At 61.2% G+C, this 57155-nt stretch carries 52 protein-coding genes and 1 pseudogene (2 of these 53 cut by a window edge); 27 read left to right on the top strand and 26 right to left on the bottom strand.

Translation table 11 applies throughout. The features are described 5' to 3' along the window. Nucleotides 1-1422 carry the 5' portion of an excinuclease ABC subunit UvrA gene (uvrA, locus tag V3W27_RS18080; RefSeq protein WP_027614251.1) on the bottom strand. 1413 nt of this gene lie to the left of the window's left edge, so 1422 of the gene's 2835 nt are visible here — the first part of the coding sequence; the start codon lies at nt 1420-1422; its stop codon lies off the left edge, out of view. A 191-nt stretch (nt 1423-1613) separates the two neighbouring features. Here uvrA and V3W27_RS18075 point away from each other — a divergent pair, with 191 nt between their 5' ends. Next, the gene (locus V3W27_RS18075) at nt 1614-3011 is read left to right on the top strand and encodes an MFS transporter (protein WP_103367213.1); all 1398 of its coding nucleotides are present in this window, start codon (nt 1614-1616) and stop codon (nt 3009-3011) included. A 9-nt stretch (nt 3012-3020) separates the two neighbouring features. Next, complete coding sequence (locus V3W27_RS18070; protein ID WP_007966163.1) at nt 3021-3539, top strand: single-stranded DNA-binding protein; 519 nt, start codon at nt 3021-3023, stop codon at nt 3537-3539. Nucleotides 3540-3739: 200 nt separating this feature from the next. Here V3W27_RS18070 and V3W27_RS18060 read toward each other — a convergent pair whose 3' ends face one another. The 6 genes from V3W27_RS18060 to V3W27_RS18035 all read right to left on the bottom strand — a co-directional run bounded on the left by V3W27_RS18060 (nt 3740) and on the right by V3W27_RS18035 (nt 8254). After that, a complete protein-coding gene (locus V3W27_RS18060) occupies nt 3740-4897 on the bottom strand; it encodes a glutathionylspermidine synthase family protein (protein ID WP_330207190.1) in 1158 nt (385 codons plus the stop codon). Between the two features lie 2 nt (nt 4898-4899). After that, nucleotides 4900-5565, bottom strand: coding sequence for a DUF1190 domain-containing protein (locus tag V3W27_RS18055; RefSeq protein ID WP_330207189.1), 666 nt, complete (start codon nt 5563-5565; stop codon nt 4900-4902). A 17-nt stretch (nt 5566-5582) separates the two neighbouring features. Further along, nucleotides 5583-6008, bottom strand: coding sequence for a DUF350 domain-containing protein (locus tag V3W27_RS18050; RefSeq protein ID WP_027614247.1), 426 nt, complete (start codon nt 6006-6008; stop codon nt 5583-5585). Nucleotides 6009-6023: 15 nt separating this feature from the next. After that, the gene (locus tag V3W27_RS18045; RefSeq protein WP_103367214.1) at nt 6024-6674 is read right to left on the bottom strand and encodes a DUF2491 family protein; all 651 of its coding nucleotides are present in this window, start codon (nt 6672-6674) and stop codon (nt 6024-6026) included. A gap of 195 nt (nt 6675-6869) precedes the next feature. Then, complete coding sequence (locus V3W27_RS18040) at nt 6870-7568, bottom strand: PspA/IM30 family protein (RefSeq protein ID WP_007966153.1); 699 nt, start codon at nt 7566-7568, stop codon at nt 6870-6872. Nucleotides 7569-7585: 17 nt separating this feature from the next. Next, entirely contained in the window at nt 7586-8254 is a 669-nt protein-coding gene (locus V3W27_RS18035) for a YjfI family protein (RefSeq protein ID WP_442962660.1), read from the bottom strand. A gap of 569 nt (nt 8255-8823) precedes the next feature. Here V3W27_RS18035 and V3W27_RS18030 point away from each other — a divergent pair. The 5 genes from V3W27_RS18030 (at nt 8824) to V3W27_RS18010 (ending at nt 14012) form a co-directional block, all read left to right on the top strand. Beyond that, nucleotides 8824-9954 (top strand): HesA/MoeB/ThiF family protein, encoded by a 1131-nt coding sequence (locus tag V3W27_RS18030; protein ID WP_330207187.1) that lies wholly within the window; start codon nt 8824-8826, stop codon nt 9952-9954. Then, the gene (locus V3W27_RS18025) at nt 9955-11148 is read left to right on the top strand and encodes an MFS transporter (protein WP_330207186.1); all 1194 of its coding nucleotides are present in this window, start codon (nt 9955-9957) and stop codon (nt 11146-11148) included. It begins immediately after the preceding gene. Nucleotides 11149-11238: 90 nt separating this feature from the next. After that, nucleotides 11239-11973 carry a TenA family transcriptional regulator gene (locus tag V3W27_RS18020; RefSeq protein ID WP_330207185.1) on the top strand — a complete coding sequence of 245 codons (735 nt, stop codon included), beginning with the start codon at nt 11239-11241 and terminating at the stop codon, nt 11971-11973. A 181-nt stretch (nt 11974-12154) separates the two neighbouring features. Beyond that, a complete protein-coding gene (locus V3W27_RS18015) occupies nt 12155-13264 on the top strand; it encodes a DUF3182 family protein (RefSeq protein ID WP_330207184.1) in 1110 nt (369 codons plus the stop codon). Next, a complete protein-coding gene (locus V3W27_RS18010; RefSeq protein ID WP_027614239.1) occupies nt 13254-14012 on the top strand; it encodes an alpha/beta hydrolase family protein in 759 nt (252 codons plus the stop codon). Before V3W27_RS18015 ends, V3W27_RS18010 begins: the two co-directional genes overlap by 11 nt. A 114-nt stretch (nt 14013-14126) precedes the next feature. Here the strand turns inward: V3W27_RS18010 and V3W27_RS18005 are convergent, their stop codons facing one another. From V3W27_RS18005 to V3W27_RS17985, 5 genes are all read right to left on the bottom strand, one after another. Then, the gene (locus V3W27_RS18005; protein ID WP_027612952.1) at nt 14127-15101 is read right to left on the bottom strand and encodes a lysylphosphatidylglycerol synthase domain-containing protein; all 975 of its coding nucleotides are present in this window, start codon (nt 15099-15101) and stop codon (nt 14127-14129) included. After that, nucleotides 15098-16372 (bottom strand): cardiolipin synthase ClsB, encoded by a 1275-nt coding sequence (gene clsB / locus V3W27_RS18000; RefSeq protein WP_330207183.1) that lies wholly within the window; start codon nt 16370-16372, stop codon nt 15098-15100. Before clsB ends, V3W27_RS18005 begins: the two co-directional genes overlap by 4 nt. After that, a complete protein-coding gene (locus V3W27_RS17995) occupies nt 16369-17166 on the bottom strand; it encodes an endonuclease/exonuclease/phosphatase family protein (protein ID WP_027612950.1) in 798 nt (265 codons plus the stop codon). The genes clsB and V3W27_RS17995 overlap by 4 nt, the downstream gene beginning before the upstream one ends. After that, a complete protein-coding gene (locus V3W27_RS17990) occupies nt 17163-18089 on the bottom strand; it encodes a DUF72 domain-containing protein (protein WP_330207182.1) in 927 nt (308 codons plus the stop codon). Before V3W27_RS17990 ends, V3W27_RS17995 begins: the two co-directional genes overlap by 4 nt. A gap of 213 nt (nt 18090-18302) precedes the next feature. Beyond that, nucleotides 18303-19508, bottom strand: coding sequence for an MFS transporter (locus V3W27_RS17985; RefSeq protein WP_330207181.1), 1206 nt, complete (start codon nt 19506-19508; stop codon nt 18303-18305). 328 nt (nt 19509-19836) lie between these two features. Here V3W27_RS17985 and V3W27_RS17980 point away from each other — a divergent pair, with 328 nt between their 5' ends. After that, on the top strand, nt 19837-21930 hold the full coding sequence (locus V3W27_RS17980; RefSeq protein ID WP_330207180.1) for a mechanosensitive ion channel family protein: 2094 nt from the start codon (nt 19837-19839) through the stop codon (nt 21928-21930). 218 nt (nt 21931-22148) lie between these two features. Here V3W27_RS17980 and V3W27_RS17975 read toward each other — a convergent pair whose 3' ends face one another. Further along, on the bottom strand, nt 22149-26582 hold the full coding sequence (locus V3W27_RS17975) for a DEAD/DEAH box helicase (protein ID WP_330207179.1): 4434 nt from the start codon (nt 26580-26582) through the stop codon (nt 22149-22151). 295 nt (nt 26583-26877) lie between these two features. On the opposite strand from V3W27_RS17975, the gene V3W27_RS17970 reads away from it, so the two are divergent. After that, nucleotides 26878-27762, top strand: a complete 885-nt coding sequence (locus tag V3W27_RS17970; protein ID WP_027612945.1) for a sugar nucleotide-binding protein — start codon at nt 26878-26880, stop codon at nt 27760-27762. After that, nucleotides 27755-28684, top strand: coding sequence for an NAD-dependent epimerase/dehydratase family protein (locus V3W27_RS17965; protein ID WP_247268922.1), 930 nt, complete (start codon nt 27755-27757; stop codon nt 28682-28684). Before V3W27_RS17970 ends, V3W27_RS17965 begins: the two co-directional genes overlap by 8 nt. A gap of 251 nt (nt 28685-28935) precedes the next feature. Here the strand turns inward: V3W27_RS17965 and V3W27_RS17960 are convergent, their stop codons facing one another. The 5 genes from V3W27_RS17960 to V3W27_RS17940 form a co-directional block, all read right to left on the bottom strand. Continuing rightward, nucleotides 28936-29634 carry an OmpW/AlkL family protein gene (locus tag V3W27_RS17960; protein WP_027612943.1) on the bottom strand — a complete coding sequence of 233 codons (699 nt, stop codon included), beginning with the start codon at nt 29632-29634 and terminating at the stop codon, nt 28936-28938. Nucleotides 29635-29858: 224 nt separating this feature from the next. Next, entirely contained in the window at nt 29859-30377 is a 519-nt protein-coding gene (locus tag V3W27_RS17955; protein ID WP_003228673.1) for a DUF3299 domain-containing protein, read from the bottom strand. A gap of 11 nt (nt 30378-30388) precedes the next feature. Continuing rightward, nucleotides 30389-31654 carry an ABC transporter permease gene (locus tag V3W27_RS17950; RefSeq protein WP_247268921.1) on the bottom strand — a complete coding sequence of 422 codons (1266 nt, stop codon included), beginning with the start codon at nt 31652-31654 and terminating at the stop codon, nt 30389-30391. 1 nt (nt 31655) lies between these two features. Then, on the bottom strand, nt 31656-32366 hold the full coding sequence (locus V3W27_RS17945) for an ABC transporter ATP-binding protein (protein ID WP_003228669.1): 711 nt from the start codon (nt 32364-32366) through the stop codon (nt 31656-31658). Nucleotides 32367-32504: 138 nt separating this feature from the next. After that, nucleotides 32505-33107 (bottom strand): DUF2796 domain-containing protein, encoded by a 603-nt coding sequence (locus V3W27_RS17940; RefSeq protein WP_330207178.1) that lies wholly within the window; start codon nt 33105-33107, stop codon nt 32505-32507. A 135-nt stretch (nt 33108-33242) separates the two neighbouring features. On the opposite strand from V3W27_RS17940, the gene V3W27_RS17935 reads away from it, so the two are divergent. Beyond that, a complete protein-coding gene (locus V3W27_RS17935) occupies nt 33243-33602 on the top strand; it encodes a hypothetical protein (RefSeq protein ID WP_115988796.1) in 360 nt (119 codons plus the stop codon). A 4-nt stretch (nt 33603-33606) separates the two neighbouring features. On the opposite strand, the gene trxA is transcribed toward V3W27_RS17935, so the two are convergent. The 3 genes from trxA to V3W27_RS17920 all read right to left on the bottom strand — a co-directional run bounded on the left by trxA (nt 33607) and on the right by V3W27_RS17920 (nt 35767). Next, entirely contained in the window at nt 33607-34479 is an 873-nt protein-coding gene (gene trxA, locus V3W27_RS17930) for a thioredoxin (protein ID WP_330207177.1), read from the bottom strand. 170 nt (nt 34480-34649) lie between these two features. After that, on the bottom strand, nt 34650-35306 hold the full coding sequence (locus V3W27_RS17925) for a class I SAM-dependent methyltransferase (RefSeq protein WP_247268918.1): 657 nt from the start codon (nt 35304-35306) through the stop codon (nt 34650-34652). Beyond that, entirely contained in the window at nt 35303-35767 is a 465-nt protein-coding gene (locus V3W27_RS17920; protein ID WP_027612936.1) for a YbaY family lipoprotein, read from the bottom strand. Before V3W27_RS17920 ends, V3W27_RS17925 begins: the two co-directional genes overlap by 4 nt. Nucleotides 35768-35894: 127 nt before the next feature. Between V3W27_RS17920 and nrdR the strand changes: the two genes are divergently transcribed. The 12 genes from nrdR (at nt 35895) to V3W27_RS17860 (ending at nt 44796) form a co-directional block, all read left to right on the top strand. Continuing rightward, entirely contained in the window at nt 35895-36359 is a 465-nt protein-coding gene (nrdR, locus tag V3W27_RS17915; protein ID WP_003228656.1) for a transcriptional regulator NrdR, read from the top strand. Continuing rightward, entirely contained in the window at nt 36356-37489 is a 1134-nt protein-coding gene (ribD, locus tag V3W27_RS17910; protein ID WP_330207176.1) for a bifunctional diaminohydroxyphosphoribosylaminopyrimidine deaminase/5-amino-6-(5-phosphoribosylamino)uracil reductase RibD, read from the top strand. The genes nrdR and ribD overlap by 4 nt, the downstream gene beginning before the upstream one ends. A gap of 47 nt (nt 37490-37536) precedes the next feature. Next, a complete protein-coding gene (locus tag V3W27_RS17905; protein ID WP_095139117.1) occupies nt 37537-38199 on the top strand; it encodes a riboflavin synthase in 663 nt (220 codons plus the stop codon). A gap of 16 nt (nt 38200-38215) precedes the next feature. Then, nucleotides 38216-39307, top strand: a complete 1092-nt coding sequence (ribBA, locus tag V3W27_RS17900; RefSeq protein ID WP_007966103.1) for a bifunctional 3,4-dihydroxy-2-butanone-4-phosphate synthase/GTP cyclohydrolase II — start codon at nt 38216-38218, stop codon at nt 39305-39307. Nucleotides 39308-39495: 188 nt separating this feature from the next. Further along, entirely contained in the window at nt 39496-39972 is a 477-nt protein-coding gene (gene ribH / locus V3W27_RS17895) for a 6,7-dimethyl-8-ribityllumazine synthase (RefSeq protein WP_003228649.1), read from the top strand. Then, the gene (nusB, locus tag V3W27_RS17890) at nt 39969-40469 is read left to right on the top strand and encodes a transcription antitermination factor NusB (RefSeq protein WP_123588845.1); all 501 of its coding nucleotides are present in this window, start codon (nt 39969-39971) and stop codon (nt 40467-40469) included. The genes ribH and nusB overlap by 4 nt, the downstream gene beginning before the upstream one ends. A 17-nt stretch (nt 40470-40486) precedes the next feature. Beyond that, the gene (gene thiL, locus V3W27_RS17885; protein ID WP_096796330.1) at nt 40487-41452 is read left to right on the top strand and encodes a thiamine-phosphate kinase; all 966 of its coding nucleotides are present in this window, start codon (nt 40487-40489) and stop codon (nt 41450-41452) included. Continuing rightward, nucleotides 41449-41952: a phosphatidylglycerophosphatase A family protein gene (locus V3W27_RS17880; protein WP_007910933.1), complete on the top strand. Its 504-nt coding sequence runs from the start codon at nt 41449-41451 to the stop codon at nt 41950-41952. The genes thiL and V3W27_RS17880 overlap by 4 nt, the downstream gene beginning before the upstream one ends. Before the next feature lie 34 nt (nt 41953-41986). Beyond that, nucleotides 41987-42724 (top strand): substrate-binding periplasmic protein, encoded by a 738-nt coding sequence (locus V3W27_RS17875; RefSeq protein ID WP_330207175.1) that lies wholly within the window; start codon nt 41987-41989, stop codon nt 42722-42724. 238 nt (nt 42725-42962) lie between these two features. Next, entirely contained in the window at nt 42963-43580 is a 618-nt protein-coding gene (gene ribA / locus V3W27_RS17870) for a GTP cyclohydrolase II (protein WP_027612931.1), read from the top strand. Further along, nucleotides 43577-43996 carry an MFS transporter gene (locus tag V3W27_RS17865; RefSeq protein WP_330207174.1) on the top strand — a complete coding sequence of 140 codons (420 nt, stop codon included), beginning with the start codon at nt 43577-43579 and terminating at the stop codon, nt 43994-43996. The genes ribA and V3W27_RS17865 overlap by 4 nt, the downstream gene beginning before the upstream one ends. Next, on the top strand, nt 43996-44796 hold the full coding sequence (locus V3W27_RS17860; protein WP_330207173.1) for a cobalamin-binding protein: 801 nt from the start codon (nt 43996-43998) through the stop codon (nt 44794-44796). The genes V3W27_RS17865 and V3W27_RS17860 overlap by 1 nt, the downstream gene beginning before the upstream one ends. Nucleotides 44797-44907: 111 nt before the next feature. Here the strand turns inward: V3W27_RS17860 and V3W27_RS17855 are convergent, their stop codons facing one another. From V3W27_RS17855 to V3W27_RS17835, 5 genes and pseudogenes are all read right to left on the bottom strand, one after another. Continuing rightward, nucleotides 44908-46791, bottom strand: coding sequence for a TonB-dependent receptor domain-containing protein (locus V3W27_RS17855; RefSeq protein ID WP_330207172.1), 1884 nt, complete (start codon nt 46789-46791; stop codon nt 44908-44910). Between the two features lie 141 nt (nt 46792-46932). Then, nucleotides 46933-48831: a 1-deoxy-D-xylulose-5-phosphate synthase gene (gene dxs, locus V3W27_RS17850; protein WP_027612927.1), complete on the bottom strand. Its 1899-nt coding sequence runs from the start codon at nt 48829-48831 to the stop codon at nt 46933-46935. 91 nt (nt 48832-48922) lie between these two features. Then, a complete protein-coding gene (gene ispA, locus V3W27_RS17845; RefSeq protein ID WP_247268912.1) occupies nt 48923-49810 on the bottom strand; it encodes a (2E,6E)-farnesyl diphosphate synthase in 888 nt (295 codons plus the stop codon). Beyond that, the gene (locus V3W27_RS17840; protein WP_003228627.1) at nt 49807-50049 is read right to left on the bottom strand and encodes an exodeoxyribonuclease VII small subunit; all 243 of its coding nucleotides are present in this window, start codon (nt 50047-50049) and stop codon (nt 49807-49809) included. The genes ispA and V3W27_RS17840 overlap by 4 nt, the downstream gene beginning before the upstream one ends. 105 nt (nt 50050-50154) lie before the next feature. Continuing rightward, a pseudogene (locus tag V3W27_RS17835) lies at nt 50155-51301 on the bottom strand (Fic family protein). A 280-nt stretch (nt 51302-51581) separates the two neighbouring features. Between V3W27_RS17835 and V3W27_RS17830 the strand changes: the two are divergent. The 4 genes in view from V3W27_RS17830 to V3W27_RS17815 are tightly spaced (at most 38 nt apart) and all read left to right on the top strand, a layout consistent with a single transcriptional unit that may run on beyond the window. Next, entirely contained in the window at nt 51582-52373 is a 792-nt protein-coding gene (locus V3W27_RS17830) for a YfaP family protein (protein ID WP_330207171.1), read from the top strand. A 38-nt stretch (nt 52374-52411) separates the two neighbouring features. Next, the gene (locus V3W27_RS17825; protein WP_330207170.1) at nt 52412-54124 is read left to right on the top strand and encodes a DUF2138 domain-containing protein; all 1713 of its coding nucleotides are present in this window, start codon (nt 52412-52414) and stop codon (nt 54122-54124) included. Further along, nucleotides 54094-54759: a DUF1175 domain-containing protein gene (locus V3W27_RS17820; RefSeq protein ID WP_045121987.1), complete on the top strand. Its 666-nt coding sequence runs from the start codon at nt 54094-54096 to the stop codon at nt 54757-54759. The genes V3W27_RS17825 and V3W27_RS17820 overlap by 31 nt, the downstream gene beginning before the upstream one ends. After that, nucleotides 54756-57155 carry the 5' portion of an alpha-2-macroglobulin family protein gene (locus V3W27_RS17815; RefSeq protein ID WP_330207169.1) on the top strand. 2175 nt of this gene lie beyond the right edge of the window, so the window shows 2400 of its 4575 coding nt (coding positions 1-2400); it begins with the start codon at nt 54756-54758; its stop codon lies off the right edge, out of view. Before V3W27_RS17820 ends, V3W27_RS17815 begins: the two co-directional genes overlap by 4 nt.

The following is a 57155-nucleotide window of genomic DNA, read 5'->3' as shown; positions in this document are numbered from 1 at the left end:
GAGGCCGACATTGACCAGAAATTGCAGGCGCTCGCGGATCTCCTTGAGGATCTTGTCGGCGATCTCGCCACGCCGCCCGGTCATCTTCAACTCGCCGAAGTATTCGCAGGCATCGCCAATCGGCAGGTTGGTCACTGCCGGCAGGGTTTTCTCGCCAACCCACACGTGCCGCGCTTCACGGCGCAGACGAGTGCCGCGGCAATCCGGGCAAGCCTGGGTGCTGAGAAACTTGGCCAGCTCTTCGCGCACGCTGGCCGATTCGGTTTCGCGGTAGCGACGCTCAAGGTTCGGCACGATACCTTCGAACGGGTGCGAACGTTTGACGATGTCGCCGCGGTCATTGAGGTACTTGAAGTCGACATTCTGCGAGCCGCTGCCGTGCAGGATCTGTTTCTGCTGTTCGGCGGTCAGCTCGTTGAACGGCTTCTCAAGACTGAACTTGTAGTGCGAGGCCAGTGAGCCGAGCATCTGGAAATAATAGACGTTACGCCTGTCCCATCCGCGAATCGCGCCCTCGGCAAGAGTCAGTTCACCATTGACCAGGCGCTTGATGTCGAAGAACTGCTTCACGCCCAGGCCATCGCAGGTCGGGCAGGCGCCGGCCGGGTTGTTGAAGGAGAACAGCTTCGGCTCAAGCTCGCTGATGGCATGGCCGCAGATCGGGCAGGCAAAGCGCGCGGAGAAGATCATCTCTTCACCTGGCTCATCGTCCATCGGCGCGACCAAGGCAATGCCGTCCGCCAGCTTCAGTGCGGTTTCGAACGATTCGGCCAGACGCTGCTGCAGGTCGGCGCGGACCTTGAAACGGTCGACGATCACATCGATCGAGTGCTTCTTCTGTTTATCCAGTTTCGGCAGTTCATCGAGTTCGCAGATGCGACCGTTGACCCGCGCACGGACGAAGCCTTGGGCGCGCAGCTCTTCGAACACTGACAAGTGCTCGCCTTTGCGCTCGCGGATCACCGGCGCCAGCAGCATCAGTTTGCTGCCCTCCGGTTGCGCCAGCACCAGGTCGACCATCTGGCTGACGGTCTGAGCTTCCAGCGGAATATCGTGATCCGGGCAGCGCGGCGTACCGACGCGTGCATACAGCAGACGCAGGTAGTCGTAGATTTCGGTGATGGTGCCGACCGTGGAACGCGGGTTGTGCGAGGTCGACTTCTGTTCGATGGAGATCGCCGGCGACAAACCTTCAATGGTGTCGACGTCGGGTTTTTCCATCATCGACAGGAACTGTCGGGCGTAGGCCGACAGGGATTCGACATAGCGGCGCTGACCTTCGGCGTACAGCGTGTCGAAGGCCAGGGACGACTTGCCGGATCCGGACAGGCCGGTGATGACGATCAGTTTGTCCCGTGGCAGGGTCAGGTCGATGTTCTTCAGGTTGTGGGTACGGGCCCCACGTATCAGGATCTTGTCCAAAGTGGCCTCGCTCGGCGGGCGTCGAAAACGTAGGAGTATACGGGCAAATACTGGATGGATGCACACTATCAAACGAAGGGTTTTTTACCTTGCATGAAGAGAGTTTCATCTATACGCGTCATAGCGTCGCGATATACCCCGTCTTTCGATGGGACTGGTAGAATCGCCGCCGGTTCACACGAGGTTTTTCCATGCACGATCCCCACAGCGAACGCATGAGTAGCGGCGAGACCCGCGCAGCGAGCGGTCTGGCCCTGGTGTTCGCCTTCCGTATGCTTGGCATGTTCATGGTGTTGCCGGTACTGGCGACCTACGGCATGGACCTGGCGGGAGCGACCCCGGCCCTGATCGGGCTGGCGATTGGCGCTTACGGCCTGACCCAGGCGATTTTCCAGATTCCGTTCGGGATCATTTCCGACCGTATCGGCCGGCGGCCGGTGATTTTCCTCGGGCTGGTGGTCTTCGCCCTTGGCAGTGTGCTGGCGGCTCAGGCCGATTCGATCTGGGGCGTGATTGCCGGACGCATCCTGCAGGGCGCCGGGGCGATTTCCGCTGCGGTCATGGCACTGCTTTCCGACCTGACCCGTGAACAACACCGTACCAAAGCCATGGCCATGATCGGTATGACCATCGGTCTGTCGTTCGCCGTGGCCATGGTGGTCGGGCCGTTGCTGACCCGCGCGTTCGGCCTGTCCGGACTGTTCCTCGCCACTGGCGGCATGGCCCTGTTCGGCATCGTCATCGTGATGTTCATGGTGCCGAAATCCACCGGGCCGCTGAGCCATCGTGAATCCGGAGTGGCGCGTCAGGCCTTGATGCCGACGCTCAAACATCCCGATCTGCTGCGCCTGGACTTGGGCATTTTTGTGTTGCACGCGATGCTGATGTCGAGCTTCGTCGCGCTGCCGCTGGCGCTGGTGGAAAAGGCCGGTTTGCCCAAGGAGCAGCACTGGTGGGTTTACCTGACCGCGCTGTTGATTTCTTTCTTCGCCATGATCCCGTTCATCATCTACGGCGAGAAGAAACGCAAAATGAAACGAATTTTGCTCGGCGCCGTCCTGACGCTGATGCTCACTGAGCTATTCTTCTGGCAGTTCGGTGACAGCTTGCGGGCTCTGGTGATCGGCACGGTGGTGTTCTTCACCGCGTTCAATCTGCTGGAAGCTTCGCTGCCGTCGCTGATCAGCAAGGTTTCACCGGCAGGCGGGAAGGGCACGGCGATGGGCGTGTATTCCACCAGTCAGTTCCTCGGTTCGGCACTCGGCGGGATACTCGGCGGCTGGCTGTTTCAGCATGGCGGTCTGTCGGTTGTGTTCCTTGGATGTGCGGGTCTGGCTGCCATCTGGCTGGCCTTTGCTGTTACCATGCGCGAACCACCCTACGTGACGAGCCTGCGCTTGCCGTTGTCGCCCGAGGCGATCCGCGAAGCCGGTCTGGTCGAGCGCCTCAAGGCCCTCGTAGGGGTAACAGATGCAGTGATAGTCGCTGATGAGGCGGCTGTTTACATCAAACTGGACAAAGAATTAGTGGATCGCGACACCCTCGAACGCCTGGTGAACAACCCGGCCGGGGCTGCTTGCGAAGCCTAGGAGAACGTTATGGCCCGTGGGGTTAACAAAGTCATATTGGTCGGCACTTGCGGCCAGGATCCCGAAGTTCGCTACCTGCCTAACGGTAACGCCGTGACCAACCTGAGTCTGGCAACCAGCGAACAGTGGACCGACAAGCAAACCGGTCAAAAGGTCGAGAAGACCGAATGGCACCGTGTTTCGATGTTCGGCAAGGTTGCGGAAATCGCCGGCGAGTACCTGCGTAAAGGTTCGCAGGTGTACATCGAAGGCAAGCTGCAGACCCGCGAGTGGGAAAAAGACGGTATCAAGCGTTACACCACTGAAATCGTGGTCGACATGCAAGGCACCATGCAACTGCTCGGCGGCCGTCCACAACAGGGCGACCAACAAGGCGGTGGCAACAACTACCAGCAGCAGGCGCCACGTCAACAGGCTCCGCGTCCGCAGCAGTCGGCTCCGCAACAGCGTCCAGCCCCGGCTCCACAGCAGGCTGCACCGCAACCAGCTCCGGATTTCGACAGCTTCGATGACGATATCCCGTTCTGATTCGCTGCTGCATCCACGCTGAATAAAAAAGGCCCGTCGTTCAACACGACGGGCCTTTTTTGTGGCGCAAGGTCCGCGATTACCACTGATCTCCTGTGGGAGCGGGCTTGCTCGCGAAGGCGTCGGGTCAGTCAAAGCATTTGTTGAATGGCAGTCCGCTTTCGCGAGCAAGCCCGCTCCCACAAATGCGGGTGTGTGTTTCAGTCGAGGATCAGGTGCGGCAGAAACCGGCTTGAATCCTTGGTGATCAGACTGTTGTCTTCGCGCACGCCGATCCCCGCCGCCTGATCACCAATCACCCACGAGCCGATCAGCGTGTAGCTGTCGTCGAACTTCGGCAATGGCGCAAATTCCTGCAGGATGAATGGCGCATCGGTGTAGGGCCCGTCTTCTTTGACGATCAGACCTTCTGCCGTTTGCAGCTCGATATTCGCGCCTTCGCGGGAGAAGTACGGTTTGCGCACCCAACCCTTGGGCACTGCACTGGCCGGATTCGGATCAAGGTGCGCCGCGAGCAGATTCGGATGCCCCTTGTGCAACTCCCACAGCAAAGGCAGCGCGCCTTTGTTCGACAGGATCGACTTCCACGCCGGTTCGAAGAACTGCGTATCGCTTTCGGCGATTGCTGCACCGAATGGCTCGTGGAAAATAAATTCCCAGGCATGCAGCTTGAACAGGTGCGGGATCCAGCGATCCTCAAGGTCGACGAAGCGACCCTCGGCGGTCAGGCCGATGTCTTCGATGTCGATGTGCCGGGATTCGATGCCGACCTTTTCCGCGATCAGGCGCAAGTAGTCGGTGGTGCCCTTGTCTTCGACCGAGTCTTTCATCGACGCAAAGTAGAAGGGCCGCTTGAGCTGCAACTCGGCAAACGCCTGATGCAGCTTGGTGTCGATGCTGTTGAACTGGTCGGCGTGGCGCGGCAGCATTCCGCGCTCGATGCACTGCTCCAGCCAGCCCCACTGAAACGCCGCCGCCTCATAGAGGCTGGTCGGCGTGTCGTAGTTGAGTTCCAGCAACTTGGCGGGGCCGTTGCCGTTGTAGGAAAAGTCCATACGTCCGTACAGATGCGGATGACCTTCCAGCCAGGACGTGCGGATCATGTCGTAGTACGGCGCCGGGATGCTCAGGCGATCCAGCAGCTCCTCGCTGTGCACCACGCGATCGACCAGGTCCATGCACATCTCGTGCAGTTCGGTGGTCGGATCCTCCAGATCGTTTTCAATCTGCGCGAGCGTGAACTGGTAGTAGGCGCTTTCGTCCCAGTACGGCTCGTCGTCGATGGTGTGGAACAGAAAGCCGAGGCTTTCGGCCGTCTGTTTCCAGTCGGGGCGCTCGGCGCAGTGGATCTTCTTCATGGTCAGCTGCTCGAACTGCCCCAGCCGCCCCAACCGCTGCGGGCGGAAGACTGGCTGCCGAAGCCGCCGCGGGACGTCGACGAAGCGACGTTGACCGGTTTGCTCCGGGTGCTGTCGTAGCGGGTGTCGGTGCGGGTAGCCGGTGCCGATTCGATTTTGCGGTACTGCGCCGAGGTGTTGTAGGTCTGGCGCGTATCGCGATCGCGATAGACCGTGCGATTGGCGTTGTTGCTCATCGCATTGCCGATCAGCCAGCCCGTCAGCCAACCGTTGCCGCCTCCGGACGTTTGTGCATTCTGCGCAGCGGCGGTTTCACCGGCAGGCATCTGCGCATTGGCAATCGCATTCAGGTCCTGGGGCGCCTCACCGCTCTGTGGCACCTTGAAACCACCGAGCTTCGGCACGAAGCGACCGTCGGAATTCTTCTGGCACCAGTCGGCGGCAAAGTCTGCGTCGCACTTGACCTTGTCATCGTAGGCCGGCGCAATACGTCGATGTTCGGTCAATGCCGCGACGTAGGCGTTGGAGCAGACATCGGCGGCCACTTCGGCGCCGACACACTCCTCGACAGATTGGAAGCGTTGCTGCTCCTGCGCGGTAACCTCGCCGGAAATCGCCAGCGCCACCGAAGCGGCGAGGGACAGTTGAACGTACTTGCTGCGTTTCATCGAAGGCTTCCTGCCGATCAGTTGGACGGGGTCATGCACGCGGCGTTGAGCATGCCGACGCTGATGGCCACTGCGGCCACATAGATACCCGAAGCGATTTCACCGTTGGCGATACGCTGCGATGTGCCCTTGAGCACCAGCCCCGTGGCGAGAAAGGCCAGCAGCTGCACCACCGCAGCAATTACCGCCCACAGCACGAAATCGAGAACGTTGACCGAAAACGCGATCACGTTGCTGGCCGGAATCGCGAAGCCGATGATCGCGCCCGCCAGAGCGATGGCGGCAGCGATGTTACCGGAGCGAATCAGCTCGAACTCCTTGTGTGGCGTGATGCGGGTGTAGACGAACTGAAACAGCATGAACAGCAGCACGGCGCCGATCAGGTAGACGACGAAACCGACCAGTGCGGTCTTGTTCAGGGAAACGGCCAGCACTTCCAGCATGGAAAACTTCCTTATTTAAATGGTGCTCAAATCAGTCGTGTACAGCGAAATGCCCAGTGAGGTACTCAGGCTGACGGTGCCTTCCTCGTCCTGTTCGACGGAGAACAGCAGCAGTTCGCGGCGATCGGTCAGGCCGGTCTCGCGCGCGTAAAGCATGGAGTGGTGTTCGATGGTGTAGCTCTCGTCCGGGTTGACCACATGTTCGGTCATCGGTACGAGTTCGGTCTGGCCTTGTTCGGTGCCCCATTCGCGGCTGTACTGGACGCCGTCGTGGGTATAGATCGGCAGGCCGATCGGGCTTTCGGGGCCGGCCAGGCGCTGCAGCTCGGCGTCACTGTTGACGGTCACGTAGCTGAGGTAGTTGAACAGGGTGACCGACTCGATCTGGTCGTCACCGGTGACGTGGATCTGCAGCCAGAAGTCTTCGTTATTGAGGTAGTAGCGATGCAGCTTGTTGGATTGGCCGAGGTCGATCCAGCCGGCGCTCCAGATTGCCTCTGCCGCTGGAACCTGCACCGAGGTGCTGCCATCGAGCAGCAAGGCCAGAGTCGAATCGAATCGCACGCCTTTGCCTTGTGCCATCCCGAGTGGGCCACTGGCAACGTTTGGCGTTGGCGCAGCGGTCTGCCAGTTGCTGGTGCCCAGCAAGTCTTTGAACCATCCCATGGGTACATTCCTTGAGGCGGGTGGAGGTGTTCGTCGTAAAAAACGCCGCCAGTGTACCGGGCCGGGCGACGAACGACACGCCGTAAACCATGTGGGAGCGGTTTGCTCGCGAAGGCGGTGTGTCAGGCAGCTAAGGTACCGACTGACACACCGCCTTCGCGAGCAAGCCCGCTCCCACAGGTTTTGTGCAAACGCTTACTGAGCTGACTTCTGCTTCAGACGCTCGAGAATCGCATTGGCGCTGCCTTCGTTTGGCGTGATGCCGGCGTCGCGCAGTTTGCGTTCCAGGTCATTGCCGGTCGAAGCGTCAGCCAGTTCATCGGCGGCACTCAGCTCGGCAGCGCGTTGCTGCTGCTTGGCCTGCAGACGGTTCAGCGTGCCGACGGCGGTTTCCAGCTTGCCGTTGGCACCGCCGCTGGCGATGGACGCGCTGACCTGCGCCTTTTGCACGCTTTCACGGGCCTTGGCCATGTCCACCTGCTGGCGCAGGCTCTTGATCCGCGACTCGGCCTTGCTGATGTCCTTGCGCATGTTTTCGGCGTAGGTGCCGAATTCGTCGCTCTGGGCTTTCTCGGCGGTCAGGTCGTTGGTCAGGGTCGAAATCGCTTCAGCCACTTCCATCGCCAGGTCTTCGCGGCCGGCGTTCAGCGCTGAAACCGCCTTGGCTTCCAGATCCTTGATCTTGGCGTCGTACTCGCTCACGCGATCAGCGGCCAGCTTGTGCTTGGCCATGATGGTGACCAGCTCACGGCGGGCATTCGACAGCGCGGTGTCGGCGTCGCGGATTTCCTGGTCGAGGATGCGCAGGGCCTGTTGGTCGACGATCGCTTCGCCGACTTCATTGGCGCCGCCGCGCAGCGCGGTGAACAACTTGCTCCAGATGGACTGAGTCATTGGATATTCCCTGTTGATTACTTGAAGAAGTGTTCGAAGGCTTCGCTCGCGCGCTGCACGTTATCGACCAGGGTTTTCACCTCGGTGACGACGTTGGTCAGGCTCGAGTCGGCGCTGAGGGCGCCAAACATGTTGTAAACGGTCTGACCGTTGGGCATCGACTCGATGCCGATCGACGACAGCGGGAACATTTCCCGGCTGCGCAGCACGGCGTCGTTGAAGGCGTGCACGTCAGTGATCGAATCGATATCCACCAGCACGGTGTCGACGATGATCTGCTGACCGGCCACGGCGATGTGAATCGGCAGACCGCCGAATTCGTTCATTTCCAGCTTGATGCTGGGTTCGGAGCTCTGGATCAGAGACAGCGTGATCTCGTGCGAAGCCACCTCGTCCAGTGCCTTGATGGCGTTGAAGAGGCTATCGATGTTCCAGTTGTTGCCTGCGCTCATGTAATTCTCCGACATGAATGAGCCAGCCAGAATCGGTTGGCGTAGCTGTTGCTCCATCTGCTTGAGCAAGCTTCGGTTTTCCGGAAGTACCCAAGTTTCGTGTTTCACATAACCGGCGGCAGCCAGGCCCGCACGCATCTGCTTCATGTAGAAGCTCGACGGCTTTTTCGCGGACGGTTTCGAGCGCTCTCCCTGTGGGCTCTCTGATGCAACGGTGGGGGAGCGACTTTTCATGGCAATGACTCCGTTATGAACATCTCACGCGTGAGCCACACTACAACCAATTCAAAATGCCATCAATGGCTCACGCGTGAGATTTTTTCGGCATGTCGACATCGCTGATGAGGTGGTGGTCGCAAGCGTTGTCCCGGGTGGGCAGTGTTTTTCTGATTAATCACTGATGTTTATTGTCTGGAAGGCGAGTTTGTTTCTCAATTCTCTCGCTGTGATTTTTTATTGTTTAAGTATTGAAGATAATTCCTACATTGTTTTTGCATGTTTCCGTAAGAAGTAATAGCGGCCCTTCGTAAGAGCGTAGGAAGTTGTTCTTTGTGAGTAATATTAAGAAACAAGGTCGGTTCGCAACCACTGAAAACTTATTCTAGTTTTGGGGTGTGCACACCTTCACCCCGGTGGAAACAGCTTCACCACCGGCCCTTCAACTTTTGAGGAAATCATTATGACTTTCGAAAAAGCATCTTCGGCTGGCGATTCTCAGATCGGCTGATCTGGTCAGTAAGAAACAGGGCCTTAATGGCCCTGGTTCTTTATCAAGTTGTTTTAATAGCGATTGAGGCTCGAATATGAAACTTAGTCTTAAACCGACGATTATTCCGTTCAAACTTGATGGTCAGGTAGTCCTGCGTTTTAACGGTCAATACGCAAAAATCCCCGACCTACACGGTGCTGTCTGGGAGTTCGTCAAGGCACTTGATGGCCGTGAACCCTATGAGGAGTTGATTACCCAGGTGGCAGTCCGTTACCCCGCGGTGGATCAGGACGAAATCCGAAGCGTCGCGCAAGATCTGATCAAATACCGGCTGGTCGAGAGTCCGGATGCCTTTGAGACTACTTCTCTCTCGGATCATGATCGCATCAGATTTTCCCGCAACATCGACTTTTTCGGGTCGATGGCGGCTGTGGGCGAGAACAAGTTCACCCACCAGGAAAAACTGCGCACGGCCAGGGTCTGTGTCCTGGGCTGCGGCGGTCTGGGCACCCATATCCTGTTCGACCTGGTAGCGCTGGGTGTCCACCATCTGACGATCCTCGATTTTGACACGATCGAGTTGAGCAATTTGAACCGGCAGATCCTTTACAAGGAAACCGACGTTGGCATGCCGAAGGTTGCAACGGCCAGGCGCAGGTTGCTTGAATTCAACAGTCACCTCGACATTACTGCTCACGAAACCCGCCTCCAGTCGGCGCAAGACGTCGCCGGCATCGTACGCGGCCACGATATTGTGATTTGTGTCGCCGATAAACCCGCGAACTACATGGCCGACTGGCTGAATGAGGCCTGTGTTGAACAGGGCGTACCCTTCATTTCAGGCGGGCTTGATGTACGGCGCTCGGTGTTTTATTCGGTGGTGCCTGGCTCCTCGGGCTGCGGTGCTTGCTGGCTGACGTCGGCGCGTAACAAGAGCAGCCTGGTGAACAGCGTTTCGACCATGGCCAAACAGCACGACATCACTTATGAGCATCCCGGCCCGGCTCTTGTGACTTTGGTGGCTGTCACCGCCGGGATGATGGTCAGCGAAACGGTCAAGATCATCACCGGCTGCCAACCGCCACAATTGACCAACAAGCTCAAGGAATTCACATTCGACGACCTGGACGTCAGCGTCGCCGAAGTCTGGCAACAGAATCCGGACTGCACGGTGTGTGGACATCTCGCGAACGCGCAACGGACGCGGCAGGCGGAGACTGTCTAGATGTTCAAACTCCTGGCTTCCTATGCCATCACGTCCATCTGTTCATGGGCCATCGCGTTTCTGATCCCGCTTTATGTTTATGAGCAGACCGGCTCCCCAGTCTGGACGTCGCTGGCTTTTTTCGCCGCGATGGCGCCCTACATACTGGTTACGCCCTTCGCCGGTGTATGGAGTGATCGCTACAGCAAACGGCGTTTTCTGATCGGTGGTGATCTGATCAACATCGTCACCGGCTGCCTCATATATGCTGCCGTGAGTACGCTGTCCGGGAGCAACTTGAGTATTACTCTGTTACTGCTGAGCTTTCTGTTGGCAAGCGTCGGTGCCACCCACCACCCGGTCTTCCAGAGTATTGCGCCTGCGCTGATCGAGGGGCCCAAACTTCATCGATTCAATGCGATCGTCAACGCCAGTGACAACATCATTCGCATCGTTGCACCAATCGGCGTCGCAGCCTTGCTGGCCTTCAGTACCAAGGAGCAGTTGCTGATTGGCAGTATTGTCGGATTTGCGCTATCCCTGCCGCTTTGCTTCTTGCTGAAAGAGCAGGGTAAGCCTGCGCCGGCCACCACGCGGGTATTCACGGAAATCAAAGCCGGACTGTTGTATGTCATCCAGCAGCGAGAACTGTGTTCGTTTGTCATGCTGTTCTTTTTCTGCAATTTCGGTTTTGCCTTGATCGGTGCCAGCCTTGTCTATGTCTACACCACGCTACTGGCCGTGCCATTGAGTGATGTGGGCTATTACTACGGGCTCATCGGTGCAGGTGCCGTCGCCGGATCAGCTATGGGGGCGTTTCTGGCGAAGAGATATCCGGCCGGCATTCTTATCCGTCGAAGCTGTTTGCTGGCCGGGGTGTTCACGCTGATGGGGGCGATGGCCAACGATCCGTGGTCACTTTCGGCACTTTGGGCGCTTTCTACCGGTTGCCAATCCGTGGTGGTCATCGCTTTTTTCACCTATCGCCAGCAAGTGGTTCCGCAAACCATTCTGGGGCGAACGGTGGGAGTTACAAGGCTCATTGCCTACCTCGCGATTCCTCCCGCGAGCCTGCTGAGTGGATGGCTGTTACTGCATTTCTCGAGCAGTGCTGTGATTCTTGCGTCAGGCGGTCTGTGCATCATTTTCGCCTCTCTATGTGCTTACTTTCTGGCCAGGTTTGAGCGCCCGGTCATTTACAGCGACGCAAAATGAATACGGTTTTGTAAGTTTTTCGGGGTTTCGGAATAACTGGAAAGTTGCGATCGGCTGGATGGCTGATAAAGAATTTAAAGGAATTTAAAGTTGGAAGTAGATAAAGAGTTGAATTGCGGCGATGGGGCGAAGGTCATTAATTTCATGACCGGAGGCACATTATGGGACCAATGGCTGGACGCTGATGCGTTAGATAGATTGGTTAATCATGAACTGTTGCTAGCAATGCAAAACGGTCATGTTTCCCTGAAGGGGATGCGTTACTTTCTGATCCAGCATCATTACTACTCGCGAAACTTTACCCGCTTTCTATGCGCAATCCTCAATCGCCTCGAGTCCCTTGGCGACATCAAATTACTGTTGGAAAACATGCAAGAGGAAATGGGCATAGATGGTGATAACAAGCTCACGCATGCCGAGTTGTTTCAAAGGTCGCTGCGGATCCTGGGCACCCATCCCTTGGCAGAATCGCCTTTACCTCAGACCGTGGATTTCACCCAATGCATCATGCAGCTTTGCCGCAGTGAAAATCCTGTCGAGGGCCTCGCAGCGCTCTGCCTGGGAGCCGAAGCCATTGTGCCGCTGATTTACCGACCGATTCTGCTGGCGCTGGAGGGACTGAACATCAGTGAGGAAGGCCTGGAGTTCTTTCGCCTGCATATCGAAGAGGATGAGGACCACGCGATTACCATGTTGGGAATTCTGCAACGCCTGACTCACCAGACGCCTGAAGCCAAGCGGCTTGCGATTCAAATCGGGCGTCAGGTTATGCTCAAACGTTGTGTCATGTTCGATGCCATCTGGAAGGAAGTCAGTCAGCAGTAGTCGGCGTCTCGTTTCGTGCAAATTGCCGCGGATTCGCTGGCAGTCGTGCAGATTGAAACAGGCCCGATGCCACCATGCTTGTTCCAAGCGATTGAATCATTGGGCATTCCCGGCGCCAGGCGATTGGCCTGATCTCTGCACTTCTCTCATTACATTCATCAAGTGGCTTGAAGGGGGACGCATGACCCCGATGTCGAGCAGGAAAGTGGTCGTCGCCCATTCGGTTCGGGCCGGGGCGCCGCAACATGAAGTGCAGACCAACAAGGCACTTGCCCGCTGGCTGGCGCAGATTCTGGGACTCAGCTTCGGCGGAAGTTTTGACCCGCAGAAGCATCGCGGTCGCGATTTGTATTGGCTTCCGACCCAGACCATTGTCGGCGCGGCCAGCGCGCGCAATCTGGGGATCAAGGGCCCCGGCGATTTGTGGGGCGGGTACGTCGAACACGATTTCATTTGCACCAAAGCCATCAGTCACGGCTTGCGCAGTCATCTGGCTCACGCGCCAAAAGGCTGGGCGCCGCAATTCTCCGAGCGCGTGCGCGATGTGGTGCTCGACGGCTTGACGGTGTTTGCCGTGAAAGATGCGCGACCCGCTGCCGAGCATCTGCTGTACAGCGGACCGATCCGCCTGAAGCCGATTCACGCCTGTGCCGGTCGTGGCCAGGAAGTTATCAACAGCCTCGACGCGTTCGATGAAGTACTGGCCCGTGCAGAAGCGGAAGCGTTGTTTCGCGATGGCGTGGTGCTCGAACAGGACTTGAGCAAGGTCTTCACCCACAGCGTTGGCCAGTCATTCATCGGCGACAAAGTGCTTAGCTACTGCGGTGATCAATACTTGACCAAGGATGCCCATGGCGAAGACGTCTATGGTGGTTCGAATCTGTTGGTAGTGCAGGGCGGCTACGAAGATCTGCTGGCGCTGGACTTGCCGGATGACGTGCGACAGGCCATCAAGCAGGCGCAGATATTCGACCGGGCAGCGGATGAGGCTTATCCAGATTTCTACGCCTCACGCCGCAACTACGACATCGCCCAAGGCCTGGACAGCAATGGCAAACCCCGCAGCGGGGTGCTCGAACAATCCTGGCGCATGGGCGGTGCCAGCAGCGCTGAATTGGCCGCGTTGCAAAGCTTCGTCAATGATCCGCAGATGCCCGCGATCCGCGTGTCGACCGTAGAAACCTATAGCGATCAAAGCCTGCCGGCGGACGCCATCGAAATCTATCGCGGGCCAGCGGAGAACAGCGACTTCCTTCTCAAATACGTAACGGTCAAATCTTATGACGGCTAGAAGCGAAAGCATTCAGATCGACATTGATGATGAACAGATGAGCGGGACGTTTCTCAGTCCAAAATCGAAAGTCCCCGGCGTGTTGTTTGTGCACGGTTGGGGCGGTAGCCAGGAGCGTGATCTTGAACGCGCCAAGGGCATCGCCGGTCTCGGTTGTGTATGCCTGACCTTCGACCTGCGCGGCCACACCGGTGGCACCGGCATTCCGCTGACGCGGGTGACGCGCGAAGACAATCTGCGTGACCTGCTCGCAGCCTACGACCGCCTGCTGGCGCATCCGGCGCTCGACACCTCGGCGATTGCGGTGGTTGGCACCAGTTATGGCGGTTACCTGGCTTCGATCCTCACCTCGTTGCGTCCGGTGCGCTGGCTGGCGCTGCGGGTACCGGCGCTGTATCGCGACGAGCAATGGCACACGCCCAAGCGTGAACTGGACAAGGCCGATCTGCGCGACTACCGGGCGACGTTGGTCCGTGCAGACAGCAACCGTGCATTGCACGCCTGTTCACAGTTCACCGGGGATGTGTTGCTGGTGGAATCGGAAACCGACGACTACGTGCCCCACGCGACGATCATGAGCTACCGTGCCGCCTGTCAGCAGACGCATTCGCTGACGCACCGGATAATCGATGGCGCCGACCATGCCTTGAGCGAGCCGGTTTCGCAGCAGGCCTATACTTCGATTCTGGTGGACTGGATTACCGAGATGGTGGTGGGTGAGCGGTTGAGCATCATCCAGTCCACATGATTTGTTGTGGCTCTTCGGACGCCTTCGCGAGCAAGCCCGCTCCCACATTTGGAATGCTTTCTACCTGTGGGAGCGGGCTTGCTCGCGAAGGGGCCATCAGCCATAACAAAAAAATCATGAAGGTTTCTTTTCGATCCGCAACGCCTTCGCCTTGGCCTCGACCAGCAAATACATCACCACCGTAATCAACAACGGCAACAGAAAATAAATCGCCCGATACGCCAGCAACCCCGCCACCAGACTGCCCCGCGAAGCTTCGTGCTGCAGCAGCGCGACAAACACCGCTTCCAACACTCCAAGCCCCGCCGGAATGTGCGTGATGACTCCGGCAATCGCGCTGATCAACAGCACGCCGAGCACCAACGGATAATCCAGTTTGCTCGGCAGCAGAGTGAAAATCACCGCCGCCATCAGCGACCAGTTCAATGCACCGAGCAGCAATTGCAGGACGGCCATGCGCAGTGATGGCAGGTTGATTTCCACCCCGCGAATCGACCACTCGCGGCGCTTGGAGAACTGGCACGCGGCGAGGTAACCGGCACTCAATAACAACAGCAGCACGCCGATGCCCTGCAACGCGGCGCTGCTGATTTTCCATCCCGGCGGCATGCTCACCAGGCCGCTGCTGAACACTACGCCGGCAATCGTCATATAACCGAACCAGTTGGTGGCCAGGCTCAGACCGAGAATCTTGGCGATGTTGCTTTTGCTCACCCCCAGGCGCGAATACAGCCGATAGCGCATGGCGATTCCGCCGACCCAGGCACTGAGATTGAGGTTGAACGCATAGCTGATGATCCCCACCGGGAGGATCTGTTTCCAGGTCAGGTCCTGACGAATGTAGGTGCGGCCGATCAGGTCGAAACTGGCGTAGGTGAGAAAGCTCAGCAGGGTCAGGCTGGCGGCAATGATCAGCGTGCGCACCTTGAAGTCGGCCAGGGTTTGCAGGACTTCCGCCCATTCGATACGGGTGGCGAACATCGTCAGCAACACGATCAGCGCGAGGAAGAACAGCAACGTCAGTGGGCGTTTCCAGCGACTCCAGCGAGAGTGAGTGGCGGGCGCAGACTGTGCGTGGGAATGGCTCATGACGTGCGCCCCCGAAACGGCTTGAGCCGCGGTTTGTGCGCCGGCAACCATCCGGCCATTGACGGGAAATGCCGGAGGAAGTGAAACACCAGAAACCCTACGGTCATGTGCCAGATCCGTCCTCGCGGGGACATGCTGGCGTCCATCGCCTTGCAGTGGTTCTGGCTCAGGTCTTCGAGGCGCTGAAACAAATGCTGATTGAACGCGCGATCGCGGATCAGCACGTTGGCTTCCAGGTTCAGCGACAGGCTCAGCGGGTCGAGATTGCTCGAGCCGACGGTGCTCCATTCCTCATCCACCAACGCGACTTTGCCGTGCAGCGGGCGCTGGCAATATTCGTGGATCTGCACGCCGGCCTTGAGCAGGTAGTCGTAGGTCATGCGCGCCGCCAGTTTGGCCACCAGCATGTCCGGTTGACCTTGCAGGATCAGCCGCACCTCGACACCACGGCGCGCGGCGTTGCGGATCTCGCGCAGCAGGCGGTAGCCGGGGAAGAAATAGGCGTTGGCGATCACCACCCGGCGTTTGGCCCGGCGCAATGCGTGCAAGTAAACATCTTCGATGTCGGTGTGATGCTGATCGTTGTCGCGAAACACCAGGCGTACCTGACCGTCGTGATCGTTGAAAGCCATGTCCGCCCGGCGCTGACGCCGGCGCTGCCACCAGAAACGTGCGCGTCCCGGACGACCACTTTGCAGCAGGGCGAAGTGATGGATGTCAGCGACCGCCGGCCCCTGAATCTGCACCGCATAATCCTGTTTCGCCTCGGGGCCGAAATCGGCCAGGTGATCGCCGGAAAAGTTGATCCCGCCAATGAACGCGATCAGTCCGTCGACCACCACAATCTTGCGGTGCAGGCGGCGGAACCAGTTGGTGCGAATGCCCAGGTGCTTGGGCGCCGGGTCAAACATTTGCAGATGCACGCCCGCTTCGCTCAGTGCCGCGAGATAACCGGTGGTCAACTCGCCGCAACCAAAACCGTCGAGGCTGACAGTGGTGCGCACGCCACGCCGGGCGGCGTCGATCAGGATCTGCTGCAACTCTGCGCCGACCTTGTCTTCGAAAACGATGAAGGTCTCCAGCAGAATTTCACTCTTCGCCGCACGCATGGCGTCGAACACCCGGGGGAAATATTCCTCGCCGTTTTCCAGCAACTCGACGCGGTTATTGCCCTGCCAGCCGTACTCGACATCGACTTGCCCGGGCTCGCGTACCGGCGGGTTGATGCTGATCGGTTCCACGGCGGATTTCTCCAGCGGTGCGCTGCTCATAGTTCGATCTCCACCGATAACGGGACGTGGTCGGAAAGGTGTGACCAGGGCCGGTTGGCCAGGACTTTCGGTTGGCTGGCCTTGAGGTTGCGTACATAAATACGATCGAGCCGCAGCGTCGGCAGCCGCGCCGGAAAGCTGCGCGCCGGTTTGCCGTGATGCTCGGCGAACACCTCGCGCAGGCCGCAGGGTTCAAGCAGCGCGTCGGCGCGCTGGCGCCAGTCGTTGAAGTCACCGGCGACGATTACCGGTGCGTTATCCGGCAGCTCCGCCAGACGCTCGCCGAGCAGTTTCAATTGCGCATTGCGATGGCTTTCGCGCAGACCCAGATGCACGCAGATCGCATGCACTTCGACGCCATCGCCGGGCAGGCGCAGCACGCAATGCAGCAGCCCGCGGTTCTCGTGGCCGCTGATCGACACGTCGAGGTTGTCGTGGCGGATGATCTGGAATTTCGACAGCAACGCATTGCCGTGATCGCCCTCCGGATACACCGCGTTGCGCCCGTAGGCGAACTGTGGCCACAGGCTGTCGGCGAGGAACTCGTATTGCGGCATCGTCGGCCAGTTGCTGTAGCGCTTGGGATGATGCTCGTGGGTGCCGTGGACTTCCTGCAAAAACACCACGTCGGCGGCCACGCTGCGCACCGCTTCGCGCAACTCCGGGAGGATGAAACGTCGATTGAGGGCGGTGAAACCCTTGTGTGTGTTGACCGTCAGCACGGTGAAACGACGCACCGACACTTCAACGCTGGTCTGCTCGTCGGTGAACCCGACCGGCTCTGGAATACTCATGCCAGCACCCCTTCGGCAACCGGTTCGCCGGGGGTGGTGGCGAGCGTTTTATCCAGCGCGAATCGGTGGAGCAAGCTGCGCGCGTCGTAGGGCGCGCGGACTTTGATGTCGTTGTCGAAATAACAGAACACTTCGCGGGATTTGCGCGCCCGCGGCTTGAGGCGCGGCGCGATCAGATGCGCATCGCCGGGTTGCCGGCCGTGATGCCAGGCGTCGATGCGTTCAGCCCATTTGTTCAGCGCGGCGTCGGTGTAACCGCTGGCGTAAAGCTCTTCGGCACCGTGCAGGCGCAGGTAGACGAAATCGCTGGTGAGGTCTTCGCGGTACGGCCATTTGCCGGCGGTGTCGGCGATCACCAGGGCGGTGTTGTAGCGTTTCAACAAGCGCACGAAGTCGGGGTCGATGAACGTGTCATTGCGCACTTCCACGGCATGGCGCAGCGGTTTTTTGCGCCAGGCTTTGAGGCTGGCGTGGCCGTGAAGATGTGAATCGTGTTGGCGGGCGAGGGCGGCGGCCGCTGCAGTATCGTGGGGCAACAATGAGAGGAAGTGTTCGAAGCGCTCGGGGTCGAATTTGAAGTTCGGCGGAAACTGCCAGAGGATCGGCCCGAGCTTTTCCTTAAGCTCCAGCACCCCGGAGGCGAAGAAATTCGCCAGCGGCTTTTCGATCTCGCGCAGGCGCCGGACGTGGGTGATGAAGCGCGGCGCCTTGACGCTGAACACGAAGTCGTCGGGCGTTTCGTTGTACCACTGGGCGTAACGTTCGGGCCGTTGCAGGGCGTAGAACGATCCGTTGATTTCGATGCTGTTGACCGCCCGCGACGCGAACTGCAATTCGCGCTTCTGCGTCAGTCCTTTCGGGTAGAAATCCCCTCGCCACGGAACGTAGCGCCAGCCGGAAATACCGATGTGAATCGTTGCCATGCCGCCCTCCCGTTGTCAGTCCTCGTACAGCCTGTGTCTGTTGATGACTGCGGGCGGTTCGGGAAAGTTTCGGTGGCGTTACGGACGGTACATCCCTGAGAGCAACACAAAGCTAATGTGGGAGGGGGCTTGCTCCCGAAGGCGGTCGTTCAGTCAACATCAATGGCGACTGATACACCGACTTCGGGAGCAAGCCCCCTCCCACAGGGTTACTCAGTGGCCCGTGAATACTCGGCCTTGAGCCGGTTCGGCATAGGCCGGACCGAGGCGATCCAGTCGCCCGCTCCACGCGGTCAGCGCCAGCGCCACCAGCACCACCAGACCACCGATCCACGCCGTGTGAATCAGGCCCAGATGTTCGACGATCAGCCCGCCGCCCCACGCCCCGCCGGCAATCCCGAGGTTGAACGCAGCAATGTTCAGCCCGGATGCCACGTCCACTGCCCGCGGTGTGTGATGTTCAGCCTGACGCACCACATACACCTGCAACCCCGGCACGTTGCCAAAAGCCACCGCGCCCCACACCAGCACTGTCGCCAACGCCAGCCATGGATTGGCGGCGGTGAAGGTCAGTACGAACAGCACCGCCGCCAGCAGGGCGAAGATGATTTTCAGGGCGCTGATCGGCCCGCGTTTGTCTGCCAGTTTGCCGCCCCAGATATTGCCGACCGCCACCGACACGCCGTACACCAGCAACACCAGGCTGACGGTGCTGGCGCTGAAGCCGGAGAGGTCCTGCAGGATCGGCGCGAGGAAGGTGAAGGCGATGAACGAGCCGCCGTAACCGATCGCGGTCATGGCGTACACCAGCAGCAGACGCGGTTGTTTCAGCACTTGCAGTTGCTGCAGCAAGGACGCCGGTTTGCTGTGGGCGATGTTGTTCGGCACATACAGCAGGCTGCCAATGAAGGCGATCACACCCAACGCCGAGACGGCGAGGAAAGTTTCGCGCCAGCCGAAATGCTGACCGATGAACGTGCCCAGCGGCACGCCGGTGACCAACGCCACAGTGAGGCCGGTGAACATTATGGCAATCGCGCTGGCAGCTTTTTCCTTGGGCACCAGGCTGGTGGCGATGGTCGAGCCGATAGAGAAGAACACCCCGTGCGCCAGACCGGTGACGATCCGCGCCAGCACCAGCGATTCATAACCCGGCGCCATCCACGCCAGCAGGTTGCCGAGGGTGAACAGCACCATCAGCGACAGCAGTAACAGTTTGCGCGGGACTTTGCCGGTGAGGGCGGTCAGCACCGGCGCGCCAATGGCAACGCCCAGTGCATACAGACTGACCAGCAGCCCGGCGGACGGCAGGCTGACGCCGAGATCGGCGCCGATGGTGGGCAACAGGCCAACGATGACGAACTCGGTCGTCCCGATGGCGAATGCGCTGAGAGTCAGCGCGAGCAAGGCAATGGGCATGACAGCACTCCGGTAGAGGTTTGAATGGAGCGCAGTGTCGGAGTTTGGGTTGTGCGGAAAAATACAGGGTTGGGCATTTGATATTTGCTGCTGGCGCAAATATCCACGGAGTGCTGTGAATTCTGTGGTGAGGGGATTTATCCCCGATGGGTTGCGAAGCAACCCCAAACGGTTCCAAACGGTGTGAAAGCAGATGTCTACGACTGCTGCGCAGCCGATCGGGGATGAATCCCCTCACCACAGGGGGAAGGTCATTGACCCAAAAACCGAACTTGTCCGCCATTCACCGATCAGTTCCTTACAGGTTCAGCCAAGAGGGATCGGAGTTTTGATCAAGTTCAGGATCGCCATTTTGCTGGGAGCGCTGCTGTTTCTCGGCGCCAGCGAACTCGAAGCCGCCACGTTGCCGGGTGTTCCGGCCGCTGCTGAAGAACCGGCCAAACCCGAGCCGATTGTGCAGGGCGGTCTGCTCGGCGCAATCAGTTCGAGCATCGACGACGTGCAGGACAAACTCGATCTCAACGAGCATCTGGTCGACGCCTGGCGTCTGCGTGCCGACCGTGCGGCGGACGAAGTCGACAAACTGGTCAACCAGCCGTCGAACCGATCCGGCTGGAGCGTCGCCGGAGATTTCCTGATGCTGTCCGGCGTGTGGCTTGGCGCCTTCGCGTTGCTTACGGTGCTCGGCAGCCTGCTGGCCAAGCGGCTGAGTCAGGGCCGTTGGCTGCGTACCCGCCAACGCAGTCAGGATCTGGCGGGTTACCTGCTGCCGTACACCGTGCCGGCGCTGATCTGCCTGCCGTTGACGCTGTACGTCAGCCACTTTCTGCAAGCCTCGGTGGGTCGGGCGCTGGCGTTGTGTCTGGCGTATGCCACCAGCAGCGGGATTTTCTCCACCTCGATGCTGTTGTGCGTGGTGGTGATGTTCAACGTCGGCCACAAACGACCGGCCGCGCGGATTATCCGCGACTACTGCCCGAAGCCGCTGTTCCTGATTGGCTTTCTCGCCGCCCTCAGTGACGCGTTGACCAGCCCACAGATCGCCCGTCAGTTAGGCGGCAACATCACCAGCAGCGTCGCGGTATTCACTGGGTTGATAGCCTCGATCATCTTCGGTCTGCTGGTGATTCGCCTGCGCCGGCCGGTGGCGCACCTGATCCGTAATCGGCCACTGGCGCAACGTCTGAAACAGCCCTCACTGCAGGAGTCGTTGCGGATTTTTTCCGGGCTCTGGTACTGGCCCATCGTGCTGATGGTGCTGGTTTCGGCGGTCAATCTGATCGGCATCGGTGAGGACAATCAAAAGGCCCTGCGCTGTGCGCTGTTCACCACGGTGCTGCTGATCGGCACGGTGTTCCTCAGCACCATCCTCCAGCACCTGTTCAAGTCGCGTAAAGCCGAAGCGATCCAGCGCAGCAGCGCTTACAAGGAACGCTTTCTCAGCCTGTTGCACGCGTTGCTGCGGATCGTCATTGCGATTGCCTTCATCGATATTCTCGGGCGGATCTGGGGCGGTTCACTGCTTGATTTCGCTCAGAGCAGCACGATCGGCCGGGCGATCAGTAATGCGTTGAGCAGCATCGGCCTGATCTTCCTCGTCACCTGGCTGCTGTGGGTGGTGCTCGACACGGCGATTCAGGAAGCACTGAAACCACCGGTCAGCAAACGCTCGTCGCGCCAGCCCAGCACCCGGGTGAAAACCATCCTGCCGCTGCTGCGCAACGCGATCAAAATCATCCTGGTGGTGATCTGCGCGATCACCACCATGGCCAACCTCGGGATCAACGTTGCGCCACTGTTGGCCGGGGCCGGGGTAGTCGGTCTGGCGATCGGTTTCGGTTCGCAGCAACTGGTGCAGGACGTGATCACCGGTTTGTTCATCATCATTGAGGACACCCTGTCGATCGGCGATTGGGTGGTGCTTGATTCCGGGCATGCCGGTACGGTCGAAGGCCTGACCATTCGCACCCTGCGCCTGCGTGACGGCAAGGGCTTCGTGCACTCGGTGCCGTTCGGCCAGATCAAGGCAGTGACCAATCAATCACGCCAGTTTGCCTACGCATTTTTCTCGGTGCAATTCACCTACGACACCGACGTCGACAAGGCCATCGAGCTGATCCGCGAGACTGGCGATTCGATCCGCGAAGACCCGTTCCTCAAGTACAACCTGCAAGGGCCGCTGGATGTGTTTGGCGTGGACCGGATGGACCTGAACGGCGTGGTGCTGACCGCACAATTCCGTACCGTGTCGGGCGGGCAGTATGCAGTGAGCCGGGCGTTCAACCAGCGTTTGAAAAAGCTTGTGGATAACAGTCCCGAGGTGCATTTCGCGCAGACTTATCCACAGCAGGTTTTGTTGCCCAAGCGGCAGGGTGAGGGGGCGTTGGTGGCGAGCGAGGTGCCGCAGAAGTCGAGTACCTGACCGCCGGATTTTGTGCTGGGATTGCCGGCCTCTTCGCGGGCAAGCCCGCTCCCACATTGGATTTGTGAACGCCGCAGATTTTCTATGGAGAAGGTTCCTACACTGTATTTGTGAACGACGCAGATTTTCTGGGGAGAGGGCTCCCACATTGGATTTGTGAACGCCGCAGATCCCCGGTGGGAGCGGGCTTGCTCGCGAAAGGGCCGGAACTGTCGACATCAATGCCGGATCAGCTTGCTGCGCACCTGTTCCATAGTGATCTGATCCAGCTCAGCCCAGAAAACCTGCTTGCCGGCAATCTCGGCAGCAACCGGCACCCCATCGCGATATAGCAGCCGATTACTCGCCAACGCCGGCACTTTTGCCCCCGGCAACAATGTCCCCGCCAGGTTCAATGGATCCACCCCGCACACCGCAATCAGACTGCCGTCATGTGCCCGGCGGCGCACTTCGCGCAGCAACGGAATCGCCTCGGGCAAGGCAAACTGTTCCCCCGCCAGACCACTGACAAAGCGCCCGCCGCGAATCTCGCCACGGGCCTCCAGCCGATGAAACGTGCGCAGCAATTCGCGCCAGCTCGGCAGCCAGTCCGCTTCGCGCTCCAGCAGACGCCAGAACACCACGCCGTAGCGGCGCAGCAACGTCATGGCGACATGTTCGAGGGTTTCCGGCGAAGCGCTCTGGCTGTTCTCCATGAGCGGCCCGCGCCGCAACAACGCCCAGCGCCCGGCATCGTCCATGCCACCGACAAACGCCCCGCGCCCGCGACGACTGCTGCGTTGCTGGCGCTTGCTCGCCGGGGTAATCAGGGCGCGCAAACCGGCGAAGCTGTCGGCGTTCACCAGACCGGCACCGACCAGTTCCTGCAAGGCGATTTCCAGCTCGGTGCGCAGCAGATGCGCTTCATGGATCAGCTCATCGAAAAACAGTGCGCCGTGCTGACTCAGCGCCTCATAAACCTTTTGCGTTTTTGCTGACAGTTCGCTGACCGGCGTTTGCTCGGCCAATGCACTCCACAACCCGACCTGACTGCGCGGCAGCAGCACAATCGGCGTACTGCGCAACGCCGTGCCGCTGACTTTCTGCCGGGCGCTGAGCCGCGTCCACACCAGTTTGCCGTTGCGGCACAGGTCATCCAGCCAGCTCGGCGAATAGTCTTTCAGGCGCGCCGGGAGAATGTCGCTGTCCCACGCGGAGGCCGCTGCCGGGTAACCTTCGAACTGGCCGACAATCGCCGGCAACACCGCGCTGCCCTGAGCGCGCGTAGCGGAGGACAGATGCTGCCAGTCGAACAGAAAACGCATGAAATCCTGCAGAGCCACCGGCTCGATTTCCCGGCGCAAACGCTTGACCGTGTAGCGATGAATGCGCGCCAGCAGATGCCGTTCGCACCATTCCTCAACCGTCGCGCCCGGGGTGAATTTACCGCGCAGCACGTAGCCTTCGCGCTCCAGTTGCGCGAGGGCCTGATTGACCTGCGGTATCGGCAACGCGAGTGGTTCGGCAATGGTGGCTAACGGCAGCGGGCCAAATGCGCCCAGTCGCGCGCGGAGCACTTCGACCAGCGCTTCCTCTAACGTCCAAGGTTCGTTGAAACCGGGCAAGGCCTCTTGCTGCGGTTGCAGCGTGGCCTGTGGATAAAGCGCCAACAGGCAGGTCAGGCGTTCTCGCGCCAGCCACAACGAGCCAGGCTGTGGATGTGTAGTGACTGTGAGGCCGTCTTCGCGAGCAGGCTCGCTCCCACAGTTGACAGTGTTCCAACTGGCGGAACGCGGTTGAATGTGGGAGCGAGCCTGCTCGCGAAGCTTTTCTTTTGCCGTTACTGGCGGAACGGCCAAGCGGCAGGCGCGACCGCTCGCAGTCAGCGCGTCAAGCCATTCGCGCCAGTGTTCGCCAGCCTGAACTTCAAGGTCGCTGATGCAGGCAAGGCTCATCAGCGCCTCATGCATTTCATCGACGTTGGCCGGCGTCGGCCACGCTTCTTCACGTACCGCGTTAATGGCGTCTGCGTCCAGCGCACCGAGATCATCAGTGGACTGCGGATCGCTCCAGCGCCGGTTGATCACCGCTTGGGTGCGACGTTCCTCCAGCGGCGCATCGTCGAGAAAGCTGTACGGCCGCGCGCTGAGAATTTCTGCCGCCAGCGGTGACGGTGCCGGCAGATCGCGGCTGAGCAACCGTACCTCGCCACTCTCCATGCGCCGCAGCAGATTGAGCCACCCGTCGCTGTCCATGGCCTCGTGCAGGCAATCGTCGAGAGTCTGTTCAATCAGCGGATGTTCGGGAATCTCCCGCTCGCCGGCGAGGTTTTCCAGACAGGCGATCTGATCGGGGAACACGCTGGCAATCAGGTCTTCGCTTTTCATCCGCTGCAACTGCGGCGCGACTTTGCGCCCGCCGGTAAAACGCGGCAACGCCAGCGCTACCCCGGCATTCCAGCGCCAGCGCACGCCGAACAACGGCGCGTCGAGAATCGCCTGAATCAGGATGTGCTCGGCGCTGTTGCTGTGCAGGTAGCGCCAGACGTCGTCCAGTTCGAAACTGTGGCTGGTGGACAGCGACAACACGATCGCATCCTCACTGGCGGCAGCCTGCAACTCGAAATTGAACGTGCGGCAGAAACGCTTGCGCAGCGCCAGGCCCCAAGCGCGGTTGATGCGGCTGCCGAACGGTGAATGGATGATCAATTGGGTGCCGCCGGACTCATCGAAAAACCGCTCCATCAGTAACGTGTCCTGCGAGGGCAGGGCGCCGAGGGTCAGGCGAGCGCGGGCGAGATAGTCCACCAGTTGTTCGGCGCTGGCGCGGTTCAGGCCGAGGGTTGCGGTCAGCCAGTCGAGCGCCGGTTGCAGATCGCCGGGGCTGGCGCCGAGCAACAGGTCGAGAGTCGCTTGCAGCCGCGCCACCGCCGCAGACAATTCATCGCTGCGCCCCGGGGCTTCGCCGAGCCAGAACGGAATGGTCGGCGGCTGGCCCTGAGCATCCTCGACCCGCACCTTGCCGGTTTCAACCCGCAGGATTCGGTAGGAGGTGTTGCCGAGCTGGAACACATCACCCGCGATACTTTCCACGGCAAAGTCTTCGTTGACGCTGCCGATGTTCAGGCCTTGCGGTTCGAGCAGCACGCTGTAGTCGGCGTTGTCGGGGATGGTGCCGCCACTGGTCACGGCGGTCAGTTGCGCGCCGCGACGGCCACGCAGGGTGCGGCTGACCGCATCGCGGTGCAGGTAGGCGCTGCGGATGCCCTGACGACCGTTGTAGCCTTCGGCGAGCATGGTCAGCAGCGCCTGATAGTGTTTTTCGTCGAGATCGCGGTAGGGCGAGGCTTGGCGGAATAGCGCCAGCAGCGCGTTTTCCGCCCATTCCCGGCAACTGACTTCGGCGATGATCTGCTGCGCCAGCACATCCAGCGGCGCTTGGGGGATGTGCAGGGTGTCGAGTTCGCCACGGCGCACGCAGTCGAGCAGGGCGGCGCACTCGATCAGGTCGTCGCGGGTGGTGGCGAACAAGCGGCCCTTGGGTGTGCCGCCGACCTGGTGCCCGGAGCGCCCGACCCTTTGCAGAAACCCGGCAATCGAACGCGGCGAGGATATTTGGCAGACCAGATCGACTTCGCCGATATCGATGCCCAATTCCAGTGAGGCGGTGGCGATCAGCACTTGCAGCTCGCCGCGCTTGAGCCGCTGTTCGGCGTCGAGGCGGAATTCCTTGGCCAGGCTGCCGTGATGCGCGGCCACCGCGTGTTTGCCCAGACGTTCGCTGAGGTGTCGGCTCAGGCGTTCGGCGAGGCGCCGGGTATTGACGAAAACCAGCGTGGTGCGGTGCTCGCGGGCCAGTTCGGCGAGCCGGTCATAAACCAGCTCCCAGACGTCGTTAGCCATCACTGCCGACAACGGCACCGGCGGCACTTCGATGCCCAGATCCCGTGGTCGGGCGTGGCCGATGTCGATGATTTCGCAGGGGCGATCGGTGCCGACCAGAAACCGCGCTACGGCATCGATCGGCTTTTGCGTGGCGGACAAGCCGATGCGAGTCAAGGGTTCGGCACACAACGCCTGCAGGCGTTCGAGGCTCAGCGCCAGATGACTGCCACGTTTGCCGGCAGCGATGGAGTGAATCTCGTCGATGATCACCGTGCGCGTGCTGCCGAGCATTTTGCGTCCGGACTCGGAGCCGAGCAGCACGTACAGCGATTCCGGGGTGGTCACCAGAATGTGCGGCGCACTTTTGCGCATGGCGGCGCGGTCTTTCTGTGGAGTGTCGCCGGTGCGTACGGCGGTGGTGATTTGCAGTTCGGGCAGGCCCATCTGGCGCAACTGCTCGGTGATTCCGGCTAGCGGATTCTGCAGGTTGATGCGGATGTCGTTGGATAAGGCCTTGAGCGGTGAGACGTAGACCACCAGCGTTTCGTCGGGCAGGCCGTCGGGGTTTTCCAGGCCACGGTGGACGAGGTCGTCGAGCACCGCGAGAAACGCGGTGAGGGTTTTGCCGGAGCCGGTGGGCGCGGCAATCAGCGTCGAACGGCGCTGGCGGATCAACGGCCATGCGCGGGCCTGGGCGGCGGTGACCGTCGGGAAAGTGCTGCTGAACCAGGCGCTGACGGCGGGATGGAAGCCCGCCAGGGCCGCGTCCTTGGGGATGGGCAGATTCATGCTCAAGTTATGCGGGTGAGGGCGGCAAGATGCAAGTACCGCTGGGGATCTCCAGTGGCTGACAGGCTTCATCGCGAGCAGGCTCACTCCTACAGGGGAATGCGGTCAACTGTAGGAGTGAGCCTGCTCGCGATGGGGCCAGTTGATTCGGCACAATTCCCGGCGATCTACACTTTACGGGTGACGGTTGCGCACTAAACCCGCAAAATGCAACGATTCCGGCAATTATCGATGACGGTGTCACCAGCACCGTCGCTAAAGCCATCGTTCCAATCAGACTGGGCCTGCTGACTCTATGCGAATGCGCCTTATGTTACTGGGCGGCGGAAATGCCCTTGGGCAGGCGCTGATTCGCCTCGGTGCGGAAGAAGACATCGGTTTCCTCGCCCCCCGCCCGCCAGAAGACGGCTGGGATGCCGCGAGCCTGACGCAACTGCTCGACGATACCCGTCCGGATGCGTTGATCAACCTCGCCTACTATTTCGACTGGTTCCAGGCCGAGACCGTCAGCGAAAGCCGTTTGGCTGGGCAAGAACGCGCCATCGAGCGGCTGGCCGAGCTGTGCCAGCACCACAACATCATCCTCGTGCAGCCTTCCAGCTATCGGGTGTTCGACGGTTCGCGGGCGACCGCCTACAGCGAAAAAGACGAGCCGGTGCCGTTGGGCCTGCGCGGTCAGGCGCTGTGGCGCATCGAGCAAAGTGTTCGCGCCACTTGCCCGCAACACGTGTTGCTGCGCTTCGGCTGGCTGCTCGATGACAGCCCTGAAGGCACCCTCGGGCGCTTCCTCGCCCGCGCCGAACAACCGGACGAATTGCTCATGGCCGATGACCGCCGGGGCAATCCGACCCCGGTGGATGACGCGGCACGGGTGATCATTTCGGTGCTCAAGCAACTCGATTGCGCAGCGCCGCTGTGGGGCACTTACCATTACGCCGGCCACGAAGCGACCACGCCGCTGGCGCTCGGGCAGGCGATTCTGACCGAGGCGCGCAGCCTGCATCAGTTGGCAATCGAAGCGCCGACCGCTCAGGCCCATGCCGCGCGGCCGGACGCCGCCGAGGAACCGCAACACGCGGTACTCGCCTGCAAGAAAATTCTGCACACTTTCGGGATCAAGCCCCGCGCCTGGCGCGCCGCACTCCCGGCTTTACTGGATAGGTTTTATCGTCATGGCTGAAGGCCCTGTTTTAATCACCGGCGGCGCCGGTTTCATCGGCTCGCACCTGACGGATGCGTTGCTCGCCACCGGCCACTCGGTGCGGATTCTCGATGATCTGTCGACCGGCAAACGCAGCAACCTGCCGCTGGACAACCCGAAGGTCGAACTGATCGTCGGTGACGTCGCCGATGCCGCGCTGGTCGCGCAGGCCATGCAAGGCTGCAGCGCCGTTGCGCATTTGGCGGCAGTCGCTTCGGTGCAGGCGTCGGTGGACGATCCGGTGAAGACGCACCAGAGCAATTTCATCGGCACCCTGAATGTCTGCGAAGCCATGCGCCAGGCCGGGGTCAAGCGTGTGCTCTACGCCTCGAGCGCAGCGGTGTACGGCAACAACGGTGAAGGCGAGTCGATTGACGAAGAGACGCCAAAAGCCCCGCTGACGCCATATGCCTCGGACAAACTGGCCGGCGAGCACTACTTCGATTTCTACCGTCGTCAGCATGGTCTGGAGCCGGTGATCTTCCGCTTCTTCAACATCTTCGGCCCGCGCCAGGATCCCTCTTCGCCGTACTCCGGGGTCATCAGCATCTTCAGCGAGCGGGCACAGAAAGGTCTGCCGATCACGGTGTTCGGCGATGGCGAGCAGACCCGCGATTTCCTCTATGTCGAGGATCTGGTCGATGTGCTGGTGCAGGCGATCGACAAGCCTGAAGTGGAAGTGGGCGCGATGAACGTCGGCTGGAATCAGGCAATGAACCTCAAGCAGATGCTGCAAGCACTGCAGGAAGTGGTTGGCGAGTTGCCCCCGGTCAGCTACGGCCCGGCGCGCTCCGGCGACATCCGTCACTCGCGGGCGAACAACGCGCGTTTGCTGCAACGCTTCAAGCTGCCAGAGCCGACGCCGATGCGCGTGGGGCTGGCGCGGTTGCTGGGACGCTAAATCGAAAAAACAAAAAAGGCGCCTTTGCAGGCGCCTTTTTTGTGGGCGGGGTATCGCTTTGACGCTCGGTGCAATCCCTGTGGCGAGGGAGCTTGCTCCCGCTCGACTGCGCAGCAGTCGCAAATTCAGTCAACGCGGTTTTTCTGAAGCACCGCTTTTGCCTTGTTCAGGGCTGCTTCGCAGCCCAGCGGGAGCAAGCTCCCTCGCCACATTAGCCCGCATTCACCACCACGCGAATGTTCGACTGTTGCTTAGAACTTGTAGCCCAGACCCACCATGTACACAAACGGATCGACATCGACATTGACCTTGGCACGGGTGCCCGGTGCCACGGCGTTGTTCTCGACAGTCGCGCGGGTGTCGATGTCGATGTAGCGCACCTGGGCGTTGAGCATGATGTTGTCGGTCAGCATGTAGTCAGCGCCGACCTGCCAGGCCAGGCCCCAGGAGTTTTTCGCCTTGAAGTTGCTGAAGCCGTTGGACTGGGCTTCGCTGCCGACGTGCTCGTCGTAGATCCAGGTGTAGTTGATGCCGCCACCGATGTACGGCTGGAATGGCGATTTCGCATCCAGCGGGTAGTACACGACGCTGAGGGTGGGCGGCAGGTGTTTCAGGGTGCCGAGTTTGCCGTTGGCGGCTGGCAGCGCGGTGCCTTTGATCTTCACGTCATGTTCGAACGGAGACGCGGCCAGCAACTCGATACCGATGTTGTTGGTCAGCATGTAAGCGAAGTTCAGACCCAGTTGGGTGTCGCTGCTCATGGTCGCCTTGCCGCCCAGGTTGGTGCCGCTCAACGGACCCTGATCGACCTTGACATTGGAGCTGTCGGCCTTCGGGTTGACGGTGATCGCACCGGCGCGAACGATGATGTCGCCGGCTTCGTGAGCGTGGGCGAGCGGGGCTGCGAGCGCGAGGGCAAACAGCGAGGCGCTGAGCAAGGACTTGTTCATGGGGGCTCCAAAAGGACGTTAAAAGCTTCTGATGTCCTATGGTATGAAGCCAACTGATACGGTCTTTTGACTCAGCTCAATGAAACAGTGATGCCGCGGTTTTTTGTGGAACCTTGGCCGGCCCCTTCGCGAGCAAGCCCGCTCCCACTTTGGAACGCGGGCACCTGTGGGAGCGGGCTTGCTCGCGAAGAGGACGGATCAAACAATACAAAAACTACCGGGATTCACTCCGGCAGTTCATACACATAAATCTTGTCCGCCGCCATCTGATACCCGGCATCGGCCAGTTCGCTGGTGGACGCCTTGACCTGCAACGGTCCCTCGACCCAGTACGGCTGATACAGCTCGTCGAGCTTCACGCCCAGCTCGCTTTTCACATGCACGATCTGGTTAGACGGCGGTGGCGGCACGTGGATGCAGGCGCCGAAGTACGGCACCAGCAGGAAGTCGGTGGTACGTCCCTCTTCGTTGACCTCCAGCGGCACGATGTAGCCCGGCAGGCGGATGTTCTGCCCGTCGAGACTCTGCACCACCGGCGCGTTGGGCATGTCCTGCTTGGCGGCTGGCGCCGACTCGGCGGACAGCGCATCACTCATTTTCGACATGTCGTGCAACGGCGTCATGTTCGGCACTTCCGGCGCGGCGTCCGGCGGGATCATCTCCGACCAGGTCAGGTCTTTTGGCGCCGCTGCCCACACAGGCAGGGCAACCAGCAACAGCAGCGCAAGCACGGCGCGGGGCATGGTGAACATCCTCATAAACGGATCGACAGGCCATCGGCCAGGGATTGGCGATACGCGCGCCAGGCCGGCACGCTGCCCATCAGCAGCGCGGCCGCCAGAATGCCACCGAGCAGCGTCCATTCATACTCGCTCGGCCACGCCAGTGGCAGATACAAACCGTAATTGGCCTGCACATAACCCTGCGCGGCGGCGATGCCGATGTACAGCAAGGCCAGTCCGGCGATTACGCCGGTCAGCGCCAGGGCAAAGGCTTCCAGCACCAGCAGGCTTGCGATGTGCCAGGGCCGGGCACCGACCGAACGCAGAATCGCCATCTCGCGGCGACGCTCGTTGAGGCTGGTGAGAATCGCCGTGAGCATGCCGATCAACCCGGTTAGCACCACGAACAGCGAGACCACGAACAAGGCTTTTTCCGCAGTACTCATCAGGCTCCACAACTCCTGCAAGGCCACGCCCGGCAGGATCGCCAGCATCGGCTCACCACGGAATTCGTTGATCTCGCGTTGCAGGGCAAAGGTGGAAATCTTGCTGTTGAGGCCGAGCATGAACGCGGTGATCGCCTGTGGCGTCAGGTCCATGTTGCGTGCCTGATCTGCGGTGATCCGGCCGTTGCCCCGGGCCGGCACGCCGTTGTGCCAGTCGATGTGAATCGCCTCCATGCCGCCGAGGCTGATGTGCAACGTGCGATCTACCGGCGTGCCGGTGCGCTTGAGAATGCCGACCACGGTGAACGGTTTGTCGTCGTGTTTGACCAGACTGATCGCCGCCACGCCGTGGGCCAGCACCAGTTGGTCGCCGAGCTTGTAATGCAGCGCCTCGGCCACTTCGGCGCCGAGCACCACTTCGAACGGATCGGTGGCGAAGGCGCGGCCGTCGGCCAGTTCCAGGTGCTGCTGGCGGCCGTACTGGTAATGCTCGAAATACGCTTCAGTGGTGCCCATCACCCGGTAGCCGCGATGTGAATCGCCGAGGGACATCGGGATCGCCCACTTCACCTTCGGGTTGCTGGCGAAGTGTTCAAAGCTGTCCCAGCGGATGTTGTTGGTCGCGTTGCCGATGCGGAACACCGAATACAGCAGCAGGTTCACCGAACCTGAACGGGCGCCGACGATCAGGTCTGTGCCGCTGATGGTGCTGGCGAAACTGGCCTTGGCCTCGGTGCGCACGCGCTCGACGGCGAGCAACAGGCACACCGACAGGGCAATGGCGAACGCGGTGAGCAGGGCGGTAAAGCGGCGGTTGGCCAGGCTGGCCATGGCCAGACGAAACAGATACATCTCAGACCTCGGCAGACGTGGCGGCGCGATTGAGCTCGGCCAGGGACAGGTGACGGTCGAACAGCGGCGCCAGGCTCTGGTCGTGGCTGACGAACAACAGGCTCGATCCGGCTTCGCGGCATTCGGCGAACAGCAGACGGATAAAGTTTTCCCGGGCGTCGTAATCCAGCGCCGAGGTCGGTTCGTCGGCGATCACCAGTTCCGGTTGGCCGATCAAGGCACGAGCGGCGGCGACCCTTTGCTGTTGACCGATCGACAGCGAATCGGCGCGACGACCGAGGATGCTTTCATCTTTCAAGCCCAGGTGAGCGAGCAGGGTAGCGGCGGCCTGATCGACGCTGCCGTGACGCTGTTTCGCCCGCTCGGCACGCAATCTGGAGAAGTGGCACGGCAACTCGACGTTCTCGCGTACCGAAAGAAACGGCAGCAGGTTGAACTGCTGGAAGATGTAGCCGGTGTGATCGACGCGAAAGCGGTCGCGGGCGCCGGCACCCAGCTCGGTCAGTTCCTGGCCGAGCAGGCGAATGCTGCCGCGCCCGGGTTTCTGCACGCCACCGAGCAGGCCGAGCAGGGTGGTCTTGCCACTCCCGCTGGGGCCTTTGAGGAACAGGGTTTCGCCCGGTTCCAGGCGAAACGCCGGGATGTCCAGCAGCGGCGGGTGACCGGGCCAGTTGAAGCCCAGGTCGGACAGTTCGATGAGTGCTTGGGTCATGGCACCAATTTCATGGAGTGAACACATAACCCTGTGGGAGCGGGCTTGCTCGCGAATGCGGTGTGTCAGTCAACATAGATTTGGCTGATCCACCGCATTCGCGAGCAAGCCCGCTCCCACAGGGGATTTTCGGTGTGATCAGAAATTCAGGGACGCCGCCTTGGCCGTCACTTCCGTACCCTGCTGGCCGCTCGGGCCGATCAGTTGTACCTGAATTTTCTGAGTGGCCGGGAAGGTATTGAAGACGTTCGCCAGATCCAGCGTCTTCAAGGCACCTGGTGCAGCGCAACTGAATTGGTAGTGTGCGTGGATTTCGCTGTGATCGTGGTGATGCGCTTCACCACCCTTGGCATCTTCGTCGTGGTCATCATCGTCATGCTCGTCGGCAGCCGGTTTGTCGCCGAACAGCGGGCTTTCCAGTTCCTGGCTGGTGACCTTGCAACCGGCGGCGGCTGGCAGGCTAAACAGCGCCAGCGGGTTTTCCAGTTTGGTGCGCGCGGCCACGACTTTGGCTTTGTCGGCGTCGCTGGCGGCGGCGTGTTCGAAGCCCACCAGGTTCATCGCCGGGCTTTCCAGTTCCAGCTCCAGGGTCTGGCCGTCGAGTGCGGCGTTCAAGCGGCCGACGCCATGTTCGTGGGCGCCGAGGCTGCCGTGCTCATGGTCATGATCGTGCTCATCGGCGGCATGGGCGATGGCCAGCGGCAACAGGGCAAACGGCAAAGCGAGCAGCAGACGACGCATGGCGGTCTCCGGAAAGTAAAGTGAAGAGTTTGTTATGTAATCTTATAACGAAAGTTCGCAGAGTTTGCCCGTGCGCTTGGCGTTGCACAAGTCCCGTGGGAGCATGCAGGTCAGAAATGTGCAGGAGCGAAGCAGATGTTGCGGATACGCGGAACCGTCGGCGCGACGCCGGTGGATTTGACGGTGGAGCTGGATGACAGCGATTGGGTGAAGCTCGGCGCAGCCCTTGGCGCGCAGCCGCAGGGCGATCAGCCTGAAGCGGCATTGAGCACGCCGGCAGTGAAGCCACTGAACCAGGACGATGCGTTGTGGCAGGTCGCGCAGGATCTGTTGCGCAAGGCCGGGCAACTCAGCGGGCCAGATCTTCTGGAGCAGCTTGAGGGATTGACCGGCAGCGCGGCCGCAGGCAAACGCCTGCTGGTGCGCTTGCGCCACAGTTCACAGGTGAAAGTGGCGAGCGGCGGCGATACGCCGCTCTACAGCTGGGTCGAGTGAGCGGTTAGTACAGTGCAGCGAAGACCTTGCGCCGGTAAGCGGTCACCAGCGGATGATCGTTGCCCAGCAGTTCGAACACCTGCAGCAACGTCTTGTGCGGCAACCCTTCGCCGTAGCTACGGTTACGGATGAACAGCTTGAGCAACGCCTCCAGCGCCGCTTCGTATTGCTGACGCGCCAGTTGCTGGATCGCCAGTTGATACACCGCTTCGTCGTCTTGCGGATCTTTGGCCAGACGCGCCTTGAGGTCGGCAGCATCCGGCAGATCACGGGCAAGTCCCAGAAATTTGATCTGCGCCTTGGCCCCGGCCAGTGCAGCCTTGTGCTCATCGCTCTTGACCGCGTCGAGCACGGTTTGCGCTTCGTCCAGTTCGCCGCGCTCGGTCAGGCAGCGGGCGTAGAGGATCAGCGCCTTGGCGTTGCTGTTGTCTTCGGTGAGCATGACCACCAGCGCCGCTTCCGCGTCAGCGAAACGCCCTTCATCGAACAGCGCCTGCGCCTGTTCGAACGGATCGGCGCCGGCCGGCGGCGGCATTTGCACATGCGGCTCAAGCAACGCGCGCACTGCGGATTCCGGTTGCGCACCGGCAAAACCGTCCACCGGTTGACCGTCCTTGAACAGCACCACGGTTGGCAGGCTGCGGATGCCGAAGCGGGCGACGATGTCCTGTTCGATGTCGCAGTTGACCTTGGCCAGCAGCAGTTCGCCCTGATAGCTCTCGGCAATGCCTTGCAGCATCGGCATCAGCGCCTTGCACGGCGCACACCATTCGGCCCAGAAATCCACCAGCACCGGCTTGTTGAAGGAAGCTTCGATCACCGACTGGTCGAAATCGGCAGTCGTGGCGTCGAAGATGTACGGCGTTTGCTGACTCATGGGGGATCTCGTAAAAGCGTGGATGGGGCAACTATACGGCTTGGCGGGGTGTGGCCGGAAGCGGTCAGTCTTTGAGAGGTGTGTTGCCTGCCAGAATGCTTTCGCGAGCAGGCTCGCTCCCACATTTGGAATGCGTTACCCCTGTGGGAGCGAGCCTGCTCGCGAAGCTTTTAGTCACGCCGCGCATGGTAAAGACTGACATGTCTGAACTCTTCCGGCTCCGCCAGATCCGGCAAGGTCATCGCCTCAAGCATTTCGATTCGCTCATACAACGGATGGCGAAAATCCCGGACCCGTGAATCCGCCACCAGCGCCTCGCGGCCACGGCTGAGAAACGCATCGAGCAGCGGCAGGTTCTCGCGGTCGTAGAGCACATCCGCCACCAGGATCAGATCGAAGCGATCTGCCTCGGCAAAGAAGTCCGTCGAATAACTCATCTGCACATCATTGAGTTCAGCGTTGGCCCGGCACGCGGCAATTGCCAGCGGATCAAGATCACAGGCAACCACCTCCAACGCCCCGGCCTTCACCGCAGCAATCGCGGCGATCCCGGAACCGGCGCCGAAATCCAGCACCCGCTTGCCGCGCACCCATTCCGGGAACTCGGCCAGATAGCGCGCCACCGCCAGACCGCTGGCCCAGCAGAAGCTCCAATAGGGCGGTTCGTGGAGAATGCGCTGGGTTTCATCCGGGCTGAACTCGCGGTGCATGTTGTCACCGTCGATCAGCCACAGCTGCAGATCGGTATCCGGTAATGCGCAGGCCTTGAGCCGCGCATCACCGAGCAATTCACCCAGCGCCTGTTGCAGGTCGAGCGGTACGGTCATGGTGCTTTGACAAATTGCAGCTGGCCAAGCGCCTGAGTGGTCGGCTGGGTGATGGTTTGCGACGGCAGGTGCAGGATCAACTGACCCGACTGCGTGGCTCGCCCGCGCAGCTCAACCCGTGCGCCGGCCGGGAAGGCTTCCGGATTGAAACGCAGGCGAAACGGCAGGATCTGGTTGTTGCCGATCAGGCTGGAACTGGCGAGCAGTTGTTGCGGGCGCGACTTTTCATCGATCACCAGCAGCGCCAGTTCGACTTCGGCCCCGGCCGGCACGCCTTGCAGGGTGCCGCTCAGTTCCCGTTGATAGGCCGGCAGCGGACCAAGATCAGCGGCCTCGCGGGCTTTTTTCTGCGCCTGTTGTGGTGCAGGTCCCGGTGTTGGCGGTTGCGGCTTGGGCTTGTCGCTGCCGCAAGCCACCAGCAGGGCGAAAAGACTGAGCAAAACGAGCGGTCGTAGCGACATTGGCAGCTCCAGAAAATGAAATCCGTGGATCAAACGATCATGGCAGTCTGTATACCGCAAACCCTATGGCTTGTCTTGCCACCGGGATGCGCTACCATGGCCCTCCCTTTTTTTGTTGCCAGCCACCATGCACTGTCCCTTCTGCGGTGCCAACGACACCAAGGTCATCGACTCGCGTCTGGTCGCCGAGGGCGAACAGGTGCGCCGCCGGCGTGAATGCCTGGCCTGCGGCGAACGTTTCACGACATTCGAGACGGCCGAACTGGTGTTGCCGCGCCTGATCAAAACCGACGGCAGCCGCCAACCGTTCGACGAAGAAAAACTCCGCGCCGGCATGCAACGCGCGCTGGAGAAACGTCCGGTGAGCGTCGAGCGCCTCGAATCCTCTCTGGTTCACATCAAGCACAAGCTGCGCGCCACCGGCGAGCGCGAGGTCAAATCCCTCGTGGTCGGCGAACTGGTGATGGCCGAGCTGCAAAAGCTCGATGAAGTGGCCTACATCCGTTTCGCTTCGGTATACCGGCGCTTCCAGGACCTTAACGAGTTCCGTGAAGAGATCGACCGCCTCGCCCGCGAACCGGTGAAAGAATGACCCGCGCCGCCGAGCAGGCGATCCTCGACGCCCACTTCATGGCGCGCGCGCTGGAACTGGCGCGCAAGGGCCACTACACCACCCATCCCAATCCACGGGTTGGTTGCGTGATCGTGCGTGACGGGCAGATTGTCGGCGAAGGCTTTCACGAGCGCGCCGGCGAACCCCACGCCGAGGTCCACGCCCTGCGCGCTGCCGGTGAACTGGCCCGGGGCGCCACGGCTTACGTGACCCTTGAACCGTGCAGTCACCACGGGCGCACGCCGCCGTGCGCCGATGCGTTGGTGACTGCCGGGGTTGCTCGGGTGGTCGCCGCGATGCGCGATCCGAACCCACAGGTCGCCGGGCGTGGCTTGCAGCGTCTGGCTGATGCCGGGATCGCCACCGAAAGCGGCGTGCTGGAAGCCGAGGCGCGCCAGCTCAATCAAGGTTTCCTGAAACGCATGGAACATGGCTTGCCGTTCGTGCGGGTCAAGTTGGCGATGAGTCTCGACGGTCGCACGGCGATGGAAAGTGGCGAGAGCCAGTGGATCACCGGGCCGGCCGCGCGTTCCGCTGTGCAGCGTTTGCGCGCGCAGGCCGCCGTTGTATTAACCGGCGCTGACACCGTACTGGCCGACGGTGCGCGCCTGACCGTGCGCGCCGACGAACTGGGTCTGGATGCTGAACAAACCGCACGGGCCATGAGCCGTCCGCCGCTGCGGGTGCTGATCGACGGGCGCTTGCGGGTGCCGTTGGATGCGCCGTTCTTCAAGGCCGGCCCGGCGCTGGTCGCCACCTGCATGGCGGTCGAAGAGCAATACGCCAATGGCCCGGAATGCCTGATCGTGCCGGGTGACGACGGTCAGGTCGATCTGCATCAGTTGCTCATCGAACTGGCCAACCGTGGCGTCAACGAAGTGCTGGTCGAGGCTGGCCCACGCTTGGCCGGCGCGTTCGCGCAGCTTGGTCTGGTCGATGAGTTCGTGATCTTCATCGCCGGCAAGTTTCTCGGCTCCTCGGCGCGGCCGCTGCTGGACTGGCCGCTGGCCTATATGAAGGACGCTCCCGAGCTGAAAATCACTGAAATCCGCGCGGTTGGCGATGACTGGCGAGTCACTGCGACGCCAGTCGTTTCGGCGAGCGTATAATTCCCGGCCATCGCCTTAGCGCTGGCTTCGTTCTCAAGGAGAACCCCATGTTTACCGGCATCATCGAATCCATCGGCAGTATCCGTGCACTGACCCCCAAGGGCGGTGATGTGCGGGTGCATGTCGAAACCGGCAAGCTCGACCTGAGCGACGTCAAACTCGGCGACAGCATCGCGGTCAACGGCGTGTGCCTGACGGCGGTTGAACTGCCGGGCAACGGTTTTGCCGCCGACGTCAGCCGCGAAACCCTCGACTGCACCGCCATGAATGACCTGAAAAGCGGCAGCCCGGTCAATCTGGAAAAAGCCCTGACCCCGACCACCCGTCTCGGCGGGCATCTGGTCAGCGGTCACGTCGACGGTGTCGGCGAAGTGGTGTCGCGCAGCGACAATGCCCGCGCCGTCGAATTTCGCATCCGCGCGCCGAAAGAACTGGCCAAGTACATCGCCCATAAAGGCTCGATCACCGTCGACGGCACCAGCCTGACCGTGAACGCGGTCGATGGCGCCGAATTCCTGCTGACGATCATTCCGCACACCTTGAGCGAAACCATCATGGCTTCCTACAAGCCGGGCCGCCGGGTGAACCTGGAAGTCGATTTGCTGGCGCGTTATCTGGAGCGTTTGCTCCTCGGCGACAAGGCTGCTGAGCCAAGCGCTGGCGGTATTACTGAAAGCTTTCTGGCCGCCAACGGCTATCTCAAATCCTGACTGAAGGGGGTGCCTTGTGGCGCTCAATAGCATCGAAGAACTGGTTGAAGACATCCGCCAAGGCAAGATGGTCATCCTCATGGATGACGAAGACCGCGAGAACGAAGGCGACCTGATCATGGCCGCCGAATGCTGCAAGGCCGAGCACATCAACTTCATGGCCAAGCACGCCCGTGGCCTGATCTGCATGCCGATGAGCCGCGAGCGTTGCGAGCTGTTGAAGCTGCCACTGATGGCGCCACGCAACGGTTCCGGTTTCGGCACCAAGTTCACCGTATCGATCGAAGCCGCCGAAGGCGTCACCACCGGTATCTCCGCCGCCGACCGTGCGCGCACCGTGCAAGCGGCGGCGGCAAAAGACGCCAAGGCTGAAGACATCGTCAGCCCGGGCCACATCTTCCCTCTGATGGCCCAGGCCGGCGGCACCCTGGCGCGCGCTGGTCATACTGAAGCCGCCTGCGACCTGGCGCGCATGGCCGGTTTCGAACCAAGCGGCGTGATCTGCGAAGTGATGAACGACGACGGCACCATGTCCCGTCGCGCCGAGCTGGAAGCGTTTGCCGCCGAACACAACATCAAGATCGGCACCATCGCCGACCTGATTCACTACCGGATGATCCACGAACGTACCGTTCAGCGGATTGCCGAGCAGCCGCTGGACAGCGAACTGGGCCAATTCAACCTGGTGACCTATCGTGATTCGGTGGAAGGCGACGTGCACATGGCCCTCACGCTGGGCACCGTTTGCGCCGAGGAACCGACCCTGGTTCGCGTGCACAACATGGATCCGCTGCGCGACCTGCTGATGGTCAAGCAACCGGGCCGCTGGAGCCTGCGCGCCGCGATGGCTGCGGTGGCCGAGGCCGGCAGCGGTGTGGTGCTGTTGCTCGGCCACCCGCTGGACGGCGACGTGCTGCTGGCGCATATCCGCGAAACCGCTGATCAGGCGGCGGTGAAAAAGCCGACCACTTACAGCATCGTCGGTGCCGGTTCGCAGATCCTGCGTGACCTCGGCGTGCGCAAAATGCGCCTGATGTCTGCGCCAATGAAATTTAATGCGATATCCGGTTTCGATCTGGAAGTTGTAGAATACGTGCCCTCCGAATAATGACCCGGTTGTTTCCGGCATTGTTGACATGGATTCTTGTGGTGAGGGGATTCATCCCCGATGGGCTGCGCAGCGGCCCCAGTTTTGGGACTGCTACGCAGTCCATCGGGGATAAATCCCCTCGCCACAGCTAATATCACTGAGGGATGCGTACGAAACGCGTCCCGGCTCTTTAAGAGATCTGACGAATGACCCTGAAGACCATCGAAGGTACCTTCATCGCCCCTAAAGGCCGCTACGCTCTGGTAGTGGGCCGTTTCAACAGTTTCGTGGTTGAAAGCCTGGTCAGCGGTGCAGTTGATGCCCTGGTTCGCCACGGCGTGAGCGAAAGCGACATCACCATCATCCGCGCGCCTGGCGCCTTCGAAATCCCGCTGGTTGCGCAGAAAGTCGCCCAGAAAGGCGAGTTCGCAGCCATCATCGCCCTCGGCGCGGTCATTCGTGGCGGCACTCCACACTTCGAATACGTGGCAGGCGAGTGCACCAAGGGTCTGGCCCAGGTGTCCATGGAGTTCGGCGTACCGGTCGCGTTCGGCGTCCTGACCGTTGATTCCATCGAGCAAGCCATCGAACGTTCCGGCACCAAGGCCGGCAACAAAGGTGCTGAAGCTGCCCTGTCCGCTCTGGAAATGGTCAGCCTGCTGGCGCAGTTGGAGGCCAAGTGATTAGCGACGATAGCGATCGTTTCAACCCGCGCGATCCGAAACCTGCGGATGCCGGCAAGCCATCGAAAAGCGTCAAGCGTCGCGAAGCCCGTCAGCTCGCGACTCAGGCCCTGTATCAGTGGCACATGGCCAAGGCTTCGCTGAACGAGATCGAAGCGCAGTTCCGCGTTGATAACGATTTCACCGATGTCGACGGCGCGTATTTCCGCGAAATCCTCCACGGGGTTCCGCAGTTCAAGACTGAAATCGACACCGCGCTCAAGCCGTGCCTGGACATAGAAATCGAAGAGCTGGACCCGGTTGAACTGGCGGTTTTGCGGCTGTCCACCTGGGAACTGCTCAAGCGCGTCGATGTGCCGTACCGCGTGGTGATCAACGAAGGTATCGAGCTGGCGAAAGTCTTCGGTTCGACCGACGGCCACAAGTTCGTCAACGGCGTACTCGACAAGCTGGCTCCGCGCCTGCGTGAAGCTGAAGTGAAGGCGTTCAAGCGCTGATACGCGCTTGAGACCTCATGGGCGAGTTTGAGCTGATCCGCAATTTCTTCGCCGCCGCGCCTTGTGCGCAGGGCGGCGAGGGCGTTGCTCTGGGGATCGGCGACGACTGCGCCTTGCTCGCGGTTCCCCCCGGGGAACAGCTGGCGATTTCCACCGATACGCTGGTGGCCGGCGTGCATTTCGCCGATCCCTGCGATCCGTTTCTGCTCGGTCAGCGCTCGCTGGCCGTCGCGGTCAGCGATCTGGCCGCCATGGGCGCCACGCCCGTTGCCTTTACCCTTGCCCTGACTGTGCCGACGGTGACCGCCGATTGGCTGCAAGCCTATGCCCACGGTTTGAACCGCATGGCGCAGAGCTGCAGCATCGCGCTGGTCGGCGGCGACACCACGCGCGGGCCGTTGAGCCTGACGGTCACGGTGTTCGGTCGGGTGCCGGCAGGGCAGGCCTTGACCCGCAGCGGCGCACAACCGGGCGATCTGCTCTGCGTCGGCGGCGAGCTGGGCAATGCCGCCGGTGCCTTGCCGCTGGTGCTTGGCCAGCGTGAAGCCGCAACGGATATCGCCCAGCCGTTGCTCGATCATTACTGGTCGCCCCAGCCGCAACTGGCTCTTGGTCAGGCGCTGCGTGGCAAGGCCACTGCGGCTCTCGACATCTCCGACGGCCTGCTCGCCGACTGTGGGCATATCGCCCTGGCCTCGCAGGTTCGCCTCGAAGTTGAACGTGAACGCGTACCGTTGTCCGATGCTTTAGTGGCTTTTCTCGGTCAGCGCGGCGCGGAACGGGCGGCGTTGAGCGGCGGCGATGACTATGTGCTGGCCTTCACGCTACCGTCCGTCGAGTTGCCGGCACTGCTGGCCGATGGCTGGCCGATCCATGTGATCGGGCGTGTGGCGCAGGGCCAGGGTGTGGTCCTGCTGGATCGCGAAGGACACGACATCACCCCGCAAATCCGGGGTTATCAACATTTTCAGGAGACACCGTGACAGATCACCCGAAACAGGTTCCGGCCGAATTCGTTCCGCCGTCGGTCTGGCGCAATCCCTGGCATTTCCTCGCGTTCGGCTTTGGCTCCGGCACCTTGCCGAAAGCGCCGGGCACGTGGGGTTCGTTAGTTGCGCTACCCTTTATCCCGTTGTGGCAGATGTTGCCCGACTGGGGTTACTGGCTGATGCTCGGAATCACCATGCTGTTCGGCTTCTGGCTGTGCGGCAAGGTCGCCGACGATCTGCGGGTCCACGACCATGAAGGCATCGTCTGGGACGAAATGGTCGGGATGTGGATCACCCTGTGGCTGGTGCCGGAGGGCTGGTACTGGTTGCTCGCGGGGTTCCTGGTGTTCCGCTTTTTCGACATTCTCAAGCCATGGCCGATCCGCTGGATCGACCGGCATGTTCATGGCGGCGTCGGCATCATGCTCGACGACGTGTTGGCCGGCGTATTCGCCTGGCTGGCAATGCAGGGACTGGTGTGGATTTTCGCCTGATCCGGATCGTCAGGGTTAAGTGAGGAAACTAGGGATGGCTCGACGCTGGTTGGCGCTTGTGATGTTTACCTTGCTGGGCACTGTCGCCAGTGCGCAGGAAGCTGCGCCGACGCCCGCGGTCATCCATCTGGCTAGCGAAGACTGGGAAGACTACACCGCCGCCGACGGTCATGGCCTGGGCTGGGACGTGCTGCGCAAGGTGTTCGAACCGGCCGGGGTGAAACTCGACATTCGCAGCGAACCATACACTCGTTCAGTTGGGCTGGCCCAGCGTGGCGAGGTCGATGCTTGTGTCGGTTCTTATCATGAAGAATTCAGCGACCTGCTCTATCCGCGCTGGAATTTCGACACCGACCACATCTACGCCCTGGGCCTGGCAAGTAATCCAGCACCGACCCCGGAAACCCTCGGTCAATATCGGCTGGCCTGGGTTCGTGGTTACGACTATCAGAATTATCTGCCCGGCGTGCGCAACTTCAACGAGGTCGTGCGACGTACCGGGATCCTCTCGATGCTCACCCACAACCGCGCCGACTATTACATCGATGCTTTGACCGAAATCGATTACGTGCTTGGCCGGGCCAGGGATCCGACGCAGTTTCGCAAAACGCATATCGCCGAACTGCCGCTGTACCTGTGCTTCGCCAACACACCGCAATCGCGCACGTTGATGGCAGTGTTCGACCGACGCATGGAGCAGTTGGTGAAGAGCGGCGAGCTGAAGCCAATTTTCGAACAGTGGAAGCAGCCGTATCCATTCGAGTCGAAATGACAGGGCCGTCCCCCCTGTGGGAGCGGGCTTGCTCGCGAATGCGGTGTGTCAGCCAGCCTATTGAACGACTGACACGACGCTTTCGCGAGCAAGCCCGCTCCCACAGGGTTTTGTACTGCCCGGGTGTTATCAAACTTTTTGATCGTTATGCCCGATAATTCAGCCTAAGCGTCTGCAGGAACCTGCTGTTACAATGCCGGCCTGCGAATCTTCAGACTTTTAGATCAGGAGCACACCGGTGCCTGTCGTTTTTGTCGCCGCTTCCAAGCTGCCAACGCCTTTTGCGCAATTCACCATGCACGGTTTTCTCGATGAGGCTACCGGCCGCGAGCACGTTGTGCTGAGCCTGGGTGATTTCGCCGACGGTGCCCCGGTTCTCGGCCGGTTGCACTCCGAGTGCCTGACCGGTGACGCCCTGTTCAGCCAGCGCTGCGACTGTGGCTCGCAACTCGAAGCGGCGCTCAAGGCCATCGCCCGTGAAGGCCGTGGCGTGCTGCTGTACCTGCGTCAGGAAGGTCGCGGCATCGGTCTGCTGAACAAGATCCGCGCCTACGAGTTGCAGGACGGCGGCGCCGACACCGTTGAAGCCAACGAGCGTCTGGGCTTTGCCGCCGATCAGCGTGACTACGCCATGTGCCTGCCGATGCTCGAGCATCTGGGCGTGAAGTCGCTGCGTCTGATGACCAACAACCCGCGCAAGGTCAAAGCCCTGACCGACATGGGCATCGTCGTCGCCGAGCGCGTGCCGCTGCACACCGGCCACAACCCGCACAACAAACTGTACCTGGCGACCAAGGCCAGCAAGCTCGACCACATGATGGGCAACGAGCATCAGGGCGAGGTCGACCGCGCGTGACCCGCGGTCAGGTGCGACGCCGCCTGGCGGTCGACTGGTGGAAATACCTGGCGCTGGCGCTGCTGCCGCTGTTTGTCCTCAATGGCCTGTTCGGCCAGGGCGCAGGCATTCTGCCGGTGCTGGCCATGCCGTTGTTCATTGCCGGCGTGGCCTCGATGTTTGTCAGCCTGAAGTTTTTCGGCCGCTACAAGCACGCGCTGATCGCCACGCAAAAAGCCCTTGATACCCCCGACGAACCGGCGGCCTGGATTGCCTTGGCGGCCCGGCGTCGCAGTGCATTTCTCGCGGCCGCATTGCCGGCATGGATCGGCGCGCTGGCGGTGTTCGTCGGCCTTGAAGCCGTACCGCTGATGCTGCTGGCGTTGTCCACGGCGGTGCTGTTCTACCTCTATCGCATCCCGCGTCAACTCGGCTGATGCGTCATCTGTGGCTGGCGGTTCTGCTGCTGGCCTGCGCCGGCCCGGTGCTGGCGAGTCTGCGAGTGGTCAGTCTCGCGCCTTCTCTGTCTGAAATCGTTGTTGAGCTGGGCTCGGCCGATCTGCTGGTTGGCGTGCTCGATGCCGGCGAGCGTCCGGCGGCGCTCAAGGATGTCCCGTCAGTGGGGCGCTACGGTCAGCTGGACATGGAGCGTCTGCTCAGTTTGAAGCCCGATTTGCTGCTGCTGTGGCCCGGCAGTGTCGGCCCGGCACAACGCGATCAGCTCAAACGCCTGAACATTCCGACCTACGTCGCCGAGCCGCACAATCTCGAACAGCTTTCTGCACAGATCGAGACGATTGCCGCGCAACTGGGGCGACCTGAGCGTGGGACGAAACTGGCGGCGGATTTACGCAGGAAGCTCGATGACCTGCGCCAGCGCTATCGCCGGGCCACGCCGCTGAAGGTGTTCTATCAAGTCTGGGACAAGCCGTTGTACACCGTCGGTGGCGGGCAGATCATCAGCGATGCGCTCGAAGTCTGCGGCGCACGCAATGTGTTTGCCGATCTGAGTTTGCCGGCGCCGCAGGTGAGTATCGAAGCTGTGTTACAGCGCAATCCCGAGGTGATTCTGGCCGGTGATCAGGCCCAGCTCGATGCGTGGAAGGCCTGGCCGCAGGTAGCCGCAGTGAAGCAAGGGAAACTACTGTTGGTTACCGATAAAGGCCTTGAGCGCCCAAGCGGCCAGATGATCGAAGCCACCGCCAAACTCTGCCATTTGATTGCGCCTGAGCGCTGAGACCGAGGTGAATTCTTCGCGAGCAAGCCCGCTCCCACAGTTGGAATGCGTTACCCCTGTGGGAGCGGGCTTGCTCGCGAAGAGGTCAGTCAAAACAGCGTCAATTCCGGATCAGAGCCCCGGTGTCCAGGTCACCCCAAACACCCACGCCCGACCTTCCTCGCGATAGCCATACTGGCTGCCGTCATAGCTGTACAGCGCACGGCTGTAACCCTTGTCCAGCAGGTTATCGACCTTCAGATCCAGTTTGATCTCGCGATTCAGCGCCCAGTTGCTGCGCAGTCCAAGCGTGCCGTAGCCACCCAACGGCTGGGTGTTGTTCAGATCGTCGTAACTGCCGCTGACCAATTGCCAGCTCGCGCCGACGCCCAACCGGTCAAACTGTCGATCCAGATCCCAACTCATCGTGCGCCGCGCACGACGCGCCAACGTGTGCCCGCTATCGCGATCACGCGGGTCGATAAACGCCACACCGAGGCTGCTCTGCCAGCCGAACAGTTCCTGCTTCAACGCCGCTTCAAAGCCATTGATCCGCGCCGAGGCCACGTTCTCCGGGCGCGAGTTGCTGCCAAAGATGATCGCGTCTTGCAGATCAGTGCGGTAAATCGATGCCTCCAGCCGACTGCTATCGCTCAACTGACTGCGCCATTGCAGCTCATAGCTTTTCGAGGTTTCCGGCTTCAGATCCGGGTTGCTGAAATCCGGGTAGTACAGGTCGTTGAAGGTCGGCGCGCGGAAGCCTTCGCTGTAGCTCAGCAACAGATCGTTGTCCGGGTTCAGCGGCAGGGTGAAGGTGCCGCTCCAGGTGTTCTGGCTGCCGAACTGCTGGTTGTCGTCGTGGCGCAGACCCAGTTCCGTGGAGAAACTGTCGGCCTGATAGCGATGCTGAATGAAAGCGGCGCGGTTCCAGCGGCTGTCCTCGTTGAATGCGGTGCTGCTGTTGACCCGGTCTTGGTACCAGTCGCCGCCGAGGATCAGGCTGTTGCGCGCATCCAGGGTCAGGTCGTTCTGCCAGTTCACCGAGTCGCGATAGGTATTGAACACTGTGCGCTCGTCGCTGAGCTTGTCGAAGGTTTTTTCGCGATTCTCGCTGTGGCCGAATTCGACGCGGGTTTTCCAGATTTCGTTGACCCGCGCATCGATGTAGCTGCTGATATTGCTGACGTTGAAGTCGCTGTAAGGCTGCTGTTGCACCGACTCGAAAGTGGTCGTATCAAAGCGGCCAAACGGGTTGTCGAACTCGCTTTTGCCGCGGTTATCCAGCAGGTTGGCGCCGACTTCGATGTCATCGGTCAGCGCATGGCTGAGGCTCAGTCTGACGGATTTATTGCGGTAGGCATCATGATCGCTGTCGCTGGGGTACGACTCGTGAGTGCGGTCGATACCGGCGGTGTCATCGAGGCTGGCGCCAAGGTTGAAGCGGGTTTTGTCATCGCCACCGGACAGACCAAGGCTGCGTTCCCAGGTCTGGTTGCTGCCGAAGCCGACGTGCAAGCGCGGCTGCAGGCCTTGTTCGGTGCCGCGCCGGGTGAAGATCTGAATCACCCCGCCAATCGCATCGCTGCCGTAAATCACTGAGCGCGAACCGCGCAGCACTTCCACGCGTTCGATCTGGTCGATGTTCAGGTGCTGCAGATTGCTGTCGCCGGAGGTCGAACTGCCGATGCGCTGGCCATCGACCAGCACCAGACTCTGCGCCGATTGCGTGCCGCGAATGTAGATCCCCGGCAGGCTACCGCGCCCACCGGCCTGCGCTACTTGCACACCCGGCACCCGCTGCAGCAGATCGGTGACGCTGCCCGGTTGCAGGCGGTCGATGTCTTCGCGGGTGAACACGGTGTTGGCGGCGCTGCTGTCGTTGCGCGCTTCGACCTGGCGGTTGGCGCTGATCAGCGTGTCAGGCAGCTTCAGCGCTTCGTCGCGTTCGAAGGTGTCGGCGAGGGCGCTGGCGGCTGGCAGCAGGAGGAGGGGCAGGGCGAGGCGCGAGAGGTTCATCGGTGTTCCCGTGGGTATTTCTGATGTACACAAATCAAATGTGGGAGCGGGCTTGCTCGCGAAGGCGGTGTATCAGTCCACTCATCATCGACTGATCCGACGCCTTCGCGAGCAAGCCCGCTCCCACATGGGTATTGCGTGTTACTTGTTGAGCAGTTCCAGGCGCTCGCGAATCGAGGCTTCGATTCCCGCTTCATCCAGCCCGCACTCGGCCAGCATCTGCGCCGGTTTGGCGTGCTCGACGTAAATGTCCGGCAAGCCCAGGTGCAGCATCGACTTGAGGATGTTCTCGCGCGCCAGGAACTCGCTGACCGCGCCACCGGCACCGCCCATGACCGCGTTCTCTTCGATGGTCACCAGCAATTCGTGGTTGCCGGCGATTTCGCGCACCAGTGCCTCATCCAGCGGCTTGACGAAGCGCATGTCGACCACGGTCGCATCCAGCTTCTCGGCGACTTTCAGCGCTTCGGTCAGTTGCACGCCGAACACCAGCAGGGCGACTTTGCTGCCCTGGCGGCGGACGATGCCCTTGCCGATTTCGATCGGCTCGAGATCCTTGTCGATGGTCGCGTTCGGGCCGGTGCCGCGCGGGTAGCGCACCGCCGCCGGGCCGTTGTACAGGTGGCCGGTGGTGAGCATTTTGCGCAATTCGTTTTCATCGCTCGGGGTCATGATGACCATGCCCGGAATGCAGCGCAGGTAAGACAGATCGAAGCTGCCGGCGTGGGTCGGGCCGTCTTCGCCCACCAGACCGGCGCGGTCGATGGCGAACAGCACGTCGAGGTTCTGCACCGCGACGTCATGCACCAACTGGTCGTAACCGCGTTGCAGGAACGTCGAGTAGATCGCCACCACCGGTTTGGCGCCTTCGCAGGCCATGCCGGCGGCGAACGTCACGGCGTGCTGTTCGGCAATCGCAACGTCGAAGTAGCGCAGCGGGAAACGTTCGCTGAACGCCACCAGGTCCGAGCCTTCCTTCATCGCCGGGGTAATCCCGACCAGGCGCGGATCAGCCGCGGCCATGTCGCACAGCCATTCGCCGAACACCGCCGAATACTTCGGCCCGCCGGCCTTTTTCGGCGCAGCAGCCGGGGCGTCGACCGGTTCGAGCTTGGTAATCGCGTGGTAACCGATCGGGTCGACTTCCGCCGGGGCGAAGCCTTTGCCTTTCTTGGTGACGATGTGCAGGAACTGCGGGCCTTTCAGATCGCGCATGTTGCGCAGGGTGGCGATCAGGGTCGGCAGATCGTGGCCATCGATCGGGCCGATGTAGTTCCAGCCCAGCTCTTCGAACAGGGTGCCGGGAACCAGCATGCCTTTGGCGTATTCTTCGGTGCGACGGGCGATTTCCCAGGCGCCGGGCAGGCGCGACAGGACTTTCTTGCTGCCCTCGCGCATGCTCGCGTAGGTGCGGCTGGAAAGAATCTTCGCCAGATAATTGGACAGGCCACCGACGTTGCGCGAGATCGACATGTCGTTGTCGTTGAGGATCACCAGCATGTTGGCGTTGACTTCCGGCGCGTGGTTCAGCGCCTCGAAAGCCATGCCGGCGGTCAGCGCGCCGTCTCCAATCACCGCAATCGCCTTGCGATCGCTGTTTTGCAGGCGGGCGGCAATCGCCATACCCAGCGCTGCGCTGATCGAGGTGCTGGAGTGGCCGACGCCAAAGGTGTCGTACTCGCTCTCGGCGCGACGCGGGAAGGCGGCGATGCCGTCCTTCTGGCGCAGGGTTTCCATGCGCTGGCGACGACCGGTGAGGATCTTGTGCGGATACGCCTGATGACCGACGTCCCACACCAGCCGGTCATCCGGGGTGTCGAAGACGTAATGCAACGCGATGGTCAGCTCGATGACGCCCAGGCCGGCACCGAAATGCCCACCGGTCTGGCCGACCGTGTAGAGCAATTCCAGGCGCAACTCATCGGCCAGGGTTTCCAGCTCGGCTTCGCCTAACCGGCGCAGGCCGTCCGGCGTGTTCGCGCGGTCGAGCAGGGGCGTGGTCGGGCGCTTGCGGGGAATCTCATGAAACGTCGTGGGCATCAGGCGAATCGTTATAGGTATAAAAGATGCGGCAGTTTACCTGATGCATCGCCCCCTGCCCACGCGTTGGTCTTTTTTGGCAGGTTGGCGTTCAGTTGCGCCGCTCGACGATATACCGGGCCAGGTCGCGCAAAGGCTCGGCTGCCGCGTCAAACGGTCGCAGCGCGTGCAGGGCCTGATCGCGCAGTTCCAGAGCGTAGACCTTGGCCGCGTCCAGTCCCAGCAGGGCCGGGTAGGTCGGTTTGTCGCGAGCGATGTCGGCGCCCTGGCGTTTACCGAGGGTTTCGGTATCGCTTTCGACGTCGAGAATGTCGTCCTGCACCTGGAAGGCCAGACCGATGGCCTGTGCATAAGTCTGCAGGGCCTTGAGTTGATCCTGCTCGGCACGGCCGCTGGCCAGGGCGCCGAGCTTGACGCTGACTTCGATCAACGCGCCGGTCTTGTGCCGGTGCATTTGCTCCAGCGCTTGCTGATCCAGCTTCAGGCCGACCGAGCCGAGGTCGATGGCCTGACCGCCGACCATGCCTGCCGGGCCGGCCGCGTGCGCCAGCGCCGTGACCTGTTGCAGACGGATGTCAGCGTCCAGATCGCTCAGGCGCGGGTCGAGCAGGGCGCTGAACGCCAGGCTCTGCAAGCCGTCACCGGCGAGAATCGCGCAGGCTTCGTCGAATTTCTTGTGGGTGGTGGGCTGGCCGCGACGCAGATCGTCGTCGTCCATCGCCGGCAAATCGTCGTGAACCAGCGAATAAGCGTGGATCAGCTCAACTGCGCAGGCCGCGCCGTTGGCTTGTTCAGCCTTGCCGCCCAGCGCTTCGCACGCGGCGTAGGCCAGCAGCGGGCGCACGCGTTTACCGCCGATCATCACGCTGTAGTGCATCGCCTCATACAGGCGCGACAGCTCCGGCAGCGGAGCCTTGAAGAGGATTTCCAGTGCCGCATTGACCCGCGCCTGGCTGGTCGCCGAATACGCCGCAATCATTCTGGCTGTTCCGCGTCGAAGGGTTCCTCGGCGAGTTCGCCATCGCGCTCCAGCAGCACTTGCACCTTCTGCTCGGCCTGGGCCAGCGCTGCCTGGCAGTCACGGGTCAGACCGATGCCCTGCTCGAAAGCGGTCAGCGAGTCTTCCAGCGACAATTCACCGTTCTCCAGACGCTCGACCAGTGTTTGCAGGTCGGCGAGGGACTGTTCGAAATCCAGTGCAGCTTTTTTGCGGGCCATGGCGGCGATTTCCGGTTGACGTTAAACCGGCGCGACACTAGCAGATAGGGGGGTTATGGGCAAATGAGTGGGGCTTTAGCGAGCCCTCGCCACAGGGGCAGCGGTTCAATTCGAGGAATTGTCCGGGTAATTGATTTTGTATCGCGTGCTCCGTCCGCCTCCGGGCATACGCTGCAGGCAACCCTTCTCTAGCAGCTCCGCCAGATGTCGCGTCGCCGTGGCTTTGGAAACCTTGGTCACCGCCTGATACTGCGCCGCGCTGATACCGTGTTCGAACCCGCGCTCTCCACCGTCAAGCAAACGATTGAGCACTTTACTCTGCTCCACCGAAAGCTCGGATTCACGGTGCGCCTGCCAGAAGCGGGTTTTACCCAGCACACTTTCGATACGCGCGATGGCTTGCCGCAGACTGCGTAAAAGAGTCTGCAGAAACCAGGTGAGCCATTGGGTGACGTCCAGCGTGGCCTTTTGGCTGGCCTCAAGCACTCGGTAATAGCCGCTTCGGTCATCGAGGATGCTGGCCGACATGGCGTAAAACCGGATGGCCTGTGCTTCGCCTTGCGCCAGCGCCAGATCGGTGATGGTCCGAGTCAGTCGACCGTTGCCGTCATCAAACGGATGCAGCGTGACAAACCAGAAATGCGCGATGCCGGCACGTAGCAAAGGATCAAGCGCTGTTTGATGCTGGCTGGCCTCGAACCAGGCGAGAAATTTATCCACCTGTCGTTCGAGACCTTGGCGCGCAGGGGCCTCGAAATGCACAGTGGGACGGTCGAGACGACCGGAAACTACCTGCATCGGCTCCTCGCCGCGAAGCGCACCGACATGCATCGACCTTGCGGTGAAGTCGCTTTCCTGGTCCGGAGACAGCCATCGATGCCATTCCAGTAATCGCTCCCAGCGTCAGTGGTTCGGCGAAGCGTCGCGTGGCATCGAGCATCAGTTGGGCCAGGCCTTCGCTCCGTTGACTGACTTTATCGCTATCGGGCAACTCCAGCCCCAGGCGTCGAGCCAATGACGAGCGCACCGAGCCGACATTCAACTGCTCACCCTCAATGGCCGAAGAGGTCACGATGTTTTGCAACAGTGCGTCGAGTTCGGTCTGAGCGCTCAGGGAGTTGCCTACGGATCCAGCCATGCCCATCAATTGGCCTTGTGCCTGAACGCATTCACGCAGCAGCGGCGCCAGACGTTCTGCCTGCCAGTTGAAGTCGGGCCAATCCGGCTGCTGCCAGATCCATTGAGTGGTCATCGGTTACTGCCTGTAATAGGGGCGTGAGCCGAATAGAAATGCTATTCGGCTCATTTAGTGAGCCGAATATGACGGCTATTCGGCTCACCGTCTACTTTACGGCGTGATTCCCACCGCAAATCCACATGTATCCGATTGTTAAAAAACTGCCGAATCGCTAATCTTCGCGCCTTCTACGACCCCATAGTCACGGGTCTTTCAGACGAAACGCAGTTTCCACCGCTGTGAAGTACCGAGGATCGGGTGCAAGGTTTCGTTCAGGCATGGCAGGAGGCATTACATGCGTTCATTTCTTTGGCTGCTGATCGGTTTGGCCTGCGCGCCTGCGCTGCTGGCAGCGCCGAATGCCGAGCTGTCGGAACCGGTGGGCGGTTGGCGCTATAACGGTCTGCTCGACCGCAGTGAAAACCCGCAAGTCGCCTACCCCACGCCGCCGATCGATCGCGGCATTCAGCGCAATCGCACGATGATTCAGGGCCAGCTCAAGGCCATCGGCAATCAGCGCGGGCCGCACACGCTGGCGGTCAACGGCAATCCATTGAATCTGTACACCGACGATGACGGGCGGTTCGCCCGGCCCTATGCGTTCGGCGCCGGTTCCAACAGTGTCGAAGTGCGCAGCGCCGAGGGGCAGTCGCTCAAGCGCGTGCAGTTCTATGAAGCGAACAACCTGCGCACCCCGGCGAAGATCCGTGTGGTGCTCGGCTGGGACGATCCCAAGGCCGAGCTCGACCTGCACATCATCACCCCGGACGGCCAGCACGCGTTTTTCGCCCATACGGCGCTGACCAACGGCGGCGGTCTGGACCCGGACGGCGTCGATGGCCCCGGCCCGGAAATGTTCACCATGACCGCGCCGCTGCATGGCACCTATCTGGTTTACGTCAACTATTGGGGCAACTTCGGCGACGGCGGCTATAACTTCGAGGAGGCCAGCAATCAGAACGAGGTCATCACCTCGCAAATCACGCTGGTGCTCAACGAAAACACGGTCGACGAAAAACGCGAAACATTCATCGTGCCCCTGCGGGCGATCGGTGATCTGCTGCTGGTCAAGACTTTCAACTATTAAGCATCCCGCTCCACGGATGAACTTCGGGTTTTGTGAACATGAGTGATAACGCTGCTTCTCCGGCCGTCCCGACACCTGCCGGCCAACCTTCCCGGCGCTGGCCGGCGCTACTGATCGGCCTAGTTCTGGTGGCCGGGGTGGCCGGTGGTCTTGGCTGGCTGCTGCACAAGCCCAAGGTGCCGGCGGCGGCACTGGCCAGCGACAAGCTCGGCCTGAGCAGGCCGGACGCGCTGCTGGAAACCCGCTCCCTGAGCCAGTTGCCCAAGGACCTGCTGACGGTGCCGTTCCTCAAGGCCACGCTCACCGAGGATTTCGTCTTCTATTACGAAACCCACGCCGACCGCCTGGGGCTGATCGGTAGCCTGAGGCGGATCATCTACGAACACGACCTGAAGCTGCAGGACAGCCTGATCGAGCAGCTTTTCGATCAACCGGCCGACGTCGCGTTGTGGCGTGGCGCCGATGGCCGGCTCAAGGATTTCCTGCTGGTGATGGATCGCGGCGGATTGGCGAAACTGCTCGAACCGTTGGCGAAAGTGGCGCTGGACGATTCGCAACTCAGCGTCTTCGGCAGCCTCAAGGTCGGCGGTGACGAAGTACCGCTGTACCAGCTCAGCTACAACGCCAGCAAATCGCTGCTGTTCGCGTCGCGCGGCGACAAACTGGTGGTGCTGTCCAACCCGAACAAATATTACGACCCGGCCAGCGGCGAATCGGAAGAGTCCGGGCACGTCTCGCCGCAAGCGCTGGCAGCGCTGCTCAACGGCGACAAACTGTTCCCCGAGGCCTTCGGTCTGCCGGCCAAGGCGCCGGAGATCAAACAGCGTCTGTCGGTCAATTCCAGCGTCCTTGCGATGGGCTATCAGCGCTTCATCCCGAACTTCGCCGGGCTGCGTTTCGACATGGACGACAAGGGCTGGCACAGCTACCTCGCCATGGACGAACTGGATAATCAGCCGGACTTCGATTTCAAACCGGTGTGGCAAGCCATGCCGCTGGGCGCCAGTGCCTGCGTGACCTTGCCGGTAGCGGCCGAACCGCAGAAACCGCTGCTGGTGAAACTCGGCGCCGACGAAGCGGTGGCGCAGAAACTCACCGAACACGTGGCTGGCGCGGCGGGCCTGTGCTGGTACGCCGATTCGCGGTTGTACACGCCGTTGCTGGTTGCCAGCCTGAAGGACGAGGACAGCGGCAAGCTCGATGGCGATCTGGGCACGTTGTTCGGTTCGATGGTGGGCGCCTACGAGACGAATGTCGATGAACACGCATTCCCGGTGGTCGAGAAACAGGAAGGCCAGAGTCATGTCTGGCAGCGTCAGGTCAGCTCCAGTTTCGGCCCGTACGCCGCCAAGACTGCCGAGAATCCGGATGCGATCAGCGGTAAAGCGTTCATGAAAGTCAGCCTCGCCCGTCACGGTTCGACGCTGCTGTTTTCCCTCGACGACAAACTGGTGGACAAGGCTCTCGGTACTCTCGACAAGCGCTTCCCGCCGATGGCCGACGTGCTGCCGAAAGATGTGCTGATGCCGATCTACTTCGGCCCCGATTCGATGGCGCAACTGATGCAGCAGGAAACCCTCGACAGCCTGCCGCAGGACATGGAGCCGGTGTTCTTTAACGCCGCGCAAACCTACCTGATCCCTAAACTGCGCATCCTCGGCGGCTACGGCAAATACGCCCTGACCCTGCCGGAAGGCAGCGAGCCTGACGGCCACTGGCAATGGCTGCCGCTGGAGTGGAAAGCGCTGTGACGACACTGATCCGCAGCCTCGGCCTGCTCGCGCTACTGCTCAGCGCGGGCGCCCGAGCCGTCGAAACGCCGGCGCTGGATCCGGCGCAGTCCCAGGTGTTCCGCGCCTGGTTCGTGCGCATCGCTCAGGAACAACTGAGCCAGGGCCCGAGCCCGCGCTGGTATCAGCAGGACTGCGCAGGCCTTGTGCGTTTCGCCGCCAACGAAGCGCTTAAAGTCCACGACGACAAGTGGCTGCGCAGCAATGGCCTGTCCAATCGCTACCTGCCGCCGGAGCTGACGCTCAGCGACGAGCAGCGCAAGCTCGCCCAGCAATGGCAGCAGGGCGGCGGCAAGGTCGGGCCGTACGTCAACGCGATCAAACTGATTCAGTTCAACAGCCATCTGGTCAGCCGCGACGTGTCCCAGGCACGCCCTGGCGACCTGATGTTTTTCGATCAGGGCGACGACCAGCACCTGATGATCTGGATGGGCCGCTACATCGCCTATCACACCGGCACGACCACCCCCACTGACAACGGCATGCGTTCGGCAAGCCTGCAGCAACTCATGACATGGAAGGACACCCGATGGATACCCGACGCAGCCAACCCCAACTTCATCGGCGTCTATCGACTGAACTTTCTCTCCCAATGACCGGTGCCCGCATGCTGCGACTCTGCGCTCGAATTCCTCTGCTGCTGGCGCTGTTGCTGCCATTGGCGACCGTCAACGCTGAAGATTCGGTGGAGCCGAGCGGCTACACGCCGGTCTCTGGTGAAAGCTTCTTCCTGCTGGCCGACAGCAGTTTCGCCGCCGACGAGCAAGCGATGGTTCGTCTCGAAGCGCCGGGCCGGGACTATCGTCGTTTCCGCATGGAGCCTTACGGCGGCGCCGACATTCGCGTGTATCGCATCGAAAAGCCGCTGGATTTCCTCAAACGTCAGAAGAACCTGCACCGCGTGGTCAGCGACGGTCAGTTCAAGGGCGAAGGCTTGTCCAACACCCTCGCGTACCTGTGGGACAACTGGTACCGCAAATCGCGGCGGGTGATGCAGCGCGCGTTCTCCTACGAGTCGCGCAAGCAGGTCACCGAGGAAGTGCCGGAACTGAAGATGGGTAACGCCATCGCCGCGCCAACCCCGTACGACGCGCAGCCGCAATTCGCGCTGATTCCGGGTCTGCCGGTGGTCAGCCAGTTCCGTTATCCGCTGTGGCAGGCCAAACCGATCCAGCCGCCGGCCGGTGTCAATCTGGCCGGGTCTTCCAGCGAGTTCGTCAGCGTTGCGCCGGGTAACGTGTACATCCCGTTGGGCAAGCTGAAACCGGGCCTGTACCTGGTCGAAGCGCTGATCGGCAAGTATCGCGCGACCACCATGGTCTTCGTTTCCAACACCGTGGCGGTGAGCAAGATTGCCGGTGATGAATTGCTGGTCTGGGCCGCACGCAAACACGAAGGCAGTTCGGTGCCGAAGGTCAATGTGCTGTGGACTGACGGCCTCGGCGTGATGAGCAGCGGTGCCACTGATGCCGATGGTTTGCTGCGCCTGAAACACGTCAGCCCCGAGCGCTCGTTCGTGATCGGCGAGGACGAAGAGGGCGGGGTGTTCGTCTCGGAAAACTTCTATTACGACAGCGAAATCTACGACACCAAACTCTATGCGTTCACCGACCGACCGCTGTATCGCCCGGGGGATTGGGTGTCGCTGAAAATCGTCGGTCGCGAGTTCAAGAATGCGCGGGATTCGGTGCTGCCGGGCGCTGCTGACGTCAACGTCAGTGTGCTTGATGCCACCGGCACCGAGCTGCAACGCCTCGACCTGAAACTCGATTCCAGGGCTGGTACCCAGGGCCGGTTCCAGTTGCCGGACAACGCTGTGGCCGGTGGTTACGAGATCCGCTTCAACTACAAGGATCAGGCCTACAGCAGCGCCTTCCGCGTGGCCGAGTACATCAAGCCACACTTCGAGATTTCGCTGAACCTGGCCAAGCAGGATTACCGCACCGGCGAGCCGGTGAAGGGCAGTCTGGTGCTGCTGTACCCGGACGGCAAACCGGTGGCCAACGCCAAACTGAGCCTGAGCCTGCGTGCCCAGCAACTGTCGATGGTCGACAATGAGCTGCAATACCTCGGGCAATTCCCGGTGGAGTTGACCAGCACTGAACTGACCACCGACAGCAAGGGCAACGCGACCCTCGACCTGCCGGCCGCCGACAAACCGAGCCGTTACATGCTCACCGTGTTCGCCAGCGACGGCGCGGCGTATCGGGTCAAGACCACCAAGGAAATCCTCATCGACCGTGGCGCCGCGAGCTTCCGCCTGAGCGCGCCGCAACGTTTCAGCGCAGTCAACGACAAAGTCGCGTTCAGCTACGCCAACGAGGGCGGCGGCGAGCAGAGCAAAGCCGTGACCCCGAGCAGCTACAGCTGGGTGCGTCTGGAAGACCAGAGCACTGGCGAAGGCAAACTCGCGGCGACTGACAAAGGCTTTAGTCTGGCCTTTGAACGTCCGGGTACTTACAACCTGACGCTGAAAGATCAACACGGTCGCGTCCTCGGCGCCACCGGCCATTCGGTCACCGGCGACGGTGTCAAAGCGGTGCCGGGCACTGTGGAAATCGTCCTCGACAAGCCCGAGTACAAGGCCGGCGATGAAGCGCTGGCACTGATCACCTTCCCTGAGCCGGTCAGCGATGCACTGCTGTCGCTGGAGCGCGATAAGGTCGAGGCCACCGCGCTGCTGGCCAAGGGCGGCGACTGGCTGAAGCTGGAAAAACTCAGCGACACCCAATACCGCGCGCGGATTCCGGTGAAAGACAATTTCGCGCCGAACCTGACCTTCTCGGTGCTCTACACCAAGGGCGGGCAGTACAGCTTCCAGAACGCCGGGATCAAAGTGATTGCCCCGCAAATCGACGTGGCGATCAGCACCGACAAACAGGTGTATCTGCCGGGCGACACGGTGACCGTCGACCTGACTACGCAGTTCGCCGGTAAAGCAGTTCCGGCGCATCTGACGGTGAGTGTTGTCGATGAAATGGTCTACGCGCTG

Origin of the sequence: Pseudomonas sp. AM14(2022) (genome assembly GCF_036346455.1) — a bacterium.
Lineage (GTDB): Bacteria > Pseudomonadota > Gammaproteobacteria > Pseudomonadales > Pseudomonadaceae > Aquipseudomonas > Aquipseudomonas putida_A.
Note: the sequence above shows the minus strand (reverse complement) of the source record. Positions and strands in the feature narration are given on the sequence as shown.

Bases quoted from the DNA above. Each gene is read 5' to 3' on its own strand.
- V3W27_RS18075 (WP_103367213.1), top strand. From the start codon at position 1,614: ATGCACGATCCCCACAGCGAACGCATGAGTAGCGGCGAGACCCGCGCA.
- V3W27_RS18070 (WP_007966163.1), top strand. From the start codon at position 3,021: ATGGCCCGTGGGGTTAACAAAGTCATATTGGTCGGCACTTGCGGCCAG.
- V3W27_RS18060 (WP_330207190.1), bottom strand. From the start codon at position 4,897: ATGAAGAAGATCCACTGCGCCGAGCGCCCCGACTGGAAACAGACGGCC.
- V3W27_RS18055 (WP_330207189.1), bottom strand. From the start codon at position 5,565: ATGAAACGCAGCAAGTACGTTCAACTGTCCCTCGCCGCTTCGGTGGCG.
- V3W27_RS18050 (WP_027614247.1), bottom strand. From the start codon at position 6,008: ATGCTGGAAGTGCTGGCCGTTTCCCTGAACAAGACCGCACTGGTCGGT.
- V3W27_RS18045 (WP_103367214.1), bottom strand. From the start codon at position 6,674: ATGGGATGGTTCAAAGACTTGCTGGGCACCAGCAACTGGCAGACCGCT.
- V3W27_RS18040 (WP_007966153.1), bottom strand. From the start codon at position 7,568: ATGACTCAGTCCATCTGGAGCAAGTTGTTCACCGCGCTGCGCGGCGGC.
- V3W27_RS18035 (WP_442962660.1), bottom strand. From the start codon at position 8,254: ATGAAAAGTCGCTCCCCCACCGTTGCATCAGAGAGCCCACAGGGAGAG.
- V3W27_RS18030 (WP_330207187.1), top strand. From the start codon at position 8,824: ATGAAACTTAGTCTTAAACCGACGATTATTCCGTTCAAACTTGATGGT.
- V3W27_RS18025 (WP_330207186.1), top strand. From the start codon at position 9,955: ATGTTCAAACTCCTGGCTTCCTATGCCATCACGTCCATCTGTTCATGG.
- V3W27_RS18015 (WP_330207184.1), top strand. From the start codon at position 12,155: ATGACCCCGATGTCGAGCAGGAAAGTGGTCGTCGCCCATTCGGTTCGG.
- V3W27_RS18010 (WP_027614239.1), top strand. From the start codon at position 13,254: ATGACGGCTAGAAGCGAAAGCATTCAGATCGACATTGATGATGAACAG.
- V3W27_RS18005 (WP_027612952.1), bottom strand. From the start codon at position 15,101: ATGAGCCATTCCCACGCACAGTCTGCGCCCGCCACTCACTCTCGCTGG.
- clsB (WP_330207183.1), bottom strand. From the start codon at position 16,372: ATGAGCAGCGCACCGCTGGAGAAATCCGCCGTGGAACCGATCAGCATC.
- V3W27_RS17995 (WP_027612950.1), bottom strand. From the start codon at position 17,166: ATGAGTATTCCAGAGCCGGTCGGGTTCACCGACGAGCAGACCAGCGTT.
- V3W27_RS17990 (WP_330207182.1), bottom strand. From the start codon at position 18,089: ATGGCAACGATTCACATCGGTATTTCCGGCTGGCGCTACGTTCCGTGG.
- V3W27_RS17985 (WP_330207181.1), bottom strand. From the start codon at position 19,508: ATGCCCATTGCCTTGCTCGCGCTGACTCTCAGCGCATTCGCCATCGGG.
- V3W27_RS17975 (WP_330207179.1), bottom strand. From the start codon at position 26,582: ATGAATCTGCCCATCCCCAAGGACGCGGCCCTGGCGGGCTTCCATCCC.
- V3W27_RS17970 (WP_027612945.1), top strand. From the start codon at position 26,878: ATGCGAATGCGCCTTATGTTACTGGGCGGCGGAAATGCCCTTGGGCAG.
- V3W27_RS17965 (WP_247268922.1), top strand. From the start codon at position 27,755: ATGGCTGAAGGCCCTGTTTTAATCACCGGCGGCGCCGGTTTCATCGGC.
- V3W27_RS17960 (WP_027612943.1), bottom strand. From the start codon at position 29,634: ATGAACAAGTCCTTGCTCAGCGCCTCGCTGTTTGCCCTCGCGCTCGCA.
- V3W27_RS17955 (WP_003228673.1), bottom strand. From the start codon at position 30,377: ATGCCCCGCGCCGTGCTTGCGCTGCTGTTGCTGGTTGCCCTGCCTGTG.
- V3W27_RS17950 (WP_247268921.1), bottom strand. From the start codon at position 31,654: ATGTATCTGTTTCGTCTGGCCATGGCCAGCCTGGCCAACCGCCGCTTT.
- V3W27_RS17945 (WP_003228669.1), bottom strand. From the start codon at position 32,366: ATGACCCAAGCACTCATCGAACTGTCCGACCTGGGCTTCAACTGGCCC.
- V3W27_RS17940 (WP_330207178.1), bottom strand. From the start codon at position 33,107: ATGCGTCGTCTGCTGCTCGCTTTGCCGTTTGCCCTGTTGCCGCTGGCC.
- V3W27_RS17935 (WP_115988796.1), top strand. From the start codon at position 33,243: ATGTTGCGGATACGCGGAACCGTCGGCGCGACGCCGGTGGATTTGACG.
- trxA (WP_330207177.1), bottom strand. From the start codon at position 34,479: ATGAGTCAGCAAACGCCGTACATCTTCGACGCCACGACTGCCGATTTC.
- V3W27_RS17925 (WP_247268918.1), bottom strand. From the start codon at position 35,306: ATGACCGTACCGCTCGACCTGCAACAGGCGCTGGGTGAATTGCTCGGT.
- V3W27_RS17920 (WP_027612936.1), bottom strand. From the start codon at position 35,767: ATGTCGCTACGACCGCTCGTTTTGCTCAGTCTTTTCGCCCTGCTGGTG.
- nrdR (WP_003228656.1), top strand. From the start codon at position 35,895: ATGCACTGTCCCTTCTGCGGTGCCAACGACACCAAGGTCATCGACTCG.
- ribD (WP_330207176.1), top strand. From the start codon at position 36,356: ATGACCCGCGCCGCCGAGCAGGCGATCCTCGACGCCCACTTCATGGCG.
- V3W27_RS17905 (WP_095139117.1), top strand. From the start codon at position 37,537: ATGTTTACCGGCATCATCGAATCCATCGGCAGTATCCGTGCACTGACC.
- ribH (WP_003228649.1), top strand. From the start codon at position 39,496: ATGACCCTGAAGACCATCGAAGGTACCTTCATCGCCCCTAAAGGCCGC.
- thiL (WP_096796330.1), top strand. From the start codon at position 40,487: ATGGGCGAGTTTGAGCTGATCCGCAATTTCTTCGCCGCCGCGCCTTGT.
- V3W27_RS17875 (WP_330207175.1), top strand. From the start codon at position 41,987: ATGGCTCGACGCTGGTTGGCGCTTGTGATGTTTACCTTGCTGGGCACT.
- V3W27_RS17860 (WP_330207173.1), top strand. From the start codon at position 43,996: ATGCGTCATCTGTGGCTGGCGGTTCTGCTGCTGGCCTGCGCCGGCCCG.
- V3W27_RS17855 (WP_330207172.1), bottom strand. From the start codon at position 46,791: ATGAACCTCTCGCGCCTCGCCCTGCCCCTCCTCCTGCTGCCAGCCGCC.
- dxs (WP_027612927.1), bottom strand. From the start codon at position 48,831: ATGCCCACGACGTTTCATGAGATTCCCCGCAAGCGCCCGACCACGCCC.
- ispA (WP_247268912.1), bottom strand. From the start codon at position 49,810: ATGATTGCGGCGTATTCGGCGACCAGCCAGGCGCGGGTCAATGCGGCA.
- V3W27_RS17840 (WP_003228627.1), bottom strand. From the start codon at position 50,049: ATGGCCCGCAAAAAAGCTGCACTGGATTTCGAACAGTCCCTCGCCGAC.
- V3W27_RS17830 (WP_330207171.1), top strand. From the start codon at position 51,582: ATGCGTTCATTTCTTTGGCTGCTGATCGGTTTGGCCTGCGCGCCTGCG.
- V3W27_RS17825 (WP_330207170.1), top strand. From the start codon at position 52,412: ATGAGTGATAACGCTGCTTCTCCGGCCGTCCCGACACCTGCCGGCCAA.
- V3W27_RS17820 (WP_045121987.1), top strand. From the start codon at position 54,094: ATGGCTGCCGCTGGAGTGGAAAGCGCTGTGACGACACTGATCCGCAGC.